This is a genomic window from Pseudorhodoferax sp. LjRoot39 (assembly GCF_964253035.1).
GTDB lineage: Bacteria > Pseudomonadota > Gammaproteobacteria > Burkholderiales > Burkholderiaceae_C > Pseudorhodoferax.
In genome coordinates, this window is record NZ_CAXUQL020000001.1 from 1382292 (window position 1) to 1437845 (window position 55554).

At 71.0% G+C, this 55554-nt stretch carries 53 protein-coding genes (2 of these 53 running past the window's edge); 26 read left to right on the forward strand and 27 right to left on the reverse strand.

Annotated elements, in window-relative coordinates; all coding sequences use genetic code 11:
- Positions 1-189, forward strand: the 3' end of a protein-coding gene (locus ACSQ4M_RS06565) for an MOSC domain-containing protein (RefSeq protein WP_436188793.1). 333 nt of this gene lie to the left of the window's left edge; 189 of the gene's 522 nt are visible here — the last part of the coding sequence; its start codon lies beyond the left edge, outside the window; its stop codon occupies positions 187-189.
- Positions 190-511: 322 nt separating this feature from the next.
- A complete protein-coding gene (locus ACSQ4M_RS06570; protein ID WP_436188794.1) occupies positions 512-2482 on the forward strand; it encodes a hypothetical protein in 1971 nt (656 codons plus the stop codon).
- 103 nt (positions 2483-2585) lie between these two features.
- Here ACSQ4M_RS06570 and ACSQ4M_RS06575 read toward each other — a convergent pair whose 3' ends face one another.
- The 6 genes from ACSQ4M_RS06575 to ACSQ4M_RS06600 all read right to left on the reverse strand — a co-directional run bounded on the left by ACSQ4M_RS06575 (position 2586) and on the right by ACSQ4M_RS06600 (position 9332).
- Positions 2586-3848: a biosynthetic peptidoglycan transglycosylase gene (locus tag ACSQ4M_RS06575; RefSeq protein WP_436188795.1), complete on the reverse strand. Its 1263-nt coding sequence runs from the start codon at positions 3846-3848 to the stop codon at positions 2586-2588.
- The gene (locus ACSQ4M_RS06580) at positions 3845-4438 is read right to left on the reverse strand and encodes a hypothetical protein (RefSeq protein ID WP_436188796.1); all 594 of its coding nucleotides are present in this window, start codon (positions 4436-4438) and stop codon (positions 3845-3847) included. The genes ACSQ4M_RS06575 and ACSQ4M_RS06580 overlap by 4 nt, the downstream gene beginning before the upstream one ends.
- A complete protein-coding gene (xrtQ, locus tag ACSQ4M_RS06585) occupies positions 4422-5294 on the reverse strand; it encodes an exosortase Q (RefSeq protein ID WP_436188797.1) in 873 nt (290 codons plus the stop codon). The genes ACSQ4M_RS06580 and xrtQ overlap by 17 nt, the downstream gene beginning before the upstream one ends.
- Positions 5291-7375 carry a VIT domain-containing protein gene (locus tag ACSQ4M_RS06590; protein ID WP_436188798.1) on the reverse strand — a complete coding sequence of 695 codons (2085 nt, stop codon included), beginning with the start codon at positions 7373-7375 and terminating at the stop codon, positions 5291-5293. Before ACSQ4M_RS06590 ends, xrtQ begins: the two co-directional genes overlap by 4 nt.
- A 206-nt stretch (positions 7376-7581) precedes the next feature.
- Complete coding sequence (locus ACSQ4M_RS06595; RefSeq protein WP_436188799.1) at positions 7582-8136, reverse strand: fasciclin domain-containing protein; 555 nt, start codon at positions 8134-8136, stop codon at positions 7582-7584.
- Between the two features lie 80 nt (positions 8137-8216).
- Positions 8217-9332 (reverse strand): alpha/beta hydrolase family protein, encoded by a 1116-nt coding sequence (locus ACSQ4M_RS06600; RefSeq protein WP_436188800.1) that lies wholly within the window; start codon positions 9330-9332, stop codon positions 8217-8219.
- A 95-nt stretch (positions 9333-9427) separates the two neighbouring features.
- On the opposite strand from ACSQ4M_RS06600, the gene ACSQ4M_RS06605 reads away from it, so the two are divergent.
- Positions 9428-10042: a TetR/AcrR family transcriptional regulator gene (locus ACSQ4M_RS06605; protein WP_436188801.1), complete on the forward strand. Its 615-nt coding sequence runs from the start codon at positions 9428-9430 to the stop codon at positions 10040-10042.
- Positions 10043-10055: 13 nt separating this feature from the next.
- Here ACSQ4M_RS06605 and ACSQ4M_RS06610 read toward each other — a convergent pair whose 3' ends face one another.
- Positions 10056-11129: a maleylacetate reductase gene (locus ACSQ4M_RS06610; RefSeq protein ID WP_436188802.1), complete on the reverse strand. Its 1074-nt coding sequence runs from the start codon at positions 11127-11129 to the stop codon at positions 10056-10058.
- The gene (locus tag ACSQ4M_RS06615; protein ID WP_436188803.1) at positions 11126-12139 is read right to left on the reverse strand and encodes a tripartite tricarboxylate transporter substrate binding protein; all 1014 of its coding nucleotides are present in this window, start codon (positions 12137-12139) and stop codon (positions 11126-11128) included. Before ACSQ4M_RS06615 ends, ACSQ4M_RS06610 begins: the two co-directional genes overlap by 4 nt.
- Before the next feature lie 100 nt (positions 12140-12239).
- On the opposite strand from ACSQ4M_RS06615, the gene ACSQ4M_RS06620 reads away from it, so the two are divergent.
- On the forward strand, positions 12240-13214 hold the full coding sequence (locus ACSQ4M_RS06620; RefSeq protein WP_436188804.1) for a LysR family transcriptional regulator: 975 nt from the start codon (positions 12240-12242) through the stop codon (positions 13212-13214).
- Here ACSQ4M_RS06620 and ACSQ4M_RS06625 read toward each other — a convergent pair.
- The 5 genes from ACSQ4M_RS06625 to ACSQ4M_RS06645 are packed head-to-tail and all read right to left on the reverse strand — an operon-like array spanning position 13201 to position 19362.
- On the reverse strand, positions 13201-14013 hold the full coding sequence (locus ACSQ4M_RS06625; RefSeq protein ID WP_436188805.1) for an enoyl-CoA hydratase: 813 nt from the start codon (positions 14011-14013) through the stop codon (positions 13201-13203). The two genes, ACSQ4M_RS06620 and ACSQ4M_RS06625, sit on opposite strands and share 14 nt — an antisense overlap.
- A 16-nt stretch (positions 14014-14029) precedes the next feature.
- Positions 14030-15457 carry an aldehyde dehydrogenase family protein gene (locus tag ACSQ4M_RS06630; protein ID WP_436188806.1) on the reverse strand — a complete coding sequence of 476 codons (1428 nt, stop codon included), beginning with the start codon at positions 15455-15457 and terminating at the stop codon, positions 14030-14032.
- Positions 15458-15462: 5 nt separating this feature from the next.
- Positions 15463-16254: an enoyl-CoA hydratase/isomerase family protein gene (locus ACSQ4M_RS06635; protein ID WP_436188807.1), complete on the reverse strand. Its 792-nt coding sequence runs from the start codon at positions 16252-16254 to the stop codon at positions 15463-15465.
- Positions 16247-18364 (reverse strand): acetate--CoA ligase family protein, encoded by a 2118-nt coding sequence (locus ACSQ4M_RS06640; protein ID WP_436188808.1) that lies wholly within the window; start codon positions 18362-18364, stop codon positions 16247-16249. The genes ACSQ4M_RS06635 and ACSQ4M_RS06640 overlap by 8 nt, the downstream gene beginning before the upstream one ends.
- A gap of 17 nt (positions 18365-18381) precedes the next feature.
- Positions 18382-19362: a tripartite tricarboxylate transporter substrate binding protein gene (locus ACSQ4M_RS06645; protein ID WP_436188809.1), complete on the reverse strand. Its 981-nt coding sequence runs from the start codon at positions 19360-19362 to the stop codon at positions 18382-18384.
- A 103-nt stretch (positions 19363-19465) separates the two neighbouring features.
- On the opposite strand from ACSQ4M_RS06645, the gene ACSQ4M_RS06650 reads away from it, so the two are divergent.
- A complete protein-coding gene (locus tag ACSQ4M_RS06650) occupies positions 19466-20371 on the forward strand; it encodes a LysR family transcriptional regulator (RefSeq protein ID WP_436188810.1) in 906 nt (301 codons plus the stop codon).
- On the opposite strand, the gene creC is transcribed toward ACSQ4M_RS06650, so the two are convergent.
- From creC to ACSQ4M_RS06665, 3 genes are all read right to left on the reverse strand, one after another.
- Complete coding sequence (creC, locus tag ACSQ4M_RS06655) at positions 20354-21802, reverse strand: two-component system sensor histidine kinase CreC (RefSeq protein ID WP_436188811.1); 1449 nt, start codon at positions 21800-21802, stop codon at positions 20354-20356. The genes ACSQ4M_RS06650 and creC overlap by 18 nt on opposite strands.
- Positions 21799-22542 (reverse strand): two-component system response regulator CreB, encoded by a 744-nt coding sequence (gene creB, locus ACSQ4M_RS06660; protein ID WP_436188812.1) that lies wholly within the window; start codon positions 22540-22542, stop codon positions 21799-21801. The genes creC and creB overlap by 4 nt, the downstream gene beginning before the upstream one ends.
- A 224-nt stretch (positions 22543-22766) precedes the next feature.
- The gene (locus ACSQ4M_RS06665; protein WP_436188813.1) at positions 22767-25673 is read right to left on the reverse strand and encodes a C1 family peptidase; all 2907 of its coding nucleotides are present in this window, start codon (positions 25671-25673) and stop codon (positions 22767-22769) included.
- A gap of 96 nt (positions 25674-25769) precedes the next feature.
- On the opposite strand from ACSQ4M_RS06665, the gene ACSQ4M_RS06670 reads away from it, so the two are divergent.
- On the forward strand, positions 25770-26159 hold the full coding sequence (locus ACSQ4M_RS06670; protein WP_436188814.1) for a RidA family protein: 390 nt from the start codon (positions 25770-25772) through the stop codon (positions 26157-26159).
- A 12-nt stretch (positions 26160-26171) separates the two neighbouring features.
- On the opposite strand, the gene ACSQ4M_RS06675 is transcribed toward ACSQ4M_RS06670, so the two are convergent.
- Entirely contained in the window at positions 26172-26630 is a 459-nt protein-coding gene (locus tag ACSQ4M_RS06675) for an Lrp/AsnC family transcriptional regulator (RefSeq protein WP_436193973.1), read from the reverse strand.
- Between the two features lie 130 nt (positions 26631-26760).
- On the opposite strand from ACSQ4M_RS06675, the gene ACSQ4M_RS06680 reads away from it, so the two are divergent.
- From ACSQ4M_RS06680 to gcvH, 5 genes are all read left to right on the forward strand, one after another.
- Positions 26761-28263 carry an aminotransferase class V-fold PLP-dependent enzyme gene (locus ACSQ4M_RS06680; RefSeq protein WP_436188815.1) on the forward strand — a complete coding sequence of 501 codons (1503 nt, stop codon included), beginning with the start codon at positions 26761-26763 and terminating at the stop codon, positions 28261-28263.
- 264 nt (positions 28264-28527) lie between these two features.
- Complete coding sequence (locus tag ACSQ4M_RS06685) at positions 28528-29529, forward strand: Bug family tripartite tricarboxylate transporter substrate binding protein (RefSeq protein ID WP_436188816.1); 1002 nt, start codon at positions 28528-28530, stop codon at positions 29527-29529.
- Positions 29530-29546: 17 nt separating this feature from the next.
- Positions 29547-31016, forward strand: coding sequence for an NAD(P)-binding domain-containing protein (locus ACSQ4M_RS06690; RefSeq protein WP_436188817.1), 1470 nt, complete (start codon positions 29547-29549; stop codon positions 31014-31016).
- A gap of 35 nt (positions 31017-31051) precedes the next feature.
- A complete protein-coding gene (locus ACSQ4M_RS06695) occupies positions 31052-32218 on the forward strand; it encodes a CMD domain-containing protein (RefSeq protein ID WP_436188818.1) in 1167 nt (388 codons plus the stop codon).
- Positions 32215-32580 carry a glycine cleavage system protein GcvH gene (gene gcvH / locus ACSQ4M_RS06700; protein WP_436188819.1) on the forward strand — a complete coding sequence of 122 codons (366 nt, stop codon included), beginning with the start codon at positions 32215-32217 and terminating at the stop codon, positions 32578-32580. The genes ACSQ4M_RS06695 and gcvH overlap by 4 nt, the downstream gene beginning before the upstream one ends.
- A 196-nt stretch (positions 32581-32776) precedes the next feature.
- Here the strand turns inward: gcvH and ACSQ4M_RS06705 are convergent, their stop codons facing one another.
- The 10 genes from ACSQ4M_RS06705 to ACSQ4M_RS06750 form a co-directional block, all read right to left on the reverse strand.
- On the reverse strand, positions 32777-34114 hold the full coding sequence (locus ACSQ4M_RS06705; RefSeq protein WP_436188820.1) for an amidase: 1338 nt from the start codon (positions 34112-34114) through the stop codon (positions 32777-32779).
- A gap of 65 nt (positions 34115-34179) precedes the next feature.
- Positions 34180-34863 (reverse strand): DUF2848 domain-containing protein, encoded by a 684-nt coding sequence (locus tag ACSQ4M_RS06710; RefSeq protein ID WP_436188821.1) that lies wholly within the window; start codon positions 34861-34863, stop codon positions 34180-34182.
- 26 nt (positions 34864-34889) lie between these two features.
- On the reverse strand, positions 34890-36173 hold the full coding sequence (locus ACSQ4M_RS06715; RefSeq protein WP_436193974.1) for a TRAP transporter large permease: 1284 nt from the start codon (positions 36171-36173) through the stop codon (positions 34890-34892).
- 5 nt (positions 36174-36178) lie between these two features.
- Positions 36179-36808 carry a TRAP transporter small permease subunit gene (locus tag ACSQ4M_RS06720; RefSeq protein ID WP_436188822.1) on the reverse strand — a complete coding sequence of 210 codons (630 nt, stop codon included), beginning with the start codon at positions 36806-36808 and terminating at the stop codon, positions 36179-36181.
- A gap of 38 nt (positions 36809-36846) precedes the next feature.
- Positions 36847-37893, reverse strand: a complete 1047-nt coding sequence (locus ACSQ4M_RS06725) for a TRAP transporter substrate-binding protein (RefSeq protein ID WP_436188823.1) — start codon at positions 37891-37893, stop codon at positions 36847-36849.
- Between the two features lie 42 nt (positions 37894-37935).
- Positions 37936-38736 (reverse strand): putative hydro-lyase, encoded by an 801-nt coding sequence (locus ACSQ4M_RS06730; protein ID WP_436188824.1) that lies wholly within the window; start codon positions 38734-38736, stop codon positions 37936-37938.
- A 1-nt stretch (position 38737) separates the two neighbouring features.
- Entirely contained in the window at positions 38738-39130 is a 393-nt protein-coding gene (locus tag ACSQ4M_RS06735; protein WP_436188825.1) for a cupin domain-containing protein, read from the reverse strand.
- 160 nt (positions 39131-39290) lie between these two features.
- A complete protein-coding gene (locus ACSQ4M_RS06740; protein ID WP_056671470.1) occupies positions 39291-40208 on the reverse strand; it encodes a LysR family transcriptional regulator in 918 nt (305 codons plus the stop codon).
- Positions 40209-40271: 63 nt separating this feature from the next.
- Entirely contained in the window at positions 40272-40586 is a 315-nt protein-coding gene (locus ACSQ4M_RS06745; protein ID WP_436188826.1) for a type II toxin-antitoxin system RelE/ParE family toxin, read from the reverse strand.
- Positions 40587-40659: 73 nt separating this feature from the next.
- The gene (locus tag ACSQ4M_RS06750; protein ID WP_436188827.1) at positions 40660-40932 is read right to left on the reverse strand and encodes a YlcI/YnfO family protein; all 273 of its coding nucleotides are present in this window, start codon (positions 40930-40932) and stop codon (positions 40660-40662) included.
- An 89-nt stretch (positions 40933-41021) separates the two neighbouring features.
- On the opposite strand from ACSQ4M_RS06750, the gene atzF reads away from it, so the two are divergent.
- The 15 genes from atzF to ACSQ4M_RS06825 form a co-directional block, all read left to right on the forward strand.
- Positions 41022-42752: an allophanate hydrolase gene (atzF, locus tag ACSQ4M_RS06755; RefSeq protein WP_436188828.1), complete on the forward strand. Its 1731-nt coding sequence runs from the start codon at positions 41022-41024 to the stop codon at positions 42750-42752.
- A 32-nt stretch (positions 42753-42784) separates the two neighbouring features.
- Positions 42785-43792, forward strand: coding sequence for an ABC transporter substrate-binding protein (locus tag ACSQ4M_RS06760; RefSeq protein ID WP_436188829.1), 1008 nt, complete (start codon positions 42785-42787; stop codon positions 43790-43792).
- Between the two features lie 5 nt (positions 43793-43797).
- Complete coding sequence (locus tag ACSQ4M_RS06765) at positions 43798-44625, forward strand: ABC transporter permease (protein WP_436188830.1); 828 nt, start codon at positions 43798-43800, stop codon at positions 44623-44625.
- Positions 44622-45443 carry an ABC transporter ATP-binding protein gene (locus ACSQ4M_RS06770; RefSeq protein WP_436188831.1) on the forward strand — a complete coding sequence of 274 codons (822 nt, stop codon included), beginning with the start codon at positions 44622-44624 and terminating at the stop codon, positions 45441-45443. Before ACSQ4M_RS06765 ends, ACSQ4M_RS06770 begins: the two co-directional genes overlap by 4 nt.
- Before the next feature lie 134 nt (positions 45444-45577).
- Positions 45578-45781, forward strand: coding sequence for a DUF4089 domain-containing protein (locus ACSQ4M_RS06775; protein WP_436188832.1), 204 nt, complete (start codon positions 45578-45580; stop codon positions 45779-45781).
- On the forward strand, positions 45778-47190 hold the full coding sequence (locus ACSQ4M_RS06780; RefSeq protein ID WP_436188833.1) for an AtzE family amidohydrolase: 1413 nt from the start codon (positions 45778-45780) through the stop codon (positions 47188-47190). Before ACSQ4M_RS06775 ends, ACSQ4M_RS06780 begins: the two co-directional genes overlap by 4 nt.
- Positions 47191-47384: 194 nt before the next feature.
- On the forward strand, positions 47385-47765 hold the full coding sequence (hpxZ, locus tag ACSQ4M_RS06785) for an oxalurate catabolism protein HpxZ (RefSeq protein ID WP_436188834.1): 381 nt from the start codon (positions 47385-47387) through the stop codon (positions 47763-47765).
- Positions 47766-47893: 128 nt separating this feature from the next.
- The gene (locus ACSQ4M_RS06790) at positions 47894-49006 is read left to right on the forward strand and encodes a BMP family ABC transporter substrate-binding protein (protein WP_436188835.1); all 1113 of its coding nucleotides are present in this window, start codon (positions 47894-47896) and stop codon (positions 49004-49006) included.
- Between the two features lie 4 nt (positions 49007-49010).
- A complete protein-coding gene (locus ACSQ4M_RS06795) occupies positions 49011-50114 on the forward strand; it encodes an ABC transporter permease (RefSeq protein ID WP_436188836.1) in 1104 nt (367 codons plus the stop codon).
- Complete coding sequence (locus ACSQ4M_RS06800) at positions 50111-51031, forward strand: ABC transporter permease (protein ID WP_436188837.1); 921 nt, start codon at positions 50111-50113, stop codon at positions 51029-51031. Before ACSQ4M_RS06795 ends, ACSQ4M_RS06800 begins: the two co-directional genes overlap by 4 nt.
- 13 nt (positions 51032-51044) lie before the next feature.
- Positions 51045-52073, forward strand: a complete 1029-nt coding sequence (locus tag ACSQ4M_RS06805) for a formamidase (RefSeq protein WP_436188838.1) — start codon at positions 51045-51047, stop codon at positions 52071-52073.
- A gap of 1 nt (position 52074) precedes the next feature.
- Complete coding sequence (gene biuH, locus ACSQ4M_RS06810) at positions 52075-52767, forward strand: biuret amidohydrolase (RefSeq protein WP_436188839.1); 693 nt, start codon at positions 52075-52077, stop codon at positions 52765-52767.
- Complete coding sequence (locus ACSQ4M_RS06815; RefSeq protein ID WP_436188840.1) at positions 52764-54332, forward strand: ABC transporter ATP-binding protein; 1569 nt, start codon at positions 52764-52766, stop codon at positions 54330-54332. Before biuH ends, ACSQ4M_RS06815 begins: the two co-directional genes overlap by 4 nt.
- Positions 54332-55027 carry a cysteine hydrolase family protein gene (locus tag ACSQ4M_RS06820; protein WP_436188841.1) on the forward strand — a complete coding sequence of 232 codons (696 nt, stop codon included), beginning with the start codon at positions 54332-54334 and terminating at the stop codon, positions 55025-55027. The genes ACSQ4M_RS06815 and ACSQ4M_RS06820 overlap by 1 nt, the downstream gene beginning before the upstream one ends.
- Before the next feature lie 36 nt (positions 55028-55063).
- On the forward strand, positions 55064-55554 hold the 5' portion of the coding sequence (locus ACSQ4M_RS06825) for a GntR family transcriptional regulator (RefSeq protein ID WP_436188842.1). The gene runs 238 nt beyond the window's last position; 491 of the gene's 729 nt are visible here — the first part of the coding sequence; the start codon lies at positions 55064-55066; its stop codon lies beyond the right edge, outside the window.

Genomic DNA, 55554 nt, shown 5'->3' on the forward strand with positions numbered 1-55554 from the left:
CTGGTACTGCGCATCGGCGCCTTGGTGGTGCTGCAGCTGACCGGCCCCTGCGATCCCTGCTCGAAGATGGAATCGGTGCTGGGCCCGGGCGGCTACAACGCGCTGCGCGGACACGGCGGCATGACGGCGCGCGTGCTGCAAGGAGGCGAGATCGTGGTAGGGGATGCGGTGCGGGTGGAGCACCCTTAGCAGAGCATCCGCTGGCCCTACGTTCTCAAACCACGGTCCGAAGCCTGGGTTGGCGGGATCAAGGCGCAAGCGCAGCAGGTGAGGCACCGAGCCGCAACGAGGGCCTGCCGTGTGAGGCCAGCGGCGTGCTGACACCATGGATCGGGGGAGGCCCAGGCGGGCTGCCACCCGCGCAGTCGAGCGACTCGTGCCGGCCAATTCTCAAGGCCGACATGATTCAATCAGTGCGTGCGCAGAATCGGGGCCGCGGTCTTGTGGGACTCCCTGAAATTCTGTGCGCGCTCGTGCCCATTCAGCATCTTGATTACGCCAGCGCAACATCATGCCCAAGCCAACCAGCGTCGCGCGCATTCGTCGAGAGCCCATCGCCAAGCTTGCGGTCGGGAGATTGCTGAGCGACTTCCAGCCATTGCTACCAGGCGAGCAGGCGTTGTTGCTCGCTTGCCGGCGGGGCGAAGTGGCTGAGCTGGGGGCCTCGTTGCCTGAAGTGCCTACTGACACGCGGCACATCCGCGCCCCGTTTCTGCGTTTCCTTCTGTTGGGCGGAGACGCCCAGGCGCCGGTGCATGAGCGAGGCGTCCAGCTGAAAGGCGCTTATGTCACCGATCAGCTCGATTTGACCGGCTGCCGCATTCCGTACAACGTCAGCCTCAAGTGCTGCCGGTTCGTCGGACCTGTGCGTGCGCAGGACGCGAGGGTGGAGGGGCTGATGACGCTGGAGGAGAGCCACTTGGCCCAGGGCCTTAATGCGGACCGTTTGCGGTGCGCCGGAGGACTATTTCTGCGACATCGGTTCAAGGCGGTTGGCCAAGTACGGCTGTTAAGCGCGCACATCGGCGGCGACCTGGAATGCGGTGGCGGGCATTTCGAGCGCACGGATAAAGAAGCGTTTCGTGCCGATGGCGCAGTTGTCAAGGGCGACGTGATCTTCAACGACGGTTTCAAGGCGACCGGAACCGTGCAACTGCTCGGTGCGCAGATCGGGGGCGACCTTCAGTGCTGCCGTGGGCAGTTTGAAGGCAATGGCGGCGATGCGCTGTTGGCCAATCGCGCGTTTGTGGCCGGCAGCGTTTTTTTCAACAGTGACTCCAAGGGGACCTTCAAGGCGACCGGGACCGTGTCGCTTTCTGGCGCGCACATTGGGGGCAAGTTGGAATGCGCCGACGGAAAGTTCGAGGCCAAGAATGGCGACGCGCTTTCGGCCGAACGTGTGGTCGTGAAGGGCAGCGTTTTCTTGAACCGAACATTCAGGGCGACCGGACAGGTGCGGCTGCGAGGCGCGCAGATCGGCGGCGACCTCGCATGCAGCGGCGGACAATTCGAGGCCGAAGGGAAGCATGCGCTTTTGCTCAAACGCGCAGTCGTCATGGGCGCTTGGCTCTTCAACAAGCTGGAGACGCCTGTGCGCGTGGACGCAAGCCACATGGAGGTGGCGGTTCTGGTCGATGCGATCGACTCTTGGGCTGCAGGGTCGGTGCTGGATGGTCTGCGCTATGGTGCTTTGCACGACGACGCACGCGCACTGGGCAAGGCTCGTCTGGGATGGCTGCAAAAGCAAAGCGTCGAGCATCTGGGCGGAAATGGGCGCAGCGACGACTTTCGCCCACAGCCCTGGCGTCAGTTGCAGCATGTATTGCGTGATATGGGGCATGCCGAGGACGCGCGCCAGATTGGGGTCGCATTCGAGCAACAGCTGTACAGGATCGGGCGCATAGGGCAGTCTCGTGAGGGAGTATGGCCGCCTGTGGCGTGGTGCAGGCGTGTGGTCGCGCGGTCAGGGCATTCCTTGTTTGGAATGTTGAGTGGCTATGGCTACCGGCCGATGCGGCTGATGGCTTGGATGACCCTGGTCTGGTTGTTTTGCGCCTTTTGCTATTGGCGGCTTGCGCTGCCGCCGCACGGTGCCATCGGACCATCCGATCCACTGGTGTTCCAGCACGAGCGGTATGCGTCGTGCGTGTCCGACAGCCCGGTCGCAGTCTCTGCGGCTGGCGCAGGCACGCAGAACGCACGCAACTGGTACCTGTGCGGTCCTCTCCTGGCCGAGTACTCGACCTTCAGTCCGCTCGCCTATTCGCTGGACCTCCTCTTGCCGCTGGTGGATCTCGGTCAAGACAAGGCATGGGGCGCGTTGGTCCCCACGCCGCAGGCCACGCCGTGGAATGAGTTTCTTGCGTTCAGCCCGGGGCATCTGGTGCGGTGGCTGGTGTGGTTCCAAACGCTCTTTGGCTGGATCGCAAGTCTTCTGTTGGTCGGTATCGTTTCAGGCTTTGCGCGGCGCAGCGAGGAGTAGCTCCACGCCGCATCGACAGCGGTTGCGCAGGGCTTGTTGTTCAGCGGCCGCGAGATGTAGTTCTACATGCCGGGCAAATGGTCAAGGGGAGGCACGCACCGGCCTATTGCGGAGCCGGAGCCGCCATCGTGCCAAGTGCAGCACGCACAGCCCGTCGCTCGCGCTTCAGCGTCCCGCCGCGCAGGTTGCCGGCGACCCACTCGGCCCGTTCGAGCGCAATGCCACCGCTGCGCATCCACGTGCTCGCCTCGGCATCGGGCTGGTGCAGCATGGCCGCCAGCCACACCGCCTGCGCGGGCGCCAGCTGCCGCGCGCTGCGGCCGAAGTAGCCGCGCGCCGCCGCCTCGGCACCGCACAGCCCGCGCCCCCAGGGCGCGTTGTCCAGGTACAGCTGCAGGATGCGCGCCTTGCCCAGCGTCTGCTCCATCTCCACCGCGTACAGCAGCTCGCGCAGCTTGCGCGTGGCGCTGCGTTCGTCGCCTGTGGCGAGGCGCTTGGCCAGTTGCTGGCTCAAGGTGCTGCCGCCGCGCCGGACTGCGCCCGCGGCCTGGTTGCTCTGCAGCGCGGCCTGCAGTTCCTGCAGGTCGTAGCCCGGGTGTTCGTAGAAGCGCTGGTCTTCGGCCGCGAGCACGGCACGCACCAGCCAGTCGCGCTGGCGCAGCCGGCTCGGCGCGCCACAAGCGCTGGCCGCATGGGCCAGCGCTTCGGTGCCCAGGCCCTGGACCGCGAAACCTTCGACCTGTGGCACCACGCGCAGTGGGCCCTCGGGCAGCTGCACCTGCACGCGCAGCGCCACCTGGCCACCGATGCGCGCCTGGCGCAGCTCGGGCAGCTGCGGCGCCAGCACGGCGTAGGCGTCGGCGATCGGCGTGGCGGGCAGGCGCAGATGCAGCGCCAGGCCGCCTGGCTGCAGCCGGCCCGTGAACCAGGCCTGCAGGGCCGGGCCGCTGTCCGTGCCCGTGTCGGCACGCAGCTGGCCCTGCACGGTCTCGAAGTCGCGGAACACCGAGAGCTGCAGCCGCTGCAGCTGCAGCGGTGCGCTGCCCAGCGCGGGCGCCGGCAGCCGGCAGGGCGCGCACTGCAGGTGCAGGCTGCGGTCGGCCGCCTGCCACTGCAACTGCACCGGCCCCCAGCGCGTGGCCAGGCGGCGGCCATCCAGCCAGCGCGCGAAGGGTGGGGCCGTGGCCAGCCGCAGCGCGGCCGGCACGCTGACCTCCGTGTGCCAGGGGCCGATGCGCAGCGGCGCCGCCCATTCGCCGGGGCGCGGTGCCAGCAGGTGCAGCGTCACGGCGGTGGCGAGCAGCGCGGCCGCCAGCAGGCCCGCCAGCACGGCCAGCAGCAGACGCACGGCGCGGCCGAGGGTCACAGCAGGTCCCGCGATGCGATGGGCGTGGCCGTCGTCACCGCCAGCCAGGGGCCGGTGGACTGGCCGCGCAGGGCCGCCCAGTACCAGGCCGAGGTGTCGGTGAAGGCCTGGCCCTGGGCGTCGGTCGTGCGTTCGCACACGCGCAGCGGCCGGCCTGCTGCGTTGGCCGGGCGCGTGGCAGTGAAGCAGCGCCACAGCTTCGCGTGGGCGTCGTGCTCAAGCCTGGCGGCGGCGATGCCGTAGCCCAGCGCGCGGTAGCAGTCCTCGGCCGGGTGCAGCATGCGCGTGGGCACCAATACATGGCGCAACACCAGCACGCGTTCGCCGTCCGTCATGCGCGCGATGGCGCCCGGGAACTGCCGCGCGAAGCGCTGCTCCACCGGCCCCAGGGCCAGGGGCCGCAGTGCGGCGCCGTCCCACTGGCTGGGCCATTCCCAGGCGGTGGCCTCGGCCGGCGCTGCGGCGCTGGGCCAGACGGCCTGGGCCGCGCTCCAGAGCAGGCACGAGGCCAGGCCGGTGGCGAAGACGGTCTTGTGCAGCACGCGCTGCACGAAGCGGTTGGCGAACAGGGTTTCAAGCCGCGTGGGCATGGCGCACTCCGGGCGACAGGGGTTGGGCAAGGGGCCGCTGGACCTGCCAGGCGACGGCGGCGCAGACCGCGCCGAGCACCACCAGGCCCAGCGCCTCGTGGCCCCAGGCCGGCAGCGGCCGGCCCGCGCCCTCGGCCGCCACGAGCAAGGTGTTGCGCAGCACGTTGCCGGCCAGCACCGTCAGGCCCACGCATGGCAGGCGCGCCAGCACGGTCCGGTCGGCCAGGCCGGCCCACAGCGCCGTGGCGCCGGCCGTGAAGTAGCCCAGCCAGGCCATCTGCACGCCCGAGCAGGGCGCATCCACGATGACGAGGCGGCCGTCCACGAGCAATGCGCTGCCTTCGCGCCAGACCGTGAAGAACGGTGCCAGCAGCCCCTGCGAGGCCGTGGCCGTGAGCACGCGCAGCGGGTAGCCCGCGTAGAACTGCAGCGAGGACAGCAGCGGCAGCGCCAGCACGGCGAGCAGCAGCACCGGCGTGGCGGCAACCTGGCGTGGCAGGAAGGCCAGCAGCGCCGTGGCCAGGGCCAGCACGGCCAGCAGGCTGGCCAGCAGCGGCGGCAGCGCGCCGCGCAGCAGCGTGGCCGCCAACGTCAGCGCGGTGGCGGCGGCCAGCCAGCCCAGCGCGGGCGAGGCGCGCAAGGCCTTGCGGTGCAGGCCGGCCAGCGTGGCGAGCGCGGCCAGTGCCAACAGGCCCAGCGGGTCGTCGGCGCCGTCGGCCAGGCGCCGCGCCATCCAGGCCCAGGCGGGCAGCAGGGCCAGCGCCTGCAGCGCGATCCAGGCCCCCGCGGGCAGGCGGTCGAGGGCGATGCCCCAGCGCACGAAGCGCGGGCTGCGGACCAGGTCGTGGGGGCTCATCGCGTGAAGCTCCCGTTGCGCGTGCGCTGGGCACGGCGGCGCAGCATGGCCAGCACCGAGAGCACCAGCAGCACGGCGCCCAGGGTCTCGGGCTCGGGCGTGCTGGGCACCTCGGCACCGGCGATCACCGTGGCGCTTTCGCCCAGTGCGCGTTCGCCCACGCCCTGGGGCAGCGGCTGCGGCTGCTGCACGCGCTGGCTGTCGGCCGGTGCCGGGTTGCGCACCACCTGGTCGATCGCGATGAAGCTGGTGTAGGGCGTCAGCAGCGCGTAGTCCAGGCCGAGCTGGGTGATCGCGGCGCGCTGGGCGTCGCCGCCTTCCAGCGCCTCCTGGTCGGCCAGCTGGGCGATGCGGTGGCGGGCCCAGAGCGCGGGCAGGGCCGCGGCCTGGCCGGGCGGGGCGGGCTGCACCTCCACGCTTTGCTCCCAGGGGCCAGCGGCGGTGTGGCCCTGGACCAGCATGCGGCCCTGGGGCCTGCCGCGCCACTTGCCGAACACCACGACGGGGCGCTGGCCCAGCACGTCGGGCTGCACGGCGGGTTCGAGGTCGTACACGTCCAGGCCTTCGAACTGCAGCCGCACGCTGGTCAGCACGGGCGACTCCACCATGCGCCGAAAGCGCGCCGCCTGCTCGGGCGCCTGCACCGGGTCGGTGATGACGAAGGGCTCGCCACCACCGGCGCGGGCCAGGCCTTCGAGCAGCGCGCGGTTGACCGAGGAGCCGATGCCGAAGGCGAACAGGTTGGCCTGGTTCAGGTGCTTGCGCACCAGTGCGAAGGCCTCCTGCTCCACCGTCACGTAGCCGTCGGTCACGACGACGATGGTGCGCGCCACGTCGGGCGTCTTGGGCTCGGCGTAGACGCGGCGCAGCGCCGGGATCAGCTCGGTGCCGCCCGCGCCCATGGTCTGGTCCAGCGCCGACAGTGCGCGGGCGATGTGGGCCTGCGTGGCCGGTACCGACTGGGGCGCCAGCATGCGGCTGCTGCCCGAGAACAGCAGCACGTTGAAGCGGTCGGTTTGCCGCAGGCCACCGATCAGGCGCTGCAGCATGGTCTTGGCCGTGTCCAGCGGGAAGCCGTGCATGGAGCCCGAGATGTCGACCACGAAGATGTATTCGCGCGGGGCGATCTGCGTGGCCGCCACGGCCTGGGGCGGCGCCACCAGCGCGAGGAAGTAGTTCTCGGCCTTGGGCCCCTGGCCCTCGGACAGCATGAGGCCGGCGGCCAGTTCGTCCCCGGCCAGGCCGTAGTCGAGCACGAAGTCGCGGTTGTTGGCCGGGCCGCTGCCGTCGGCCAGGCGCACGCTGGCGTGGCGCGGCCGGTCCTGCGCCTGCACGACATCGATGGCGTGCGTGCGCGAGCGGATGTCCTGCAGCGGCAGCGGCGCGTCCAGCTGCATCTGCAGCGTGAAGCGGCTGGCGGGCGGCCGGCCGGCGCGCAGCGTGGGCTGGGCCGCCCAGGTGTTGCTGCCCTGGCTGGCGGCATGTGCATAGCGCGGGCCGACGACGGTGGGGAAGACGAATTCGTAGCGGCCATCCTGCGGCAGCAGCAACTCGGTGTAGCGCAGCTCCACCTGCACGTCGTCGCCGGGCAGGATGTTGGCCACGCGCATCTGGAACACGTTGGGCCGCTGCTGCTCGAGCAGCGCGGCGGTCTTGCCCTCCTGCTTCGCCGCGGCGAATTCGATGCGGGCCTGCTGCTTCTCGCGGATCTGCGCGGTGACGACCCGCTCGTCCAGGCGCACCTGCAGGCCGCCCACGGCGGCCCGCGTGGAACCCGGGAACACGTAGTCGGCCTCGATGGGCACCTGGCCCTCGTTGCGGTAGTGCTGGACCACGCGGACCTCGGCGATCACGCCGGAGACCTGCACGGAGACCTCGGTGCCCTTGAGCGGCAGCGCGTCCACGCCGGGCGTGTCGCCACGCACGAGGAAGTAGGGGCTCTCGGTCTGCTGGCGCGGGCCGTCGGCCTCGCGTGGTTGGGCCAGCACGGGGCGGTGCAGCAGCGCGGCGCACAGCGCCAGCAGGGCCGCAGCGAGCCAGCGCCCGGCGGCGCTCTGGGGGAGAAGAAGGAAGGCGATCACGGTGGGTCCGCAGGAGGTGGCCGTGCGACGGTGCACGGCAGCCACTGTCGGCCGCGCATGAGAAGGCAGTGCGAAGGCCCGGGACTTGTGTGAAGTCGGTGTGAAGTGGCGCCACGCCGCCCATGAAAAAGCCGCTCGTGCAAGCGGCTTTTCGTTCTTCCTCGCGCCCCACGGGGCCTGCGCACCCGTGCCGGCGGCAGGCGCCCTTACTTGGGCAGCAGCACCTTGTCGACCACGTGGATCACGCCGTTGGACTGCATGACGTCGGCGATGGTCACGGTCGCGGTGCCGCCCTTCTCGTCGGTGAGCATGACCTTGCCGCCGCTGGACTTGGCCGTCAGCGTGCCGCCGGCCACGGTCTTGAGCGACGCGGAGCCCTTGCCGTCCTCGACCATCTTCACCAGCGACTTGGCGTCGACCTTGCCCGCCACGACGTGGTAGGTCAGGATGCCGCTCAGCATGGCCTTGTTCTCGGGCTTGAGCAGGGTGTCGACCGTGCCTGCGGGCAGGGCCGCGAAGGCGGCATTCGTCGGCGCGAACACGGTGAACGGGCCCGGGCCCTTCAGGGTGTCCACGAGGCCCGCTGCCTTGACCGCGGCGACGAGCGTGGTGTGGTCCTTGGAGTTGACGGCGTTGTCGATGATGTCCTTGGTCGGCAGCATCGGTGCGCCTCCGACGGTGACCTGGGCGAAGGCCGTGACCGAGGCGACCGACAGCACGGTCGCCAGAGCGATCGAGGCGAGTTGGGGAAAGCGTTGCATGTGTGCTCCTGTGGCGATGGCCGCCGCGGAGATGCGCGACGGCTCTGCTCTTACGCGCCGCACGCCGCCCTGGATTCCCCTCAGCCCGCCATCGGCGCCCAAGCGCGGCGCCGTCCTACAAGCTGCATGCCGCGGCCACCGCCCTGAACGCGGCCCGGGTCGCCCGGCGCCACGTTCAGGATGGGCCGCCATGTGGCCTGCCATTGCGCCAGCGCGCTGCCGTCCTGCGCGAAGACGAGGTCCAGGAAGGCCAGGCCGAGCTCGGCCGTCGCGCGCTTGACCTGCGCATTCAGCGCGGCGCCGCCGGTGCCGGTGCGGTCGGTGAACACGCTGTGCGAACCGCCCTGGAACACGGCCAGCAGCTTGTGCGGGTGCGCGATCGCGTCGAAGATGGCCAGCCGGTCCTGCAGCCCCGAGTGGTAGCCCGGGATGTGGATCACGTCCTCGGTGCAGGTCACGTGCACGGTCGGCACGGCGATGCTGCGCAGCACCGCCGCCGTGTCGGCCTCGCCGTAGAAGGGCGGCGCGGACAGCACGATGGCCGCACGCAGGCGCGCATCCAGGCAGTCGACCGCGCGGCCGCCGCGTTCCACCTGCGCGCCCACGGACAGCAGCGTGGTGTTGGCGCCATAGGAATGCCCGGCCGCCACCAGGCGCTCGCGGTCCACGGCTGCGGCCAGGCCGCCGCTGTCGTCCGAAAGCATGCGGTCCAGCGCGAAGCGCAGGTCGGCGGTGCGCGCCAGGGCTTCCGTTTCCTGGGCTGCGGCCTGCAGCCGGCCGACCATGCCGAAGGGGTTGCCGCGCCACAGGCCGGCATCGCTGCCCACGTGCTGCACATGCAGGCTGGCCACGCCGTGGGCCGACCAGTGGCGCCCGAGGTAGCTGTAGCCCTGGCGCGAACCGCCGATGCCGTGCGAGAACACCACCAGCGGCACCGGCTGCGCGGGCGTGGCGGCGGCGGGCCAGTACAGACGCGCGGGCACCGGGCGGGCGCGTGCGGCATCGGCCCAGTCGAAGTCCAGCACGCGGTAGGCCGGTGCGGGGGCGGCCTCCGTCGCGGCCGCGCAGGGTGCGGCCAGCGCGGCCATCAGCATGGCGTTGAACCCGCGACGGTCCAGGTTCGGCACAGGGTCTGCGCCCAGCCTGGCGTGCGCTGCGGGCAGGGTGGGGCGGTCGGAGGCGGTCCGGCGGTTCATGGTGCGTGGCGGGAGGGGCTAAACTGGACGGTCGAAAACTGCACTGAGTGCAAACTTTAATGCACCCAGTGCAGGTTTGCAAGAGAGCCCCGGCCATGTCAGGAATTCCCCCCAGCACGGGCCTTGCGCCCGCCGAAGAAGGCCTGCGCGAGCGCAAGCGCCGCGACACCCGCCAGCGCATCGCGGGGGTGGCGCAGCGCCTGTTCCTCGTGCAGGGCTACGAGGGCACGACGCTGGACGCCATCGCGGCCGAGGCCGGCATCTCGCGCCGCGCCTTCTTCTCCCACTTCAAGTCCAAGGACGAGATCATCGTGTTCTGGCAGGCGGCCGATTCGGCCCGCATGGTGGAGGACCTGCGCAAGGCCTCGCCCGACCAGGCGCCGCTGGACGCGGTGCGCGACGTGATGGTCAAGCACATCGCGCGCTACACCACCGAGCAGATGACGGCGGTGGACCAGCTCATGCGCTCCAGCGCCGCGCTGCTGGCGCGCAAGCAGGCCTTCTATGCGCAGCAGGAGGAGGTGGTGTTCGAGGTGCTGTGCGAGGTCTGGCGCCAGCCCGAGCGCCGCCCGGCGCTGCGCATGGTGGCCATGGTGGCCATCGGCGCCATGCGGCTCGCACTGCAGTCCTGGCGCGAGCAGGCCGGCCCGCGCAAGCCGGCGGCCAAGTTCCTGCGCGAAGCCTTCGACAGCCTGAAGACGGAGCTCTGAGGCCGGCGGTGGCTCAGCCGGCCGGCGCCGCGCCCTCGTAGGCCGCCTGCAGCAGGGCCCGCAGCGGCCCGGCTTGGATCGGCCGCGGGTTGGGGTAGGCGTCGCGCAGGGCCAGCGCGCAGGCCCGGTCCAGGTCTTCCTCGCGCATGCCGATGTCGCGCAGCGCCACGGGCGCGCCCAGCCGGCGCGCCAGCGCCTGCACGCCCTGCGCCGCGTTGGCCGTTCCCAACGCGGTGGCGATGCGCTGCATGGCCTGCGGCGCCGCGCCCGCGTTGTAGGCCAGCACGTGCGGCAGCACCACGGTGTGCAGCTCGGCATGCGGCAGGTTGAAGCTGCCGCCCAGCGTGTGGCACAGCTTGTGGTGCAGCGCCATGGCCACGCTGCCCAGCACCAGGCCGCACAGCCAGGCGCCGTACAGCGCGTCGCTGCGCGCGGCCAGGTCGTGCGGCGCGGCATGCAGCGCGGGCAGCGCACGGCCCAGCGCGGCGATGCCCTCGGCCGCCATCAGGCCGGTGACCGGGTTGCCGTCGGCCGCGTACAGGCCCTCGGCCGCGTGCGCGATGGCGTTGATCCCGCTCACGACCGACAGGCCCACCGGCAGCGCCAGCGTGAGCGCCGGGTCGTACAGCACGCTGCGCGGCAGCACGCGCGCGTCACGGCCGGTGCGCTTGAGGCCGTTCTCGGTGAGCCCGTAGATGGGCGTCATCTCCGAGCCCGCATAGGTGGTGGGGATGGCCAGCACCGGCAGCGGCGACACCAGTGCGATGGCCTTGGCCAGGCCCACGGTGGAGCCACCGCCCACGGCCACCAGCGCGTCGGCGCCGGCCTCCACCGCCGCGGCGCGCGCGGCCTCGGCGCTGGCCAGCGGCACGTGCATCACGGCGCCGTCGAAGATGCCGGCGGCGCGCGGCCCCAGCAGGGCCGCCACCTGCTCGGCCTGGGCGCGCTGCGGCGCGGTGCACAGCACCAGCGCCTTGCGCGCGCCGAGCCGGTCCAGCTCCTCGGGGGCCTGTGCCAGCGTGCCGGCGCCGAACAGCACGCGCTGCGCGCGGCTCTCGTAGGTGAAGGGGCGTGCAGCGGTGTTCATTCGACGCTGATCCTGCGCTTGGCGATGAGCTGGCCCCAGCGCTGGCTCTCGCGCTGCACCAGCTGGTCCATGGCGGCGCGGTCGCCGGCCACGACCTCGAAGCCGTTGTCGGCCATGCGGCGCGCCAGCGCGGGCTCGCGCAGCGTGGCGGTCACCGCGGCGGAGAGCTTGTCCAGCACCGGCGCGGGCGTCTTCGCCGGCGCCACCATGCCGACCCAGGAGTAGATCTCGAAGCCCTTGTGCGTCTCGGCCACGGCCGGCACCTCGGGCAGCGCGGCGCTGCGGGCCGGGGCCGTGACGGCCAGGGCGCGCAGCTTGCCGGCCTGCACGTGCGGCAGCACCAGCGGCAGGCTGGCGACCATGGAGTCCACATGGCCGCCCAGCAGGTCGGCAATCGCCGGGCCGCCGCCCTTGTAGGGCACGTGCAGGCCGCGGCTGCCGGCGGTCTCGTGGAACAGCTCGGCCGCCAGGTGGTTGGAGCTGCCCGCGCCGACCGAGGCGTAGGTCACGTCGCGCTGGCGCGCGGCGGCCACGTAGTCCGCCAGGGTCTTGTAAGGGGAGGCCGCGGGCACCACCAGCACCATGGGCGAGCGCACGGCATAGGAGACGCCGGCGAAATCGCGCAGCGTCTCGTAGGGCAGCTTGCGGTGGATGTGCTGCTCGGTCGCGTAGGAGTCGAACACCATGGCCACCGTGTAGCCGTCGGGTGCGCTCTTGGCGAGCTGGGCCATGCCGATGGTGCCCCCGGCCCCGCCGCGGTTGTCCACCAGCACCTGCTGGCCCAGCCGCTCGCGCAGCGGCTCCTGCAGCATGCGGGCCACCTTGTCCACGGTGCCGCCGGCCGCGAACGGCACGATCAGCGTGAGCATGCGGCTGGGGTAGTCGTCGGCCCGTGCCGGCGCCGCGCCGGCCAGCAGCAGGGCCATGCCGGCACCCAGCAACGCCTGGCGCCGGCGCGGGCTGGCGGGAGGGATGCGCCCGTGGGCGCGCTTTGTCTCGTGTGGATGCATGGCGTGAAGGGTCGATCGAAGAAGGCGGCCGATGCTATTCTTTGCGCCCCGTGGCCGGAATACCGCGCACGGGCCAAACGCCTTTGCGCGAGGTGCACAGATGAATCCCCTGGGCTTTGCCGAAAGCCTGTCCCTGTTCGTCGACGTGGTGCAGGACAAGAGCTTTTCCGCCGCCGCGCGGCGCCGTGGCCTGGCCGCCTCGTCGGTGGCGCGCCAGATCGACGCGCTGGAGCGCGAGATGCAGGTGCCGCTGCTCACGCGCTCCACGCGCGCGCTCGCGCTGACCGAGGCCGGCGCGCTGCTGTACGAGCGCGCGCTGAAGATCCTGCACGAGCTCATGGACGCGCGCAGCGAGGTGGTGGCGCTGGACGGCAGCGTGCAGGGCCTGCTGCGCGTGAGCTGCGTGCCTGCCTTCGGCCGCCGCCACGTGGCGCCGCACCTGCCTGCGCTGTTCGACCGTTACCCGGCCTTGAATGTCGAGCTGGAGCTGACCGAGCGCGTGGTCGACCCGCTGGCCGAGCGTTTCGACCTCGTGATCCGCATCGGCGACCAGCCCGACAGCGCGCTGGTCAGCCGGCGCATCGGCAGCCAGCGCTACGTGATGGGCGCCTCGCCGGCCTACCTGCGCCGCCACGGCACGCCGCAGCGCATGGCCGACCTGGTGGCGCACCGGCTGATCGATCGCCAGCACAGCACCAGCGTGCGCGGCTGGCGCGAGCTGCCCGGCATCGACTGGCGCCAGCCGCCGCAGTTCGCACTGGAGAGCAACGACTGCGACACGCGGCGCCTGTGCGCAGCGCGCGGCCTGGGCATCGCGCTGATGCCCAACTGGGCCATCGGCGAAGACCTGGCGGCCGGGCGCATCGTGGAGCTGCGGCTGCAGGACGCGCCGCCGGCCGAGGTCAGCGGCATCCACCTGCTGCGCCCCGGCGGCCGGGCCAACGCCAAGGTGCGTGCGTTTACGGAGCACCTGCTGCTGAGCATAGGTTCGGCGGCCGGCTGGGTGGGCGCGGCGGTGCCCGAAGCGCGCGGCGCCGTGGCCGCGGTGCCGGACGAGGCTCTCAGCGCCCCGTGAACTGCGCGGCCCGCTTCTCCACGAAGTGCCGCACACCCTCCTGAAAATCCTCGCTGCGCAGGCTCGCCACCATCTCGGCGTTGGCCAGCGCCACGGCCTCGCCCAGCGTCTGGTAGGGCGCCTCCCAGAGCTGGCGCTTCATGACGCGCACCGAGCGCGGCGAGACCTCGGCCGCCAGCTGGCGTGCCAGCGCCTGGGCCTGTTCCAGCAGCGCCTCGGCATCGACCACGCGGTGCACCAGGCCCATGGCCAGGGCCTCGGCCGCGTCGATCTTGCGCGAAGTCAGCAGCAGGTCGGTGGCGTGCGCATGGCCCACGACGCGCGGCAGCATCCAGGCGATGCCGTGCTCGGCGATGAGGCCACGCCGGGCGAAGGCGGTGGCGAACACGGCCTGGCGCGCGGCCAGCCGGAAGTCGCTGTACAGCGCCATCACCAGGCCCAGGCCGGCGGCCGCACCGTTGATGGCGCAGACGATGGGCTTGGCCACGGCCGGGAAGTAGGAGTAGCGCGTCTGGTAGTCGGCGCGGCGGTTCATGTCGTAGGGCCGCATCCATTGCTCGGCGCGGATGTCCTCAGGCGGCAGCGTCTCCAGCTCCTCCATGTCCATGCCGGCGCAGAAGGCGCGGCCGGCACCGGTCAGCACGATGGCGCGCACGGCGGCGTCGCGGTCGGCCGCCTCCATGGCGTTGCGCAGCTCGGCCTCCAGCACGCGCGTGAGCGCGTTCATGCGCTCGGGGCGCTGCAAGGTGATGGTGGCGATGGCGCCGTCGACGGCGTAGCGGATCTGTTCGAAATGCATGTTCTGGTTCTCCTGTTCAGGCCAATGCGGGCGGCAATTGCAGCGCCACGGGTTCAAGGAACTCCTGCAGGCCGTGCAGGCCGTTCTCGCGGCCCAGGCCCGAGCGGCCGAAACCGCCGAACGGCGCCTCGGGGTTGAAGGGCGCGCCCTGGATGTCGACCTGCCCGGCACGCAGGCGCCGTCCCACGGCCAGGGCCTCCTGCGGCGTGGCGGCCCAGACGGCGGCGGCCAAGCCATAGTCGGTGCCGTTGGCCTGGGCCACGGCGTCGTCCGCGCCGTCGTGCGGCAGCACCACCAGCACCGGACCGAACACCTCCTCGCGCGCGATCGGATCGTCCGGGCCGACATCGCCCAGCACCGTGGGCGGCACGAAGAAGCCGGTGGCCGGCAGCGCCGCGGGCGGGCCCGACAGGCGCTGCGCGCCGCGCGCCAGCGCGGCCTCCACCTGCGCCTGCACACGTTCGCGCTGCTGCGCCGAGACCAGCGGCCCCAGCCGGGTGGCCGGGTCCGCCGGGTCGCCCATGCGGTAGCCGGGCAGCAGGTCGCGCACCAGGGTGGCCACGGTGTCCAGCTGCGCGCGCGGCACCAGCAGCCGCGTGAGCGCCGAGCAGGTCTGGCCCGAATTCAGCAGGCAGCTCGCCAGCGTGGACTTGACCGCCAGCGCCAAGTCGGCGTCGTCCAGCACCACGGCGGCGGACTTGCCGCCCAGCTCCAACGCCACGCGCTTGATGTCGGCACCGGCCAGCGCGGCGATGCGGCGGCCGGCCTGGGTGGAGCCCGTGAACGAGACCATGTCCACGCCCGGGTGGCGCACCAGCGGCTCGCCCACGGCCGGGCCGGTGCCGTGCACGAGCTGGAACACGCCGGGCGGCAGGCCTGCGGCGGCCACGGCGCGCGCCAGCGCGAACGCGCTGCCCGGTGCCAGCTCGGAAGGCTTGAGCACCACGGTGCAGCCGGCCAGCAGGGCCGGGGCCACCTTGCCCGTGATCTGGTGCAGCGGGTAGTTCCAGGGGGTGATGCAGGCCACCACGCCCACCGGCACCTGCTGCACCAGCGAGTGGCCGATGCGGTGTTCCCAGGCCATGCTTTCAGCCAGGTCGGCGTAGCGCGCCCAGGCAGCCAGGGGCGCACCCACCTGGATGCGTGCGGCCAGCTTGCGCGGCATGCCGACTTCCGACGCGATCAGCCGCGCCAGCGCCTCGGCCTCGCCCTGCAGCGCGGCGGCGATGCGGCGCACGGCCTCTGCGCGCTCGGCCACCGGCAGTGCGGCCCAGCCAGGCAGCGCACGCCGCGCACCGCGCACGGCGGTGTCCACATCGGCCGCGCTGGCGCTGCGGTAGCGGGCGCTGACGGCCTCGGTGAAGCTGTCGGTCACGGGCAGCGCGTCGCTGCCGCTGGCGGGCGTCCAGGCGCCGTCGAGAAAGAGGTCGGTGTGGTCTTGCATGGTGGTCATTCCTTGGCGGAGCTGGCGGCCTGGCGGCGCGCCAGGAAGTTGCGCATCACGCGTTGCGGCTCGCCGGTGGCGTAGCACTCGAGCTGGTAGCGGATGCCGGCCGAGCAGGCCTCCTCGAAGCCGGCCTGGGTGCGCTCGCGAAAGCGTTGCTTGGTGGTGCGCAACGCCGCGCCGGGAAGGGCGGCCAGTGCCTGCGCGCGCGCGATGGCGGTCTCCAGCACGGCTGGCGCTGCCACCAGTTCGTTGACCAGGCCCAGCGCATGGCCGCGTGCGCCGTCGATGAGTTCGCCGGTCAGCGAGAGCTGCTGGTTCAGCGCATGGCCGATCTGCAGCGACATCAGGTAGGAGCCCACGATGCTGGCCAGCCCGGCCTTGACCTCGGGCTGGCCCATGCGCAGCCCGGCGTGGCCCACGCGCAGGTCGCACAGCAGCGCCATCTGGAAGCCGGCCCCCACGGCGGTGCCGTTGAGCGCCGCCACGATGGGCTTGCGCACGTCGCGCACGGCCTGGTACATGGCGTGCTGGCGGTTCAGCCAGTCGGCCAGGTTGTGGGTGTCGATGGAAACGGATTCCTCCAGGTCCTGCCCGGCGCAGAAGGCGCGCTCGCCCGCACCGGTTAGCACCAGGGCCTGCACGGTGTCGTCGGCATCCAGCAACGCCAGCTGGCGCGTGAGGCCGGCGCGCAGTGCGGCGTTCACTGCGTTCATGGCTTGCGGCCGGTGCAGCCGCACGATGGCGGTGGCGCCGCGGCGTTCGACGCGCACGGTGTCGTTGTCGGTCTCATGCATGGGGGGGCTCTCGGTTCAGTTCCACGACGGCATCGACGGCCCAGGCGCCCTGGCCACGCGCGCCGGCGATCAGCGGGTTCAGGTCGATGGCGACCACGCGCTGCGCATGGGCGGCGGCCAACCGGCCCAGGGCCACGGCGGCGCGGGCCACGGCGGCGGTGTCGGTGGGCGGCTCGCCGCGCACGCCTTCGAGCAGCGGCGCGATGCGCAGCGTGGCCAGGCGGTCCAGCACGTCCTGTTCTGTGAAGGGATGGACCAGCACCACGAAGTCGCGCAGCGCCTCCACGTACTTGCCGCCGTCGCTGACCATCACGGCCGTGCCGAACTGCGGGTCCTGCCGCACGCCGAGCGCGAACTCGCGCTGGCCGCGCACGCGGCGCGCCACCAGCACGCCTTCCAGCGGCAGGCGCATGGCGGCCACCCGGTCGACGCAGGCATGCCAGGCAGCGCGCACGCCGTCGGCATCGCCGATGCCCAGATGCACGAGCCCATGCTCGGACTTGTGCGGGATGGCGGCCGAACAGGCCTTGACCACGACCTCGGGGCCCAGGGCCTGCCAGGCTGCGACGGCCTCCTGCACGCTGCGGCACAGCCGGTGTTCCACCAGCGGGATGCCGGCAGCGCCCAGCCAGGCCAGGCTGGCGGCCTCGTCCAGCGTGCCCGTGCCCGCAGGGGCGCCAGGCAGGCTGGCCGGTGCCACCAGCGCGTCACGCTGATCGGCCGCGCGGCGCAGCGCCGCATGGCCGCGCACCTGGGCCAGCGCGGCCAGTGCGTCGGTCTCGTGCACGAACACCGGCAGGCCGGCGGCGCGGAAGGCCGCGCGCACGCTGGCCTGCGGTGCCGAGACCACCACCGGCTTGCGTGCGGCCTGGGCGAAGCGGGCCGTGTCGCGCGCCATGCCCGGCAGGTCGTAGCCGGGGCCGGCCACCGGCACGCCGACCAGGAACAGGCCGGCCTGCGGATCGGCGCCCAGGGCCTCCAGCGTGTGGGCGTACATGGCGCCGTCGGTCATCAGCGCGGCCGTCATGTCCACCGGGTTCTGCGCCGTGGCGAAGCCCGGCATGATGGCCTCGAGCGCCTGGCGCGTGGGCGGCGCGAGCTCGGCCAGTGGCAGGGCCAGCGTGTTGGCCGTGTCGGCGCACAGCACGCCCACGGCGCCGCTGTGGCTCATCACCACGAGCTGGCCTGCGCCCGGCGCTGCGCCCTGCAGGTAGAGCTCGGTGGCGTTGACCAGGCCATGCACGTCGGCCGCGCGCCAGATACCGTGGCGCGCGAGGAAGGCGTCGATCAGCACGTCGTCGTCCACCATGGCGCCGGTGTGCGAGGCGGCGGCGCGCGCGCCCAGCGCGCTGCGGCCGGACTTGAGCGCCACCACGGCGGCGCCGCGCGCACGCGCCACCTGGGCCACATGCACCAGCATGGTGGTGTCGCGCAGCGATTCGATGTAGAGCAGCACGACGCGGATCTCCGGGTCTGCCGCCGCGGCCAGCGCAAGTTCGCAGACCGAGGCATCGGCGTCGTTGCCCGAGGCCACCAAGTAACGCACGCCGATGCCGCGCTCGCGCAGCAGGGCATAGGGCATCACGCTGGCCGCGCCGCTCTGGCTGACGATGGCCACCGGCCCGTCGGCGGGCGCCACCTCCATGAACATGGTGCTGAAGTTCAGCACCGCACCGCTGTGGAAGTTGGCGATGCCCTGGGCGTTGGGCCCGATCAGCCGCACGCCCTGCGCGCGGGCCAGTGCCACCAGGGCGTCCTGCCGCGCACGGCCTTCGGCGCCGGTCTCGCCGAAGCCCGAACTCATGACGATAGCCGCGCCGATCCCCAGCGCGCCGCAGCTGCGCACCACGGGCTCGACCTGCTCCTGGCCCACGGCCACGACCACCGCGTCGGGCCGCTCGGGCAGGGCTTCGAGCGTGGGGTAGGCGGCCAGGCCCTGCACCGTGGCGCGCCGGGGGTTGACGGGATAGATGGCGCCGGCGAAACCGAAGCGCTGCAGATAGTGCAGCGGCCGGCCGCCGACCTTGTTCGCGTCTTCGGTGGCGCCGACGATGGCGACGCGGCGCGGCGAGAAGGCGCGCGCCAGACGCGCGTCGACAGGGGTGTGCATGGCTTTTCCTTCGGCGTTCAATCGACGCGCGCGCCCGAAGCCTTGACCACCGGCGCCCACTTGGCCGTGTCGTCGCGGATCAGCGCGGCAAATTCCGCGGGCGTGTTGGTGCGGGCCTGCGCGCCGTCGGCCTGCATGCGCCGGCGCATCTCCTCGCTGCCCATCACGGCCACGATCTCGCGGTTCAGCCGCTCCACGATGGGCGCGGGCGTGGCGGCCGGCGCCAGCACGCCGAACCAGATCGTCACGTCGAAGCCCTTCAGGCCCGCTTCGTCGGCCGTCGGCACCTCGGGCAGCAGCGGCGAGCGCTGCGGGCCCGTGACGGCGATGGCGCGCACCTTGCCGGTGGCGATGTTCTGCGTCTGCTGCGCCACGGTGTCGAACATGAAGTCGATGCGCCCGCCCATCAGGTCCAGCAGCGCGGGTGCCGAGCCGCGGTAGGGCGCGTGCACGGTGTCGATGCCGGCCATGCTCTTGAGCAGCTCGCCCGACAGATGGTTGGAACTGCCGTTGCCCGCCGAGCCGTAGGCCAGCTTGCCGGGGCGGGCCTTGGCCATGGTGATCAGCTCGGGCAGCGTCCTGGCGCCCAGGTCGGGCCGGGTGACCAGCACGTTCATGGTGGTGGCCATGAGGCTGATGGGTGCGAAATCGCGCACCGGGTGGTAGGGCAGCTTGGCGTACAGGCTGGGGTTGATGGCCAGGGTGCCGGTGGTGCCGAAGAACAGCGTGTAGCCGTTGGGCGCCGCCGCGGCCGCGAACTGGGCGGCGATGCCGCCGCCCGCGCCGCCGCGGTTGTCCACCACCACCTGCTGGCCGAGCCGGTCGCCGAGTTTTTGCGCCAGCAGGCGCGCCATGCCGTCGGTCGGCCCGCCGGCCGGGAATGGCACGACCAGCGTGAGGGGCTGGTGCGGATAGTCGGCCGCGGACGCGGGTGCAACGGCCAGCGCGGCCAGGCCCGCGGTGGCGGCCAATGCGGCCAGGAAGCTCTTGCGCAGCATGTCGTCTCCAATGGAATGAATGGGATGCCAGCGCAGTCTAGGAGTGCCGTGGTTTCCAGAAAAGTGCTGCGAGGAGATACCAGGTATCGATTAAAGTGAATGCATGAATCTCAAGCAGATGGCCACGTTGGCGGCTGTTGCCGAGCTCGGATCGGTCTCGCGCGCGGCCACGGCGCTGGGCCAGGCCCAGTCGCTCGTGAGCCGGCAGGTGGCCCAGCTGGAGCAGGAATGGGGCGACCGGCTGTTCGCGCGCACCGGGCGCGGCGTGGCGCTGACGGACTTCGGCCGCCAACTCATGCCGCAGGTGCACCGGGTGCTGGCCGAGGTGGAGCAGCTCGGCGCCTCGGTGCACGAGGCGGCCGGCGCGCTGACGGGCACCGTGTACCTGGGCGTGCTGCCCACGCTTTCCGGCTACCTGCTGCCGCAGCTGTTGGCCGCGCTGCAGGCCGAGGCGCGCGGCGTGCGGCTGTGCGTGACCGAGGGCTTCAGCGGCGACCTGGATGAGCAGCTCGGCGCCGGCCGGCTCGACATGATCGTGGTCAACCGCTACGGCACCACGGCGCTGCGCGGCGAGGATGCGCTGGGCGTGATCGACACCTGCCTGCTCGGCGCGCCGCAGCTGCCGCTGATGCGGGCGCGCAGCATCGGCCTGCGCCAGCTCGACGGCCTGCCGCTGGTGCTGCCGGCCCTGCCCAATGGCATGCGCTCCATGCTGGACCAGCTGGCCGTGCGCCACTGCATCGCCATCGACGTGGTGATGGAGGTGGACACCGCCACGGCCATGAAGGGCGTGGCCGCCAGCGGCCAGGCCTACACGCTGCTGCCGGCCATGGCGGCGCAGGCCGAGATCGCGCAGGGCCTGCTCGCGGCGGTGCCGGTGGTGCGGCCGGCCATCAAGCGCACCATCGCGCTGGGCCTCACGCGGCAGCGGCCGGTGTCGCGCGCGGCGCGCTTCGTGGCCACGCGCGTGCGCCAGCTCGCGGTGCAGGCGCTAACGCAGCAGCGGTAGTGCCAGCGTGGCGAGCGCACCGCCACCTGGCGCGTTGTCCAGCAGCGCCTGGCCGCCGTGCTGCTGCGCGATGGCGCGCACGAAGGCCAGGCCCAGGCCGGTGCTCTTCTTGCCGCCGTTCGGCCGCGCCAGCGAATAGAACTTCTCGAACACGCGCTGGCGGGCGTAGTCCGGGATGCCGGGGCCGTGGTCGCGCACGCTCACGCGGGCCTGGCGCGCATCGGCCGCCAGCGTCAGCGCCACGGCGCTGCCGGCTGGTGCGAAGTCCAGCGCGTTGGCCAGCAGGTTGCTCACCGCGCGGCGCAGCAGGAAGGTATCGCCCCACACCGTGGGGCTGGCCTGCAGCGCCAGTTCGATGCGCAGGCCACGCGCCGCGGCGGCGGCCTGGTGGCCGGCGGCCAGTTCGTCCAGCAGCGGCGCCAGCGCCACCGGGCCGGCATGTTCGAGCACGCGCCGGCTCTCCAGCGTGGTCAGCTCCATCATGCGGTCCACGATCTCCTGGATGCGCTGGGTCTCGCGCGTGATGTTGTCCAGGAAATGCGCGCGCGTGTCGGCCGGCATGGCCGGGTCGTCCAGCAGCTCGGAGGCGCCGCGGATGGCCGACAGCGGGCTCTTGATCTCGTGCGTGAGCGTGGCCACGTGGTCGGCCATGGTGTTGCGGCCGGTCAGCGCGTCGCGCGTCTCGTGCACGCCGGCCCGCAGCGTGGCCACGGCATGGCGCAACATGGGCCCGGGCCGCAGCCGCGGCTGGGTACGGGCCCAGGCCAGGTAGTCGCGCACCAGGCCGAACGGGCGCACCAGCCAGGCGGAAACGATCAGCGCGCCCACCAGCAGCGCCAGCGCCGAGCCCACGCCCACCCAGATCGTGCGCCAGCGCGCGTCCTGCACGAACTTGCCGAAGCTCTGCACCGGCTTGCCGACGCTGACCACGCCGATGGTCACGTGGTCGCGGTTGCGGATGGGCGCGGCCACGTACATCACCGAGCTGGTGGCGTCGTGCGCGACATCGCGCGAGGTGCGCGCGCCGTACAGGCCGTCCAGCGTGTAGCGCACGTCGCGCCAGTCCAGGTAGTCCTCGCCCACGTGCTGGCCGATGCGCCCGCGTTGCGCGTCGAACAGCACGCGGCCATCGGCGTCGGTCACGTACAGGCGCAGGTCCACGCGGGTCTTGCGCAGGCCGTAGATCTCGGCGTCGAACTGGCGCGCGTACAGCGTGCGCAGCAGCGGCTCCAGCCGGGCCGGCGCGATGCGCTCGCCCTGCACGTCCTGCTCGATCAGGCTGGCGACGAGGTTGGCGGTGTCGACCAGCGATTCCTCGGCCGACTCGCGGTAGCGCGGGTCGATGTCGCCGACCACGCGGTACAGCAGGAAGGCGATGCCCGCGACGTAGATCGCCAGGATGCCGAGGAAGATGCGCGTGCGGCGGCTCACGGCGCGGCAGTGGGCGAGGGCGGCAGGTCCTCGTGCAGCGCGTAGCCGGTGCCGCGCAGCGTGCGGATGGGCTCGACCTCGGGCGCCACCGCCTTGAGCTTGGCGCGCAGGGTCTTGACGTGCGCGTCCACGGTGCGGTCCAGGCTCTGGGCGGCATCGTCCCAGACCATGTCCAGCAGCTCGTCGCGCGTGTAGACGCGGCCGGGCCGCTGCACCAGCAGCGCCAAGAGGCCGTACTCGTAGCGAGAGAGTTCGAGCGCCTGGCCGTAGTAGCGGATGCGGCGGCGTTCGCCGTCGATCTGGAACACGGGCGGTGTGCCGCCCGGCAGCGCGGGCGCAGGCGGCGCCACGGCACCGCGCGCGCTGCGGCGCAGGATGCTGCGCACGCGCGCCACCAGTTCGCGCGGCGAGAAGGGCTTGGCGATGTAATCGTCGGCGCCGAGCTCCAGCCCGACCACGCGGTCGATCTCGTCGCTGCGCGCAGTCAGAAACAGCATGGGCACGGCGTCGGCGCCGGGCAGCTCATGCAGGCGGCGGAACAGCTCGAAGCCGTTCATGTCGGGCAGGCCCACGTCGAGGATGGCCAGGTCGGGCCGCTGCGCGCGGTACTGGGCCAGCGCGTCACCGGCCGTGGCGCACCAGATGGGCTCGTAGCCGTCGGCGCGCAGCACGTAGGCCAGCGTGTCGGCAATGCCGGATTCGTCCTCGGCGATCAGGATGCGGGGGCGGGGGGCGGACATGGCGGCATGGTACTGGCCGCCGGCCCGTGTCTCCTCTGTTGTTCATGGCCCGGGCGCACCGCCCGCAGCGTACAAACCCGGGGTGCAAGCGGCTGGTCGAGAGGCCGCGGAGCAGGCCATGCCAGCAGACGCTTTGGCCCGGGCTCTGCCCGGCCGCTGGCGGCGCCCTCTGGAGGGGGGATGGGACTTCTACACGACCTTCGAAGTCCAAACGGGAGGTCTCGTCAGTACCCGCGCAGGTCGTCCACCGGCAGCAGCAGCTTCTTGCCCCCACGGATGCGCTGCAGCGTGCGCGCCACCACCTCGACATCGTTGTCGAAGCTGCCATGCGCCGGCGCCTGCGTGGCGATGGGCTTGCCGTCGGTGTCCACGGCCGTGGCGATGCGCTCGGCGTCCACCACCGTGGTGCGCTTGGCCAGGCCCGCCTGCGCCGCCGCGGCGCGCCAGGTGGCCAGCGCCTCGCCGGTGTCGGAGGTGCCGTCCCAGCCGCTGTAGCCGGTGTCGTGGATGCGGTCCATGCCCAGGATGGGCAGGCGCAGGTCGGTCTCCAGCGCGTTGGAGACGAAGTACAGCAGCGACTTGCGGTACACGGCCGCCACGTTGTCCTTGCGCTCCACGCGGTCGGACAGCACGTCGATGTGCAGGCGCTCCATCACGTGCGGGTTGCGTGCGTAGTGCGCGTTGGCGAAGGGCACGCTGCAGGCCGGCGCGTACAGGTGCGCCGAGGCCAGCCGGTCGTGCAGCCCGGCATCGCGGCCCTCGGCCTTGCGCCGTGCCAGCGCGGCGATCAGGTGGCCCAGCGCGATGGAGCCGGCCGAATGGCCCACCACGTGCAGTTCGAAGGCATCGCCCCAGGTGCCGGCCAGGCCCTGCAGCGCGTCCAGCAGCAGGTCGCCGCCGCGGCGCGGGGCGAAGGCGAGGTCCGCGTTCTCCTTCATTTCGCTCCAGATCGGCCGCGCCACGGGCCGGCCGACCGTCTTCTCGAGCAGCAGGTCGGTCTTCTCGCTGACCCACTCGCCGATGCCGGCCCCGGCGAGGCCGCGGTCCTTCTGGCGCCGGTCTTCGAGGATGTTGCCCAGCGTTTCGAACAGGCCCGTCTTCCAGACCAGGAACAGCGGGTAGCAGCCGTTGGCCACGAAGTAGCGGCCCATGGCGCTGGCGCGTTTGATGGCCGCGCCCTCGTCGTTGAGGCCGCCGTGCACGTACAGCACCAGGCGCTTGGTCTTGTCCTTCTGCGCGCGGAACCACTCGTCGGGCAGCGTGGTGCACTGGTGCTGCAGCTTGCGCGGCTGCTCGTCCTGCGTGAGGTAGCGGCTCACGCGGCCGTCGTTGCCCAGCACCACGCTGTGCTGGTAAGCGAGGCCCTGGTCCCACCACTTGGTGCGGTCGGTGCCCGCCAGCGCGCCGGCCTGGCCGTGCGAGACCGCGAGCCGGCCGGCCACCACGCCGGGCACGCCCAGCGCGACGACCCAGGCGTCCATGCCGTTGGCCAGCCAGTCCAGGTAGCTGATCACGCCGAAACCGCCCGCGCCCCAGTTGTCGCCCCAGGAGTTCTGCACGATGAAGCCGACGGAATTGAAACCGACCAGCGCGAAGGCGTGGCCGCCGTCCTGCGAGGGCCGGCCGTCGAACGGGATCTCGGGCAGGTCGGCATGGTCCTGCGGCACCTGCTTGCGCGTGCGCACCTGGTTCCAGCCATCGTGCGTGAAGCCGGAGACGAAGATGGCCCAGTGCTGGTGGATGGCGGCCTGCATGTCGGTGATCGACTTGGTGTCGATGCGGTAGTACACGCCCAGCGTGTTGTGCACCGCCCGGTCGGCGAAGCCGTAGCGCGCGGGGTTGGCCTTGTCGGGCGCATAGGGCCAGTCGCTTTCCAGGCACACGCCGTTGTTGAACCAGCCCTTGAGCGCGCCGCGGCAGCTGGAGCCGTCGTAGTTCTCGCCCTCGTACTCGTCGTGCCGGCGCGCCAGCGTGTAGAGCATGCGCGGGCTGACCGACTCCATCTGCACCGGGTTGCCAGCCTTGATCCAGCGCAGGTAGTTGACCACGCAGGCCAGGCCGAAGCCGGTGCAGGCGCCTTCCTGGCCCTGGTCCAGGATCAGGCCGGCGCCCGTGTAGCCGGGCAGGAAACGGCTGATGTCCTGCGGCGTAGGCACCTGGTCGGGCAGCGTGATGGCAGCGGGCTGGAACTGGCGGTCGCGCAGGTCGGCCGCGTCCTTGCGGGTGTGCAGGTTGCGCGGCTTCTTCGGAGCAGGCTTGACCGCGGCCAGCGCCGCGGACTTGGCGCCGGCGCGCCTGCCGGCGGCCGCGCGGGGCGGGGCCGGCGGCCAGACCGCGGCTGCGCGTTGGAACACATCGGAGAAGCTCTCCAGGCCATGCGATCCGCCGTTGACCAGGCGCCGCGCCGCGCGCAGGTCGCCGGCCACCACGGCGGCGCGGAACTTGGTGGCCTTGTCGGCCAGGAATTGCGCGAGGATGACGGCCGCCACTTCGGGTGCGTTGGCGCGGTCGGGGAAGGACACGAGGTCGATGCCGATGCGCTTGCCATAGGTGGCGTAGTTGGCCTTGCCGGTCAATTGCACGAATCCGCGGCCACGGTAACTCGCCCCATCGCCTGCCTTGCCGTTGCCGATGTCCTTGCGCATGTCGTAGAGCGAGAACGGTGCGCCGCCGGGTGGGGTGTTGTACTTGGAGGGCAGCTCGGCGATGGGCACGAAGCCCTCGGTCTCGGCCCGGATGGTGCCGAGCGCACCGATGACCATGGCGGTGTCGGTGAGCTCCGCGGCGCCCAGGGCCGCCTCGACATAGGGCAGGTAGCGCGCGATGTTGGCCGGCCGCGTGGCCGGGAACAGCCGGCACACGTCGCCCACGTTGAGCGGCGGCTGCAGCGGCACGGGTTGCGCCAGCTCCAGCAGCACCTGGCAGCGCGGCCCGACGATGCCGTCGGCGATCAGGCCCACGCCGGATTGCCAGCGCCGGATGGCGGCGTCGAAGTCGTCGTCGATGGGGCTGCCGGGCGGCGCCGACAGCGAGGGGAAGGCCTTGGCGTCGGCCGCCAGCAGGGTGGACAAGGTGGCGCGCAACAGGTCGACGTCGGAACCCGCGTCGCCCTTGGTCAGAAGATGCTTCATGGTTTGCCTCGCTCCGGTGGTGGATCGCGGCGCCTATCATGGCGCCCTTGTCCCACTCCTGCGCGTGCCTTGAGTCACTGCGCATTGGCCAAAGTGATGAGCAAGCGCATCCGCATCGGTTCCGGCTCCACCTTCGAGGAGCAGATGGCCTACTCGCGCGCCGTGGTCGACGGCGAATGGGTTTTCGTCTCCGGCACCACCGGCTTCGACTACGCCGCGATGACCATCGTGGACGACATCGTGGCGCAGACCGACCAGTGCTTTCGCAACATCGCCGCCGCGCTGGCCCAGGCCGGCAGCAGCCTCGCGGACGTGGTGCGCGTGACCTACGTGCTGCCCGAAGCCAGCCTGTTCCCGCAGTGCTGGCCGGTGATGCGCCAGTACCTGGGCGAGGTCAAGCCCGCGGCCATGATGATCAGCGCCGGGCTGGCCGATCCGCGCATGAAGATCGAGATCGAGGTGACGGCGCGCAAGCCGCGTGCGTGATGGGCCGGCTGATCAGGCGTAGTCCAGCGGCAGCGCCGTCGTGAACTTGATCTGCTCCATCGCGAAGCTGGAGCTCACGTCGGACAGCTCCACCTCGCGGATCAGCCGCTGGTAGACCGCGTCGTAGCCCTTGATGTCGGGCACCACCACGCGCAGCAGGTAGTCGGTCTCGCCGCTCATGCGGTAGAACTCCACGATCTCCGGAATGGCCGCCACCACCGCGGTGAAGCGCTGCGCCCATTTCTCGTTGTGCTGGTTGGTGCGCACCGAGACGAACACCGTCACGCCCACGTTGAGCTTGGCCGGGTTCAGCAAGGTCACGCGCTGTTGGATGTAGCCCTCGCGTTCGAGCCGCTGGATGCGGCGCCAGCACGGCGTGGCCGACAGGTGCACCAGCGCACTGATCTCCTGCAGCGAGGCCGTGGCGTTGGTCTGCAGCGCAGCGAGGATGGCCTTGTCGATCTTGTCCAGGGGCGGGCGTGCTTCCATAGGTAAAAATTTCTTGGGTTCGCGCAAACGTGGGAATGAATTTCCAATGGCTCGGCCAAGGGTCCTGGATTTTGAATCCATGTTGCAGCACTTGGGCTGCAAAATTTTGGCCATGGAAATCTACCTCGACGCCAACGCCACCACGCCCGTGCTCCCGCAGGCCCGCGCGGCCGCGCTGTCCACCATGGCCGAGTCGTTCGGCAACCCCAGCAGCACCCATGGCGCCGGCCTGAAGGCGCGTGCGCTGCTCGACGGCGTGCGCACCAGTGCGCGCCGCGTGCTCGGCGTGCCGGGCGGCCGGCTGCTGTTCACGAGTGGCGCCACCGAAGGCATCCAGACCGCCGTGCTGTCGGCCCTGCTGGCGCTGCGCCAGCAGCGCGAGGGCGGCCAGGCGGTGCCGCCGCTGCTGCTGTACGGCGCGACCGAGCACAAGGCCGTGCCCGAGGCGATCCGGCACTGGAATGCCGTGCTGGGCCTGCACCTGCGCGTGCAACCGATCCCGGTGGGCCTGGACGGCCGGCACGACCTGGCCTGGCTGCGCGGCCACGCCGCCCAGGCCGGCCTGGTCTGCACCATGGCCGCCAACAACGAGACCGGTGCCATCAGCGACCTGGACGGCATCGCCGAAGCGCTGGCCGCCAGCCCGGCCCTGTGGCTGGTGGACGGCGTGCAGGCCCTGGGCAAGCTGGACCTGCGCCTGCAGGCGCGCCGCATCGACTACGCGCCGTTCTCGGGCCACAAGCTCTACGCCCCCAAGGGCATCGGCCTGCTCTACGTGCGCGACGGGGTGCCGTTCACGCCGCTGCAGGCCGGCGGCGGCCAGGAGAGCGGCCAGCGGGCCGGTACCGAGAACATGGCCGGCATCGCCGCGCTGGGCGCGGTACTGCAGGCGCTGGAGACGGGCGGCGTGTTCGCCGACCACGCCACGCTGCAGGCGCACCGCGCCCAGCTGGCCGCTGCGCTGTGCGAGGCCTTCCCGGGCCTGGTGTTCAACGCACCGTTCGCCACCAGCCTGCCGACCACGCTCAATGTCGCGGTGCCAGGCGTGGCCGCGCAGGACCTGATTGCGCTGTTCGACGCCGCTGGCGTGCGCGTGAGCGGCGGCTCGGCCTGCGGCGCGGAGCGTGCCGAGCCCAGCTACGTGCTGCAGGCCATGGGGCTGCCGGACTGGCAGACGGCGTCGGCCGTGCGCCTGTCCTTTGGTGCCGCGGACGGCGCGGACTTCGTCGCCGAAGCCTGCGCCCGCCTGCGCGCCTGCGGCGAGGCGCTGCGTGCAGGCGCCGTGCTGGACGAGGCCGCGCGTGCCGCACTCGAGATGGACGCGCCGGCCGTGCGCGCGGCGCTGCAGGCGGCCACGCGGCCGCTGGTGGTGGACGTGCGCGAAGCCGGCGAGCAGGCCCTGCAGCCCGCCGTCGGCCTGGCTGGCGAGCAGGTGCCGTTGTCGGCGCTGGCCGAGGCGCTGCCGCGCTGGTGCGCGCTGCCGGCCGCGACGCCCGTGATCTTCGTCTGCCGCAGTGGCCGGCGCAGCGCCCAGGCCGCGGCCGCGCTGCGCGGTCAGGGCCATGCCAACACCTGGAGCCTGGCCGGCGGCCTGGCGCAGTGGACGGCGGCCTGAAGCCCTGCGTGCGCACGCCGCCATGCACCGCGATGGCCCCTGGCCCCGCCGGGTTGCAGGCCATGGCCATCGGGCGCCGGCCGCTGCGCGTGGAAAATCCTTTCCCCCTGGCGCGCACGCACCGCATGGGTTGGGAAAAATTCTGCTGAGATCTGCCGATCAGTGAAAGAAGAAACCAACATCATGCAAATCAACAGACATGGCTTGCTCCATGGCATGGCGATTGCGTCAATCTGGTTTTTTCAATCCAACCGAGGAATCTTCATGCTGGACCTGTTCAAGAACGCGCGCCGCGCCGCCCCCGTCCTGGCCGCCTGCCTGGCGCTGGCCGCCGCCGGCGCCCAGGCCGAGACCAACTGGCCGACCAAGCCCGTCACGCTGATCATGGGTTTCCCGGCCGGCTCGGGCGTGGACGTGGTCGCGCGGGCCATCCAGGACCCACTGTCCAAGTCGCTCGGCCAGCCGGTCATCATCGACTACAAGTCCGGCGCGGCCGGCAACATCGCCTCCGAGTACGTGGCGCGCGCCAAGAACGACGGCTACACGCTGTCCTTCGGCACGGCCGCCACGCACGGCAGCAATGCCGCGCTGTACAAGAAGCTGCCCTTCGACGTGGAGGCCGACTTCGTGCCCGTGGCGCCCGTGCTCGACGTCTCCAACGTGCTGACCGTCAACCCCAGCGTGATGCCGGCCAAGACGCTCAAGGAGTTCGTCGACCTGGTCAAGGCCAACCCGGGCAAGTACAACTACGCCTCCACCGGCAACGGCGCCGGCACCCACATGGCCTTCGCCGAACTCAATTCGCGCCTGGGCCTGGAGATGGTGCACGTGCCCTACAAGGGCGGCCCCGAGGCGCTGACGGCGGTGGTGCGCGGCGAGACCTGCTGCATCATGAACCAGGTGCAGACCGTGCTGCCGCAGTACAAGGCCGGCACCGTGCGGCTGCTGGCCATCACCACGGCCAAGCCCGTGGCGGCCGTGGCCGAGGTGCCCACCATCGCCGCCAGCGGTCTGCCGGGAACCAAGGGTTTCGACAGCTCGATCTGGTTCGGCGTGTTCGCGCCCAAGGGCACGGACCCGGCCATCGTCGACAAGCTCAACGCCGCCATCACGGCGGCCGTGCAGCAGCCCGAGGTGCGTGCGCGCTTCGAGAGCCAGGGCAACAGCCTGCGCATCGAGACGCCCGCGCAATTCAAGCAGACCGTGCACGACAACCGCGCCAAGTGGGCCGAGGTCGTGAAGGCCGCCAACATCGAACTGAACTGATCCACCAAGCACCGCCCATGTCCATCCAAGCACCGACCACCCTCGATCCGAACGCCGGCCTGGCCGCGCTGGAGCAGCGCCTTGCCGAGGACCTGCTGTTCCTGGGCCTGCCGCCCAAGGGCTGGGTGCCGCCGCGTACCGCAGACGGGCAGCCGGTGCTGGACGTGGTCGTCATCGGCGGCGGCCAGGCCGGGCTGGCCGCGGCCATCGGCCTGGCGCACCAGGGCATCGCGGCCGTGGTGCTGGACCGGGCCGAAGCGGGCTTCGAAGGCCCCTGGGCGACGACGGCGCGCATGGAGACGCTGCGCTCGCCCAAGGAGCTCGTGGGTCCGGCCATGGGCCTGCCGGCGCTGACCTTCCGCGCCTGGTTCGTGGCGCAGTTCGGAACAAAGGACTGGGAGGCGCTGGACAAGATCCCGCGCCTGCAGTGGATGGACTACCTGCGCTGGGTGCGCCGCGTGATGGGCGTGGACGTGCGCAACGGCACGGCCGTGACCGACATCGCGCCGCGCGCCGATGGCCTGGTGCGCCTGGCGCTGCGCACGGCCGCTGGCGAGGGCAGCCTGCTGGCGCGCCGCGTGGTCGTGGCCACCGGCCGCGACGGCCTGGGTGGTCCGGCGCTGCCGGCCTTCCTGCAGGGCCTGCCGCGCACGCTGTGGGCGCATTCGTCCGACCCCAACGACTACGCGGCGCTGCGCGGCAAGCGCGTGGCCGTGGTCGGCGCCGGCTCTTCGGCCATGGACAGCGCGGCCACCGCGCTGGAGATGGGCGCCGCCAGCGTGGACCTGTTGATCCGCCGTACCGACCTGCCGCGCGTGAACAAGAGCAAGGGCTCCATCGTGGCCGGCCTCACGCACGGCCACCACGACCTGCCCGACGCCGACAAGTGGCGACTGCGCCAGTACATCAACGCCACCCAGGTGCCGCCGCCGCGCGGCAGCACGCTGCGCGTCTCGCGCAACCCCAACGTGCGCTTCCTGCTGGGCTGTCCGGTGCAGACCGTGCAGGCGCAGGGCGACGGCCTGGTCGTGCGCACGCCCAAGGGCGAGCTGGCCTATGACTTCCTGATCGTCTCCACGGGCTTTCTGATCGACTGGGGCCGCCGGCCCGAGTTCGCGCACATCGCGCCGCACATCCGCATCTGGTCCGAGCGCTACCAGCCCCCGGCCGCGCTGCACGACCAGGAACTGGCCGATTCGCCCGTGCTGGGCCCGGCCTTCGAGTTCCAGGAGAAGGCGCCCGGCAACTGCCCCGGCCTCGCGCACGTGCACTGCTTCTGCTACCCGGCCACGCTGTCGCACGGCGCGCTGGCCGGCGACATCCCCAACATCAGCGACGGCGCACGCAGGCTGGCGGCCGGCATCGCGAGCCACTTGTACCGCGAAGACTTCGAACACCACTTCTCCAACCTGCAGGCCTACGCCGAGCCCGAACTGCTGGGCGACGAGTGGGTGCCTGCCGAACTGCCGGCCGCCGTGCCGGTGTGACCTTTCCGCCCCCCCCTCAGAAAGACAAGACCGACATGACCTCTTCCGAGACTGTGCCCCTGGACGTGATCGACCAGGCCGTGCCGCTGGCCGCAGGCGATGCGCTTTACGCGCTGCGCCGCCAGCGCCCCAAGATCGTCGACGCCACACAGGGCAGCTATGCCGGCATGTTCGCGCCCACGGTGGCCGGCGTCTCCGTGGTCGAGCGCCTGCTGATCGCGTTGCACGCCTGCCATCTGAGCGGCGCGGCCACGCTGGCCGCCCACTACCGCGCGCGGCTGCAGGCCGAGGGTGCGGATGCGGCGCTGGTCGCGGCGGCCGAGGGCGGTGCGGGCGCATCCGATGCCCGCGTGGCCACGCTGCTGGCCTTCACGGCCAAGCTCATCGTGCGCCCCATCGAGGGCGACCGCAGCGCCGTGCAGTCGCTGGCCGACGCCGGCCTGGCGCCGGCTGCCATCGTCGCCGTGGGTCAGCTGATCGCCTTCCTGTCCTACCAGATCCGCGTGGTGGCCGGCCTGCAGGCGCTGGCCGCAGCCGGTGCCGGCGGCCCGGCGACCCCTCGGCCGCCCGAGGCGCGCGGCGGCAGCACCGTGGCCAGCCCGATCCGCATCCGTGGCTTCACCAACGAGGTGCTGGACTGGACGCCCTGGGCCGAGCCGGTGCGCCTGGACGAAGCCACGCCCGAGCAGATGGCTGCCCTGCACGAGATGAGCCCCACGGCCAAGGACCAGGCCTACTTCCGCCTGCTGGCGCACCAGCCGGAGATGCTGCTGCAACGCTCCATCGCCTTCAACGCCATCATGTTCGCGCCGGGCGGCATGCCGCGGGCCGAGCGCGAACTCGGCGCCACGGTGGAATCGCGCCTGAACGGCTGTGTCTACTGCGCCTCGGTGCACGCCCAGCGCTTCGAGCAGCTGGCCAAGCGCAACGACGTGATCGTGCAGCTGTTCGAAGACCCGGCCACGGCCGGCACCAGCGCGCGCGAAAAGGCCATCGTGCAGTTCTCGGCCAAGCACGGCCTGGCGCCGGCCGAGCTCGGCGCGGCCGACGTGCAGGCCCTGCGCGCGGCCGGCCTCACCGACGGCGAAACGCTGGACCTGGTGCACGCCGTGGCGCTGTTCGCCTGGGCCAACCGGCTCATGCTGAACCTGGGCGAACCCATCCACCAAGACGGCACCCCGGCCGAGAAGGCACGCCTGTGATCCGCTACACCGCAGAGCATTTCTGGGTCCGCCTCGAAGCAGGCGGCACGGCCGTGGCCGGCATCACGCGCCATGCGCAGGACACGCTGGGCGACATCGTCGTGGTCGACGTGACGGCCAGTGGCCGGCAGGCCGAGAACACCGTCATCGGCGTGGTCGAGTCGGTCAAGACCGCCTCGGACCTGCACATGCCGCTGGACGCCGAGATCACCGAGGTCAACGCCGCGCTGGCCGACAACCCGGCCCTGGTCAACGAGGATCCGATGGGCGCGGGCTGGATGCTGCGCCTGGCGGGCGTGGACGAAGCCCGCTTCGCGGCGCTGCTGGACGAAGCGGCCTACGACGCGCTGACCGGGGGCTGATCTCAGTTACCAACGGCGCAGGCGCGCCACCCGCAGCGCACGAAACCGGCTCGCAGGCAGATGCTCCGAAGGCCGCGGAGCAGGCCATGTCAGCGGACGCCGCGGATCTGGCTCTGCCAGGCCGCTGGCGGCGCCCCCTTGAGGGGGGATGGGATTTCTACACGCAGTGAGAAATCCAAACGGGGGTGTTTGCTTCTCAGCCCAGCGCGGCCTCGACGGCCAGGGCCACGGCCGCGAGCCGCGCGTCGTCGCCGCGCACCGACGACAGCATCAGGCCCGCAGGCAATTCGCCCGCCTCGTGGCAGGGCAGGCTGAACGAACAGCCGTCCAGGAAGTTGATCGCGAAGGTGTTGCGCAGCAGCATGCCGTTGGCCTGGAAGAATGCCTCGTCGGTGGCGAGCGATTCGATCGAAGGCGCGGCGATCGGCACCGTGGGGCACAGCAACGCGTCGAAGCCCTGCAGCGCGCCCTCCATGCGCGCGATCCAGTCGGCGCGGCGGTGCTGCATGGTGATGTAGTCGGCCGCGCTCACGGTCATGCCGAGTTCGATGCGGGCGGCCACGCGGCTGTCGTAGTCGGCGCGGTGCTCGGCGATGGTCGCGCGGTGCACGGCCGCGGCCTCGATGGGCGAGAAGCCGCCCGGCGCGTTGATCTGGGCCACCTCGGCCAGCTCGGCCAGCGTGATGTCGACGACCTGCGCGCCGGCCGCCGAGAGCTTGGACACCGCACGCTGGAAGGCACGTGCCGTGGGCCGGTCGATGCCGTCGAACATCAGCGTGCTCGGCACCGCCAGGCGCAGGCCTTGCAGCGGGCGGCGGCGCACCGCGAGCGGCGCATCGGCCAGCACGGCATCGGCCACCAGGCAGTCCTCCACCGAATGCGCCATGGCGCAGACCGTGTCCAGCGTCTGCGACAGCGGAAAGGCGCCCGTGCGCGGCGTGCGCGATTGGGTGCTCTTGAAGCCCACGATGCCGCACAGCGCGGCCGGGATGCGGATCGAGCCGCCCGTGTCCGAACCCAGGCCGACGACCGCCAGGCCCAGCGCCACCGAGACGGCCGCGCCCGAGGACGAACCGCCCGGAATGCGCGCGATGTCCGGATCGGCCGGGTTGCGCGGCGTGCCGTAATGCGGGTTGATGCCCACGCCCGAGAACGCGAACTCGGTCATGTTGGTCTTGCCGACGATGGCCGCGCCCTGCGCGCGCAGGCGTTGCACGGCCACGCTGTCCTTGGCGGCGGGTGCGGCGCCGCGCCGCACGATGCTGCCGGCCAGCGTGGTCTCGCCGGCCACGTCGTACAGGTCCTTGATGGAGACCGGCAGGCCGGCCAGCGGCGCCAGCTGCACGCCGGCCTTGCGCGCGGCATCGGCATGGCGCGCGGCGGCCAGGGCGGCGTCGGTGTAGAGCCTGGTGAAGACATGCTCGGCGGAAGGCAGCTTGGCGCCCTCCAGCGTTTGCATGACGATGGCTTCGTGGGAGGCGTTGCCGGCGTCGAGCCGGGCGCGCATGGCGGCGATGCGTGCTGGGGTGGGCATGGAGACGTGCTCGAAAAGCGTTGCGGTGGGCACTGCATGAACAGTGCCAGGTGGCGTGGCGCCGGTCAGGCCACCACCGGCAGGCACTCCACCGTGTAGCGGTGCGTGAGGCGGCGGCCGAGCCGTTCGTCGACGAGCGCCATGGTAAAGGTGTTCGCCGGGCGGATGCCGCCGATCACCGCCACGGTGCCGCAGCTCATGGCCATGCCCTCGGGCAGCTGCGGCTGGCCGGTGTGGCGCTGCGCCAGGTCGTGCACCGTGCGCAGGCTGTCCAGGGTGCCGTCCTGGTAGCTCACCTCGCGCCCGTCCTCGACGATGGTGGAGACGATGCGCAGGCTGTCCCAGTGCGGCAGCACCTCGTCCAGCGGCCAGGCTTCGCGCGCCACGGGCTTGGCGCAGAGCTGCTTGGACAGTGCCACGCTGTGCGCCTCCAGCTTGCGGTCGGTGTGGTCGGAGGTCAGGCTCACATAGCTGCGGCCGGCATGGCTGAACAGCAGCACCTCGACCTCGCCGGAACTGTCCGGTCCCGCGACCTGCACCGTCTCGGCCTGGGTCAGCTGGTTGGCCGCCACGCGGTAGAACAGCGGCACGGCCGAGGGGCGCGGCACGCCGATGGCGGCCAGCTCCTCGATGTGGTGCTCGATGGCGGCGGCGTCGCGCCCGGCCCAGCCGGCGATGACGAAGTGGTCGATGTCGACGGTCAGCGGGCTGGATGCGCCGGCCGCGGCGATGGAAAAGGTCAGTTGCATGGGATGGCGGGGAGAAAAAGGGGAGGTCAGCCGAAGATGCGGGGCAGCCACAGCGCGAGGTCGGGGGCCAGCGCCAGCAGTGCGATCACCACGAACAGCGCCACCACGAAGGGCAGGGCGCCGACGATGACGGCCTGGATCGAGCCGCTCTTGCGCAGGCTCTGCACGACAAACAGGTTCAGGCCCACGGGCGGTGTGATCAGTGCGGTCTCCACCAGCACGATGATCACGATGCCGAGCCAGATCGGGTCGAAGCCCAGCGCCGTCATGATGGGCGCGACGATGGGGATGGTGGTGATCATCATGGACAGCGTCTCCATGAAGCAGCCCAGGATCACGTAGAACACCACCATCGCCACCAGCATGGCCATGGGCGGCCAGCCCAGGCCGGACACGCTGCTGGTGATGGCGTCGGTCAGGCCGATGGCCGACATCACGAAGTTCAGGAAGCCCGCGGCGATGACGATGAGCATGATCATCGCGGTCGAGCGCATGGTGTTCTCGGCCACCTCGCGCAGCATCTGCCAGGACACGCGGCGCGCGGCCAGCGCCAGCACCAGCGCGCCGACCACGCCCAGTGCCGCCGCCTCGGTCGGCGTGGCCAGGCCGGCGTAGATGGAGCCCACCACCAGGATGAAGATGGCCAGCGGCGGCAGCAGGTGCACCAGGCTGGCGAAGCGCTCGCGCCAGCTGGCGCGCACGGGCTCGCCGCCCCAGGCCGGCCGCCACAGGCAGGCGGCCACGATCACCGCCATGAACAGCAGCGCCGCCAGGATGCCGGGCAGGATGCCGGCCAGGTACAGCTTGGGCACCGAGGTGTTGGTCAGCACGCCGTAGATGACCAGGTTGATCGAGGGCGGGATCAGGATGCCCAGTGTGCCGCCGGCGGCGATGCTGCCCAGGAACAGCGGTTCGTTGTAGCCGAAGCGCTTGATCTGCGGCAGCGCCACCGTGCCCACCGTGGCGGCGGTGGCCACGCTGGAGCCCGAGGTGGCGGCGAACACCGTGCTGGCGCCGATGTTGGCGTGCATCAGCCCGCCCGGCAGCCAGCTGAGCCACTTGGCCATGGCCTCGTACATGCGCTGGGCGAAGCCGGCGCGCAGCAGGATCTCGCCGAGCATGACGAACAGCGGAATGGCCACGAGCAGGAACTCGTTGCTCGAACCCCAGGCCATCTCGCCCATGGCGCGCGCGAGCGGCAGGGACGAGTACAGCGGTTCGAGGATCAGGCCGAGCAGGCCCAGGGCCGCACCCACGGGGATGCACACGCCCAGCAGCACCAGCAGCAGGACCAGGGCGACGCCGACCATGCCCATCACGCACGCTCCGCAGCGACCAGGCGCTCGCCTTCGGCGGCGCCTTCCTCGGCCTCTTCGACGGCCGACTTCATGCCCGCCACCGCGCGCAGCGTCTCCCAGTCGCCCGTCACCAGCGCCGTGCTGGCGCGCAGCAGCATCAGCGCCAGCACCAGCACGAACCAGAACAGCCCGGCCAGCCACAGCAGCTGCGGGATCCACAGCGGCGTGCCCAGCGGCGTGTTGGCCGTGGAGTTGGCGGCCCAGGAGGTCTGCAGCACGTCGCTGGCGTACCAGGCCAGGCAGACCGCGAAGCCGCCCAGGCTGGCCAGGGCCAGCCAGTCGAGCACGGCGGCGATGCGCGTGGGCAGGTACTGGTAGAGCACGTCGATGCGCACGTTGGCACGCTCCAGCGCGGTGAAGGCCAGCGCCCAGGTGACGCTGATCGCGAAGGCGTAGCCGGACAGCTCGTCGGCGCCGCCCAGGCTGTGGCCGAACAGGCGGCGCACGATGACGTCGTAGGTCACCAGCAGCACGCTGGCGCCGGTCAGCGCGGCGCCGGCCCAGACTGCGGCGCGCGACAGCGTGCGCGCCAGCGCCAGGCCGCGCCCGAGCAGTGAGGCGCCGTAGGGGTGGGAGAGGGAGTCCATGGGTTCAGCGTGCAGCCGTGGCGCGGGTCGTGCGGTGCTTACTTCTTCGCCACCACGCCCAGCGTCTTGCCGATCGTGCCGTTGAAGTCGTTCACGCAGGCGGCCGAGCAGCGCTGCGCCCACTTGGCGACGACCTGCTCGCTGACCTGCTTGAGCAGCGCCTTGTCCTTGTCGGAGGGCGTCACCAACACCATCTTGCCCTTCACGGGCTGGGTGCAGGCGGCCGCGCCGGTGTTGCAGTCGTAGCCCTCTTGCGTTTGCTTGGCGGCGGCGTCCCAGATGGTGTTGACCAGGCCGTCCACCTCGGTCTGCAGGAACTTCTGCAGCGCCGGGTCGTATTTGGCCCAGGTCGCGCCGTTGACGGCGTGGACCTGCTGGTTCCAGTTGATGGGCAGGGCCAGCAGGTGGGTCGCCACCTCGTACCACTTGGCCGAGTAGCCCGACAGCGAGCCGGTGATGGCGCAGTCGACCACCTTGTTCTGCATCGCCGGCACCACGTCGCCGAAGGCCATGGTCACGCTGGCGCCGCCCAGGGCCTCGATGAAGTCGGCCTGGGTGCGGCTGCTGGTGCGCACCTTCTTGCCCTTGATGTCGGCCAGGCCCTTGATGTCCGCATGGCAGAACAGCACCTGCGCGGGGTAGGTCGAGATGCCCAGCAGCTTGACCTTGTTGCCCTCGCCGTAGGTCTTGGCCAGCACCGGCTCGAACGCGTCGGTCAGCGTGCGTGCGGTCTTCACGTCGGTCGCGAGGCCGGCCAGGTCGATGGCCTCGTTGATCGGGTTGTCCGAGGCGAAGTACGACAGCGTGGCGGTGCCGTACTCGATCACGCCGCTGCCCAGCAGGCGCAGCAGCTCGGGGCCCTTCATGCCCATTTCGTTGAAGCCCTTGATCTCGGCCGTGACCTGGCCCTGGCTCTTCTCGGCGATGGTCTTGGTCCAGAACGGGCGCTCGTAGTCCTGGTAGGCCGTCAGGTTGGACAGGCCCCCCGTGACCTTCAGATGGGTCTTGGGCAGGGTCTGGGCCGATGCGGCACCGGCCAGCAGGGCGGTGGAGAGTGCGGCGGCGAAGGCGTGGCGAAGCTTCATGGTGGTGGATCCTGGGGAGGTGGGCGGAAGGGGCGGGGGACGTCAGAGTACGGCGAGCTGGTGGTCGCGCCAATCGGTCACCAGCATGTGGCCGGGCGCGTGGGTGATGCAGAACGGCAGCCGGGCGGCCTCGACGACGGCCTGGGGTGTGACGCCGCAGGCCCAGAACACGGGCAGCTCGCCATCGGCGATGTCGACGGCATCGCCCCAGTCGGGCTGCAGCACGTCGGCGATGCCGATGCGGCCGGGATCGCCCAGGTGCACGGGCGCGCCGTGCGCACCCGGAAAGCGCGAGGTGACCTGCACCGCGCGGATGGCATCGGGCGCCTTCAGCGGGCGCATGGACACCACCAGCGGTCCGTGGAACGGGCCGGCGGCCGCGGTCGGAATGTCGGTGCGGAACATGGCCACGTTGCGGCCCTGGGCCACATGGCGCAACGGCACGCCGGCCTGCAGCAGCGCCGTCTCGAACGTGAACGAGCAGCCGATCACGAAGCTGACCAGGTCTTCGCGCCAGAGGGCGCCGATGTCGGTGGGCTCGTCCACGGCCACGCCGTCGCGCCAGACCCGGTAGCGCGGCACGTCGTGGCGGATGTCCACGTCCTCGCCCAGCGTGGGCAGGAACGGGTCGCCGGGCTCGGACACGGCCAGCAGCGGACAGGGCTTGGGATTGCGCTGGCAGAAGCGCAGGAAGTCGTCGGCCTGCGCGCGGGGCAGGATGGCCAGGTTGCCCTGCACATGGCCGGGCGCCATGCCGGCCGTGTGGCCGGTGTGGGCGCCACTGCGGATCAGGCGGCGTGCGGTGCGGCCGTCGGGGGCCAGTTCGGCAAGCGGGTGGAGCATGTCAGTAGTAGCTGGTTTCGAACAGCACGCAGCCCGCGCGTGTGGTGAACGGGCCGTGCAGCGCGCCGGGCGGCCGGCAGGCGAAGGTGTAGGCGCCGAAGCTTTCGCCGCCCTGGCCCTCGGCATCGCAGCCGACCACGAAGTCGCCTTCGACGATGAAGACCTCCTCGTGGAAGTCGTGCACGACCGGGCGGTCGATCAGCGCGCCGGCCGACCAGCGGGCCAGCCGCGTGCGCGAGCCGGTGCCGGTGGCGGGGTCGAGGTTGTCGGCCAGCACGATCTCCTCGATGCGGCCGGCCGTGGCGGGCACGGGCTGCCAGGCCGCATCGCTGCGGTCGATGGCGAAGAATTCGCGGTGCAGTTTGGGCAGGGTGGTTTGGCTGGGGGAGGGCATGGGGGCGCAGTGTTGTCGCGCCCCCGACCCCGGTCAAACGGGAAATTCTTGTGCCGGTCCAACAGATTTGCTGATGGCACTGCGCTGGCGCAGGGAGCGCCCCAGGCTGGGGATCGGCATGCCCCGCCGGGGTGCGGGAAAGTCCCTGTGCCGGGCTGGCTCAGTTCGCGAGGATGTCCGGCCGGCTCGCCGCGACGAAGTCGTCGCTGGCCGATTGCGCCATCGCCACCAGCGCCTCGGCCATGGGCGAGGCCGGCTCCATGCGGAAGCTGGCGACCACCGGGAGCGGGATCGGCCGGGGTTCCACGTCGAGCAGCACCAGGCGGCCCTGTTCCAGGTCCTGCTGGATCGCGCCGATGGGCAGCAGCGCCGCGCCGAAGCCCGAACGGGCCATGTCCACCATGGCGCCCAGCGAGGAAAAGTAGCTCACGCGCAGGTTGGCCACACCGGCCGTGTTCTGCGCGATGTTGCGGTACACGCTGGATTCGCGGTGGAACGAGATGATGGGGTGCTGCGCGATGTCGGCGAACGAGAGCTGCGTGCGCGTCGGAAAGCTCAACGCCCGTGCCGGGCTGGCGGCCCATCCCATCGCGAAGTTGGCCAGCCGCCGGTTGTCGATGAAGCCCTGCGTGATCTCTTCCGACAGGATGGCGCAGTCCAGCGTGCCACGCAGCAGTTCGTCGCGCAGCCTCGGTGTGATGTCGGAGATCAGCTCCAGCGTGGCGTTGGGGTAGCGCTCGGCAAAGCGCGAGAGCAGCGCGGGCAGCCAGGTGTGCGCGATGGTCTCGATCACGCCGATGCGCAGCATGCCCGCGAAGGTCTCGGGCTGGCCCATGGCGGCCATCATGCGGGCCTGCAGCTCGATCATGCGCTCGGCATGCGGCATCAATTCGGTGCCGTGCCGGTTCAGCATCACGCCACGGTGCTCGCGCTCGAACAGGCGCACGCCGAACTGCTCTTCGAGCGTGGCGATGCGGCTGGAGATGCCGGCTTGCGTGGTGTGCAGCTTCTCGGCCGCGGCCTTGAAGCTGCCGAGCCTGGCTACCCAAACGAAGGCTTCGAGGAAACGCACGTTCATGGCGGCAGGGCGGGAAGGCGGGGAAGGGGGCGCCAAGCTTAGCGGAATGTGTCCGCCCGCTGGTCAGTGGTAGTCCTCTTCGCGCTGGTGCCGGACCGCCAGCACGACCACGCGCGAGGCACCAGCGATCTCGTACAAGGCCACGTAGCCAGTGGCGCCGAAGGGGATGATCAACTCGCGCCGGGTCGGGCTGGCGCCTACTTTGCGGAAGATGTAGGGCGTGGTGGCCAATCGGTCCAGTGCGGCCGAGCGGATGGCCTGCATGGCGGCGTCGGCCCGGTCCAGGTCTTCGAGGGTCTGGGCGCTGTCCAGCAGAAAGTCGAAGAGGCGCGCCAGATCGTCGTCAGCCTGCGGGCTGAACAACACCTCGAAGCTCACTGAAGCCCCCTTCGGCCTGCGCCCTGTTTTCCCGAGGGGGAGCGAGCTTGCTTGGGGCGGCCCGGCGCTGCGCTCATCCGCCCAATTGTTTGCGTCTGGCGTCCAGGCGGGCCTGCAGCTTGCCGAGGACTTGTGCGGCCGGGAGGGCTTCGCCGGTGCGCTGGAAGTTCTCCCAGGCCACCTGCCCGCGCACCAGGAAATCGGTCTGTGCCTGGCGCACTTCGACGGCACGGCGCACGGAGGCTTCGACGAACTCCGACAGCGTCTCATCCGGTCCCAGCACGGACTCGAGCTGGGCGCGCAGGCCGGGGTCCACGCGCACCTGGGGAATGACGGCGGTTTTCATGGGCGCAGTGTATTGCGTTTGGATTGCAGGCACAGGGGGCCGCGCAGCAGAGATCCCGTGGCACGCCACTTGCATCTCATCATGTACACATGATTGGATGCCTTAAAGTGGTGCAACTCAAGACCCCTCTCTCCGCTGCCGACGCCGCGTTGGCTCGGCCGGAGAACGCCTGGATCTCGCGCGCCGACCAGCCCGTGCAGACGGCGGCCAGTGGCCCGCTGGCCGGGCTGGCGTTCGCGGCCAAGGACAACATCGACGCCGCCGGCTTCATGACCACTGCCGCGTGCCCGGCCTTCGCCTACCGGGCCGAGCGCAACGCCAAGGTGGTGCAGCGCCTGCTCGATGCTGGTGCCGCGCTGCATGGCAAGACCAACCTGGACCAGTTCGCCTGCGGACTGAACGGCACGCGCTCGCCCTATGGTCCGGTGCCCAATGCGATCGACCCGGCCTATGTCTCGGGCGGCTCCAGCTCCGGCTCGGCCCATGTGGTGGCCACCGGCGCGGTCGACTTCGCGCTGGGCACCGACACGGCGGGCTCCGGCCGCGTGCCGGCCGGGCTCAACAACATCGTCGGCATCAAGCCCAGCAAGGGCCTGCTCAGTGCGCGTGGCGTGGTGCCGGCCGCGCAGAGTGTGGACTGCGTGTCGATCTTCGCGCGCACCGTGGCCATGGCCGCGCGCGTGCTGGCCGTGGCCCAGGGCTACGATGCCGAGGACCCGTACGCACGCCGCCTGTCTCTGGCCACCGCGCCGCTGCCGGACGCGTTCCGTTTCGGTGTGCCGGTCCCGCTGGAGTTCCATGGCGATGCGTTGGCCGAGCAGGCCTTCGCCGATGCCATCGAACGCCTGCGCGCACTCGGCGGCACGCCCGTGGCGATCGACTACGCACCGCTGGCCGGCGCTGCCGCGCTGCTGTACGACAGCGCACTGGTGGCCGAGCGCTATGCCGCCGTGCGCGGCTTCGTCGACCGGCACGAGGACCAGATCGTCGAGCCCGTGCGCAGCATCCTGCTGGCCGGCAAGGGCTACAGCGCGGCCGACCTGGTGGACGCCCAGACCCGGCTTCGCGCCTTCGGCCAGCAGGCCGCTGCCATGTGGGACGGCATCGACGTGCTGCTGGTGCCCACCGCGCCCACGCACTACACGGTAGCCCAGATGCAGGCCGACCCGGTGGCGCTGAACCGCAACCTGGGTGCCTACACCAACTTCGTCAACCTGCTGGACTACGCCGCGATCTCGGTGCCCAGCAGCCTGCGGCCCGACGGGCTGCCGTTCGGCATCACGCTGATCGGCCCCTGCGGCAGCGACTGGCAGCTGGCCGACCTGGGCCAGCGCTACCACCATGCCACCGGGCTGACGCTGGGTGCCACCGGTGAGCCGCTGCCGGCACCGGTGCCCATCGCGGCGCTGCAGCCGGTGGCCACGGTGGACGTGGTGGTCGTCGGCGCCCACCTGTCGGGCCTGCCGCTCAACAGCCAGCTCACCGAGCGCGGCGCCTGGCTGCTGCGCGTCGGCGAGACCGCGCCCGACTACCGCTTGTTCGCGCTGCCCGGCACCGTGCCGCCCAAGCCCGGGATGCTGCGCGTGGCGCCAGGACAGGGGCAGCGGATTGCCGTGGAAGTCTGGCGCATGCCCGCCACCGCCTACGGCAGCTTCGTCGCGCTGATCCCGCCGCCCCTGGGCATCGGCACCGTGCAACTGGCCGACGGCAGTGCGGTGCAGGGCTTCGTCTGTGAACCCCTGGCCCTGGAGGGCGCGCAGGACATCAGCCATTTCGGCGGTTGGCGCGCGTTCCTGCGCGACCGCGTAGCCGCTTCCTGATCCTTGACCCATTGCCCTTGCAGGAGAGAACCATGCTGAACCGACCCGTTTCCCCGTCCCCGGCCCGCCGCCGCCTGCTCCAGACCGCCAGCGCCTCGGCCGCGCTGGCCGCGCTCGGCGCGCCCCTGGCCGTGCACGCGCAGGCCGGCCCCAAGATCCGCATCGGCTACTGGCCCATCGCGGCCGGCCTGCCGTTCTATGCGGCCGTGGAGCTGGGCTACTTCAAGGAGGCCGGCTTGAACGTCGAGCCGCTCAAGTTCGCCGGCGCCCAGCAGATCATGGAGGGCATGCTGTCCGACCGTGCCGACGGCAGCGCCAACGGCACGGGCTCGGCCAACATCGCCATCGGCGAGATCGCCGCGCCGGGCAGCTTCAAGATCTTCTGCTCCAACCCCAGCAACGCCAAGCATGTGCTGGACGAGGTGATCGTGCCCGTGGGCAGCACGGCCAAGGTGATGGCCGACCTCAAGGGCAAGCGCGTGGGCTCGGGCCCGGGCATCCAGAACGTCACGCTGGCCAAGACCGTGCTGGAGCGCGGCGGCGCCAGCGGCGTGACCGTGGTCGAGCTGCCCATCGGCCAGCATGTGGCGGCGCTGGCGGCCGGCCAGCTGGACGGCTGCTACACGCTGGAGCCCACTGGCACCATCGGCCGCCTGAACGGCACCACCCGCGTGCTGGAGTCCGGGGTGATCGCCAGGTATGTGCTGGGCGACCCGATGGCGCCGTGGTTCGGCGGTTCGGCCTCGTTGACCTCGGCCTTCATCAAGAAGAACCCGGCCGAGGCGAAGAAGTTCATCGCCGCCTACGCCAAGGGCGTGGCCTACGTGCGCAGCAAACCCGACGAAGCGCGCCAGTACCTCAAGGGCTACACCGCCATCGAAGGCCCGCTCACCGGCGAGGTGCCGCTGGCCGCCTACATGCTGTACGACGAGTTCAAGCCGGCCGACGTGGCGCACTTCCAGAAGTTCTTCGACCTGTTCAGCGAGAAGGGCATCTTCTCCTCGCGGCTGATGGTCGAGACCATGCTCTACAAGGGCTGAGCACCATGGCCGCCACCTCCCCCGTCGCCAAGCCCTGGGCGCCGCCGGCCGCCCAGGCCCAGACCCGCGCCCCCAGGCCGTCGATGTGGGACAAGGCGCTGCCCTGCATCGGCCCCATCGTGCTGTTCATCCTGTGGGACCTCGTGGTGCGCACCGGCATGATCAAGGCGTTGCTGCTGCCGCCGCCGCTCGATGCACTGGGCGCGCTGGTCAAGGGCCTGTGGGGCGGGCCGCTGTTGACGGACTTCGCCGTCACCGTGTGGCGCACCTTGCAGGCCTTCCTGATCGCCGCGGTCATCGGCATGCCGCTGGGCGTGCTGCTGGGCAGCAACGAGCGCGCCTACCGCAGTGTGGAGTTCCTGATCGACTTCTTCCGCTCCACGCCCAGTTCGGCGCTGATCCCGCTGTTCCTGATGATCTTCGGCGTGTCCGACGTCAACAAGATCGCCATCGCGGCCTTCGGCGCCTTCCTGATCGTGGTGTTCAACAGCGCCTACGGCGTCATCAACGCGCGCAAGCAGCGCGTGATGGCGGCCAGGGTCATGGGCGCCACGCGCTGGCAGGTGTTCAAGGACGTGCTGGTGTGGGAGAGCCTGCAGCCCAGCTTCGTCGGCCTGCGCTCGGCGGTGTCGATGGCGCTGGTGATCGTGATCGTGGCCGAGATGTTCATCGGCGCGGATTCGGGCCTCGGAAACCGCATCATCAATGCGCAGCAGGTCATGAACGTGCGCGACATGTATGCGTCCATCCTCGCGGCGGGTGCGCTCGGCTACGCACTCAACATCCTGTTCCTGGTGCTGGAACGCAAGATCGTGCATTGGAGCGGACGATGAATGCTGTCCTGAACGCCCCCGTGTTTGCCGACGTGCCCAAGCCGGCCTTCCAGCCGGGCCCGGCCGGCACCCACATCACCATCCGCGGGCTGACCAAGTACTTCGCGGGCTGGCCGCTGTACGAGAACTTCGACCTGGACATCCCCAAGCACAAGATCGTCTCGGTGTTCGGCCCCAACGGCTGCGGCAAGAGCACGCTGATCAACATGATCGCGGGGCTGATCCCCATCGATTCGGGCGAGATCCTGTTCGATGGCAAGAGCCTCAAGGACACCAAGATCGGCTACGTGTTCCAGAACTACCGCGAGGCGATGTTCCCGTGGATGCGCACCATCGACAACATCGCCTACCCGCTCAAGCTGGCCGGCAAGAGCAAGGCCGAGGTGGACCGGCGCATGGCCGAGCTGGTGGCCAGCTTCGACGTGAAGTTCGACCTGAATCGCTACCCCTACGAGATGTCGGGCGGGCAGCAGCAGACGGCATCGATCATGCGGGCACTGGCGCCCAATCCCGAGGTGCTGTTCCTGGACGAGCCGTTCTCGGCACTGGACTTCGAGATGACCCTCTTCATCCGCGAGAAGCTGCAGGAGGTGTTCATGCAGACCGGCACCACCATGCTGCTGGTCTCGCACGACCTGGAAGAAGCGGTGTACCTGGCCGACGAGGTGCTGCTCTTGACCAAGCGGCCGACCAAGGTGGCAGAGATCTTGCCCTACAACGATCCGCGCCCGCGCACGGTGGAGACGCTGAGCCAGCCCAGCTTCATCAGCGCCAAGAAACTCAGCCTGGAGATCTTCCAGCGCGAGGTGCGGCGATGAGCGCACGCGGCGAGGGGCCCCGCTCGCGGGGATCGACGCCAGCGCGAACGCCGCTGGCCACCGAGTGCGCGACCTGTGAATGCGCCGCGACCCGACGGAGATGGCGGCGCTAGCGCTGTGAGAAGGAGCCCAAGTTGACACCGCAGGAAATCGAAGCCTACGTGGACGCCGTGGCGCCCGCGCTGGGCCTGAAGCTGGACCCGATGCACCGCCCCGGCGTGCTGCAGTTCCTGGCCTTGGCGGCCGGCATGGCCGACACCGTGGACCGCGTGCCGCTGGCGCCGTACGACGAGGTGGCCGTGCACTTCACGCCCATCGCGCCCGAGGATCTGGCATGACGGCGGCCGAGCTGCTGCGCGGCGACGCCGCAGGCATGGCCGCTGCCGTGCGCGCCGGTGCCGTCAGCGCCACGGCGCTGGCCGAGGCCAGCCTGGCGCGCATCGCCGCCACCGACGGCCGCGTCAACGCCTTCACCGATGTGGTGCGCGAGCGTGCACTGGCACGGGCCGCAGCGCTCGATGCCGGCGCTGCCCAGGCGGCGGCGCTGCCGCTGCTGGGCGTGCCCTTCGCGGTCAAGAACCTGTTCGACATCGCCGGCCTGCGCACGCTGGCCGGCTCGAAGATCGAGCGTGACAGCGCGCCCGCCAGCGCCGACGGCGCGCTCGTGCAGCGCCTGGAGGCGGCCGGTGCCGTGCTCGTGGGCGCGCTCAACATGGACGAGTACGCCTACGGCTTCACGACCGAGAACAGCCACGAGGGGCCGTGCCGCAATCCGCACGACCTGAACTGCATTGCCGGCGGCTCCTCGGGCGGCTCGGGCGCGGCCGTGGCGGCCGGGCAGGTGCCGATCACGCTGGGCTCGGACACCAATGGCTCGATCCGCGTGCCGGCCTCGCTGTGTGGCGTGTTCGGCTTGAAGCCCACCTTCGGCCGGCTGCCGCGCAGCGGCAGCTACCCCTTCATCTCCAGCCTGGACCACCTGGGGCCGTTCGCGCGCTCGGTGCGCGACCTGGCGCTGAGCTACGACGCGATGCAGGGCCCGGAGCAGGGCGCGCTGCGCGACCCGGGCTGCGCGCAGCGCGTGGCCGAACCCGTCACCCCGCTGTTGGGCCACGGCATCGCCGGCCTGCGGATCGGCGTGCTGGGCGGCTGGTTCGCGCACAACGCCCTGCCCGAGGCGCTGGCCGCCGTGGGCCGCGTGGCCGAGGCGCTGGGTGCGCGCGACCGCGTCGAGCTGCCGCTGGTGGAAGAGGGCCGGGCCGCGGCTTTCCTGGTCACCAATGCCGAGGCCGGTTCGCTGCACCTGCAAGACCTGCGCTTGCGCGCGCAGGACTTCGAGCCGCATTCGCGCGACCGTTTCCTGGCCGGCGCGCTGCTGCCGGCCGCCTGGGTGGCGCGCGCGCAGCGCGTGCGCCGGCGCTATGCCGAGGCTGTGGCGAAGGTGTTCACGCAGTACGACCTGCTGCTGGCGCCTTCCACGCCCTGTGCGGCCACGCCCATCGGCACCGAATGGCTCACGCTGGGTGAACGCCGCCTGCCACTGCGGCCCAGCATGGGTTTGCTGACGCAGCCGATCTCGTGCATCGGCCTGCCCGTGTGCGCCGTGCCGGTGTGGGACGCGCACCCGCGCCTGCCCATCGGCGTGCAATTGATCGCGGCACCGTGGCGCGAGGACATCACGCTGCGTGCTGCGGCTGTGTTGGAAGGCCTGGGTGTGGTGCGAGCGCCTGTCGCACCCTTGGCATGACGCGGTGTGTCGTTCCGGGGTGGCGAGTGGGGGCGCGAGACCGCGCCGACGGTGTGCCCTCCTCCGCGAATGTCCCCCGCCCCGGGCCGCCTGCGGCCCTGGCGGGGGACATTCGCGGAAGGGGCCACCTGGTGGCCTCGGCCCACGCGCAACCCTAGCCACGCACCCCAAGCAGCCCAACGCAGAACCGAACCATGACCCAAGACATCAACCTCCCCGACGTGCTGGCCGAAGTGACGGCCGCGTTCGCCCAGTACGAAGACGCCCTCGTGCACAACAAGGTCGAGGTCCTGGACGCACTGTTCTGGAACAGCCCGCACACCTTGCGCTACGGCGCTGGCGAGAACCTGTACGGCTACGAGGCCATCCAGGCCTTTCGCGCCGGCCGTCCGGCGCAGGGCCTGGCGCGCACGGTCACGCGCACCGCCATCACCACCTACGGCCGCGATTTCGCCACCACCAACATCGAGTTCCAGCGCGAAGGCAGCCCACGCATCGGCCGCCAGAGCCAGACCTGGCTGCGTCTGCCCGAGGGTTGGCGCGTGGTGTCCGCGCACGTGAGCCTCATGACCTGAGACGGTGCGCAACGCGGCGTCTCGACAGGCACGCTATTTGCGTCCATTCATGTATTCAAGTTGAAGTTCAAGACCACCGCACTGCTTTGATGCAGCTTCCAACCCCGACCGCAATTGGAGTCAGCCCCATGGACCAGATGAACCGCCGCACATCGCTCAAGACCCTCGCCGCCGTGGGCGCCACCGGCGCGCTGGGCGGCCTGCACGGCCTCGCCGCAGCGCAGGCGCCTTTGACGATCGGCGTGATCTACGTCGGCCCGCGCGACGACTACGGCTACAACCAGGCCCATGCCCAGGCCGCGGCCGAGGTCAAGAAGATGCCCGGCATCAAGGTGGTCGAAGAGGAGAACGTGCCCGAGACCGCTGCCGTGCAGAAGAGCATGACCGGCATGATCGCGCAGGACGGCGCCAAGCTGCTGTTCCCCACCTCGTTCGGCTACTTCGACCCGCACCTGCTGGCGCTGGCCGCCAAGTACCCCGACGTGCGTTTCTCGCACTGCGGCGGCATGTGGACCGAAGGCAAGCACCCCAAGAACGCGGGCAGCTTCTTCGGCTACATCGACGAGGCGCAGTTCCTGAACGGCGTGGTCGCCGGCCACTTGAGCAAGAGCGGCAAGATCGCCTTCGTCGCGGCCAAGCCCATCCCGCAGGTGCTGCGCAACATCAACGCCTTCACGCTGGGTGCACGCTCGGTCAAGCCCGGCATCACCTGCAGCGTGATCTTCACGGGCGACTGGTCCATGGCCGTCAAGGAGGCCGAGGCCACCAACAGCCTGGCCGACCAGGGCTGCGACGTGTTCACCATGCACGTGGACGGGCCCAAGGTCATCGTCGAAACCGCGGCCAAACGCGGCAAGATGGTCTGCGGCTACCACGCCAGCCAGGCCAAGCTCGCGCCGCAGGCTTACCTCACGGGCGCCGAGTGGAACTGGATCACGGCCTACAAGACCATCATCGACGCGGCCCGCACCGGCAAGCCGCACCCCAACTTCCTGCGCGGCGGCATGAAAGAGGGCTTCGTCAAGATGTCGGCCTACGGCCCGGCCGTGACCGACACCGCCAAGAAGCAGGCCGACGAGACGAAGGCCAAGATGATCGCGGGCCAGTTCGACATCTGGAAGGGCCCGCTCAAGGACAACAAGGGCAAGGAGGTCATCGCCGCCGGCCAGGTGCACAAGCAGACCGACCTCACGCTCGAAGGCATGAACTACCTGGTCGAAGGCGTGCAAGGCTCGTTCTGAAGCCATGAACGCGCTCGCCAAGGACATCGGCCTGCCGGTGGCCGCCATCGCCGCGGCGCTGCTGCTGTTCGGCCTGTTCGTCGCCTTCGCCGGGGTCGACCCGGTGGAGGTCTGGACGCTGCTGTTCAAGGGCGCGTTCGGCGACTGGTTCAGCTGGCAGAACACGCTGCAGCGCGCCGCGCCGCTGATGCTCACGGCCCTGTGTGTGGCCATCCCTGCGCGCGCCGGTCTCGTCATCATCGGCGGCGAGGGTGCGCTGGTGCTGGGCGGCCTGGGCTGCGCGGCGCTGCCCTACCTGATGCCGCTGCCGGCCAACGCCATCGGCACGGTGCTGGTCTGCGCCGCCGGGGCCGTTTGCGGTGCGCTGTGGATCGCGCTGGCGGGCTGGCTGCGCCAGTACCGCGGCATCAACGAGACCATCAGCAGCCTGCTGCTGGCCTACGTGGCCATCGGCCTGTTCAAGCACCTCGTGGAAGGCCCGCTGCGCGACCCGGCCAGCCTGAACAAGCCGTCCACGCTGCCGTTGGACGAGGGCATGCGCATCGGCGGCATGGGGGGTTCGGACGTGCACTGGGGCCTGGCCATCGGCGTGGTCGCCTGCCTGGTCTTGTGGGTCTGGCTGCGCAGCACGGCCTCGGGCTTCTCGGTGCGCGTGGTGGGCGGCAACCCGCGCACGGCGCAACTGGTCGGCCTGCCGGCCTCGAAACTGATCATCGCGGCCTGCGCGCTGGGGGGCGCCTGTGCCGGCCTGGCTGGCGCGGTGGAGGTGGCGGCCGTGCACACCAATGCCAACGCATCGATCATCGCGGGCTACGGCTACGCCGGCATCCTGGTGGCCTTCATGGCGCGGCACAACCCGCTGGCGATCATCCCGGTGGCCATCCTGTTCGGCGGCTTCGGCGCGGCCGGCAGCCTGCTGCAGCGCCGCGTGGGCCTGCCCGACGCCTCGGTGCTGGTGCTGCAGGGCATCGCCTTCGTGCTGATCCTGGCCAGCGAGGCGCTGCGCCATGTGGATGGCAAGGTGGTGCTGGGCAAGCTTTTCGCGCGGCCGTACGAGGAACTCGAGCACCGGCCGGCGCCGGGCAACTTGCAAGGAGCACTGGCATGACCGCCGACCAATGGCTCGCGCTGTTCGCCGCCATCCTCGGCGGCGCGCTGCGCGTCGGTGTCCCCTTCCTGTTCGTGAGCCTGGGCGAATGCCTGACCGAGAAGGCCGGCCGCATCAACCTGGGGCTCGAAGGCGTGCTCGTGCTGTCGGCCATGGCGGCCTTCGGCGGCGCCTGGTGGAGCGGCTCGCCCTGGATCGGCGTGCTGGTCGGCGCCCTCGTCGGCGCGCTGCTGGCCACGCTGCACGGTGTGCTGTGCTCGCTGCAGGGCGTCAACGACGTGGCCACCGGCATCGCGCTGATGCTGCTGGGCATGGGCCTGGCGTTCTACCTGGGCAAGCCGCTGATCCAGCCGCAGGCGCCGCAGCTGCCGGCCATCCCGCTCGGGAGCTGGAGCGATTCGCCGGTGGTGCAGGCGGCGCTGCAGATCAACGCGCTGCTGCCCGTCGGCATCGTGCTGGCCGTGGCGCTGTGGTGGGCCTTCGGCCGCACGCGCGCCGGCCTGCTGGTGCGGCTGGCCGGCGACTCGGCCATGGCCACCAAGGCCCTGGGCTACTCGGTCAACGGCATCCGCATCGCGGCCACGGCGGCGGGCGGGGCCATCGCCGGCCTGGGCGGGGCCTCGCTCACGCTGTTCTACCCGGGCAGCTGGAACGAGGGCATCTCCAGCGGCCAGGGCCTGATCGCCGTGGCGCTCGTGATCTTCGCGCGCTGGAGCCCGCTGCGCTGCGTGGGCGCGGCGCTGCTGTTCGGCGGCGCGGGCGCCATCGGGCCGGCCATGCAGTCCATCGGCGTCTCCTGGGGCTACCACCTGTTCAACACCGTGCCCTATGTGCTGACGCTGCTGATCCTGGTGATCACCTGCAAGCCGGGCGCCGTGGCCGTGGGCAGCCCGGGCGAACTGTCGTCCGCACGATGAGAGGAATGATGCGATGAGTGGACTGGGTGGATTGAACAAGTCCAGGGCCGGCGTGGTGCTGGGCCTGGTGCAGCTGCAGCTGCCGGTGGTGGTGACCCCTGCGGACCTCGCGGCGCAGACGCGGCGCATCTGCGAACTGGTGGGCAAGGCGCGCCGCAACATGGCGACCATGGACCTCGTGGTGTTCCCCGAGTACGCGCTGCACGGCCTGTCCATGGACACCAACCAGCAGATCCTGTGCACGCTGGACGGGCCCGAGGTGGCGGCTTTCCAGGCGGCCTGCGTGGAGCACCGCATCTGGGGCTGCTTCTCCATCATGGAGGCCAACCCGGGCGGCAACCCCTACAACAGCGGCCTGATCATCGACGACACCGGTGCCATCCGGCTCTACTACCGCAAGCTGCACCCCTGGGTGCCGGTCGAGCCCTGGGAGCCGGGCAACCTGGGCGTGCCGGTCTGCGAGGGGCCGAACGGCGTCAAGCTCAGCCTCATCATCTGCCACGACGGGATGTTCCCCGAGATGGCGCGCGAGGCCGCGTACAAGGGGGCGGAGGTGATCCTGCGCACAGCAGGCTATACCGCGCCGATCCGCCATGCCTGGCGCATCACCAACCAGAGCAACGCCTTCCAGAACCTGGCCTATACGGCCAGCGTGTGCATGTGCGGCAGCGACGGCACCTTCGACTCCATGGGCCAGGCCATGTTCTGCAGCTTCGATGGCACGGTGATGGTCGAAGGCGGTGGTCGGCCCGACGAGATCGTTACGGCCGAACTGCGGCCCGACCTCGTGCGCGAGGCGCGCGCGGGCTGGGGCGTGGAAAACAACCCCTACCAGCTCTGGCACAGGGGCTATGTGGCGGTGCAGGGCGGCGCGCAGGACTGCCCGTACACGTTCATGCAGGACATGGTGGCGGGGCGCTACCGCCTGCCCTGGACCGACACGGTGGAGGTGACGGACGGTAGCTCCTGCGGCTTCGCGCCGCCGACGCGGAGCTACCAGGGAGCCGAAGCCCCTCCCGTGGCCTTGAAGAAGGTGGCATGACATGACACGCCAAGTCCAAGCCAACCCCTACGCCTGGCCCTTCGATGCCAGCCTGCGGCCCGACAACACGGCGCTCATCGTCATCGACATGCAGACCGACTTCTGCGGCAAGGGCGGCTATGTGGATGTGATGGGCTACGACCTGTCGCTGACCCAGGCGCCCATCGCGCCGATCCAGCGGCTGTTCGAAGTGATGCGCCCGCTGGGCTACACCATCGTCCACACGCGCGAAGGCCACCGGCCCGACCTGTCGGACCTGCCGGCCAACAAGCGCTGGCGCTCGCGCCAGATCGGCAAGGATGGCCTGGGCATCGGCGACGCGGGGCCCTGCGGCCGCATCCTGGTGCGCGGCGAGCCGGGCTGGGAGCTGATCCCCGAACTCGCACCGCTGCCGGGCGAGATCGTCATCGACAAGCCCGGCAAGGGTTCGTTCTACGCGACCGACCTGGAGCTGGTGCTGCGCACGCGCGGCATCGTGAATCTGATCCTCGTCGGCATCACGACCGACGTGTGCGTGCACACCACCATGCGCGACGCCAACGACCGCGGCTTCGAATGCCTGCTGCTGTCGGACTGCACCGCCGCCACCGACCCGGCCAACCACCAGGCCGCCTTGAACATGGTCACGATGCAGGGTGGCGTGTTCGGCGCGCACAGTACATCGACGGCGCTCATCGAGGCCTTGCAAGCATGATCGCCCCCCTCAACGCACGTCCCGCAACCGAAGGTGCCCTGGCGCTCGAAACCTACCAGCTGACCAAGCGCTTCGGCGCCTTCACGGCCATGGACCACGTGAGCATGCGCGTGGACGCCGGCAGCGTGCACGCGCTGCTGGGCGAGAACGGCGCGGGCAAGAGCACGCTGGTCAAGTGCGTGGCCGGCTTCCAGCAGGCCGAGGAGGGTGCCATCCTCATCGACGGCCGCGAGCGCGACATCGCCAACCCCATCGTCGCGCGCGCCCTGGGCATCGGCATGGTCTACCAGCACTTCACGCTGGCGCCCGGCATGACCGTGGCCGAGAACCTGCTGCTCGCCGGCGGCGACACGCCGGCCGTGATCGACTGGAAGGCCAAGCGCGCCGAGCTGGACGCATTCCTGCAGACCACGCCGTTCCGGCTCGACCTCGATGCGCGCCCGGCCGAACTGGCCGCGGGCGAGAAGCAGAAGCTCGAACTGCTCAAGCAGCTGTACCTGAAACCGCGCCTGCTGATCCTCGACGAACCGACCTCGGTGCTGACGCCGCAGGAGGCCGACGAGGTGCTGGGCCATGTGCGCGCGTTCGCGCAGAGCGGGCAGTGCACCGTGCTCATCATCACGCACAAGTTCCGCGAGGTCATGGCCTACACCGACGCCGTGACCGTGTTGCGCCGCGGCAAGGCCGTGCACCACTGCCGCGTGGCCGAGACCGATCCGGCGCGGCTGGCCGCGGCCATGATGGGCGAGGCCGCCGCGCCGGCCGAGGTGCTGCAGACCGAAAGCGGCGCCGCCGCACGCCGCGCCGTGCCAGCCGATGCGCGCGTAGCGTTGCAGCTGCAGGGCCTGAGCGCCATGGGCGACCGTGGCACCCTGGCCGTGCACGCCGTCGACCTAGCCGTGAAGAGCGGCGAGATCCTGGGCGTGGCCGGCGTCTCGGGCAACGGCCAGCGCGAACTCGTCGAGGCCCTGGTCGGCCAGCGCCCGCGCCATGCCGGCAGCGTGCGCGTGATGGGCGAGCCCTATGCCGCGCGCCGCAGCGAGAACACGCGCCTGAAGCTGCGCAGCCTGCCCGAGGAGCCGCTGCGCAACGCCTGCGTGGGCGATCTCAGCGTGGCTGAGAACATGGCCTTGCGCGACTACGACGCGCCGCCGCTGTCGGCCGGCGGCTGGCTGCGCTTCGGCCAGTGGAAGAGCCGCGCACGCGCCTGGATCCAGGAGTACGGCGTGAAGACCCGGGGCGAGGGCGCGCCGATCAAGAGCCTGTCGGGTGGCAACGTGCAGCGGGCCGTGCTGGCGCGCGAACTGGCCGGCGACATCAACGTGCTGATCGCCGCCAACCCGGTGTTCGGGCTGGACTTCGCCGCCGTGCGCGAGATCCACGGCCGCATCGTCCAGGTGGCGGGCAAGGGCGGCGCCGTGCTGCTGGTCAGCGAAGACCTGGACGAACTGCTGGCGCTGTCGGACCGCATCGTGGTCATGAGCGAAGGCCGCATCGTCTACGAAACCCCGGCCGCCAGCGCAGAGCGCCAGGTGCTGGGCGCCCACATGGGAGGAGGCCACTGATGCAAAGCAACGTGCGCGAGATCCGCAGCCTGGCCGTGCAGGCCCAACCCTTCGACTTCACGTTCGACCTGGCGACCAGCGCATTGGTCATCATCGACATGCAGCGCGACTTCATCGAGCCCGGCGGCTTCGGCGCCAGCCTGGGCAATGACGTGGCGCTGCTGGGCGCCATCGTGCCGGCCTGCCGGCGCACGTTGCAGGCCTGGCGCGCGGCCGGTGGTTTGGTGCTGCACACGCGCGAGGCGCACCGGCCCGACCTGCGTGACTGCCCGCCCGCCAAGCGCCTGCGCGGCAACCCCAGCCTGCGCATCGGCGACGTGGGCCCGATGGGCCGTGTGCTGGTCAGCGGGGAGCCGGGCGTGGAGATCATCCCGGCGCTGGCGCCGTTGCCGGGCGAGATCGTGGTCGACAAGCCGGGCAAGGGCATGTTCCACGGCACGCCCGTGCAGAACCTGCTGCAGCAGGCCGGCATCCGCTCGCTGGTGTTCATGGGCGTCACCACCGAGGTCTGCGTGCAGACCAGCATGCGCGAGGCCAACGACCGCGGCTACGAATGCCTGGTGCTGGAGGACTGCACCGAGAGCTACTTCCCGCAGTTCAAGGCGGCGGCCCTGGAAATGATCCGGGCGCAGGGCGGCATCGTCGGCTGGACGGCCACCAGCGCCCAGCTGCTGGCGGCCCTGCATTCGGAGTAAGGTAGCGCCTTTCACCATCCCGGCTCCACGCACTCCGTGCCTCCCAACGTTTCCAAGAAGCCCCCGGCCGCACAGGCCGCCGCATTCCGCTCGCGCGCCGACGAGGTCTACGAACAGCTCAAGCGCGACGTGGCCGACTTCCAGCTCGTGCCGGGCGACCGCTTCACCGAGAACGAGATCAGCGAGCGGCTGGGCGTGTCGCGCACGCCGGTGCGCCAGGCGCTGTTCCGGCTGCAGCAGGAAGGGTTCGTCGAGGTGCTGTTCCGCTCGGGCTGGCGCGTGCTGCCCTTCGACTTCGACCAGTTCGAGCAGCTCTACGACCTGCGCATGGTGCTGGAGACCACCGCCATCCACCGGCTCTGCGAGGACGCGGTGCGCGTGGACCACGCACTGCTCGACGCGCTGGCCGCGATCTGGTTGGCGCCGGTGGCCGAACGCAGCAGCGACATGGCCCAGGTCTCGCAGTGGGACGAGCAGTTCCACTGCCAGATCGTCGCAGCGGCCGGCAACGCCGAGATGGCGCGCGT

Coding starts and splice junctions, on each gene's coding strand:
- ACSQ4M_RS06570 (WP_436188794.1), top strand. CDS start 512: ATGCCCAAGCCAACCAGCGTCGCGCGCATTCGTCGAGAGCCCATCGCC.
- ACSQ4M_RS06580 (WP_436188796.1), bottom strand. CDS start 4,438: ATGCCCACGCGGCTTGAAACCCTGTTCGCCAACCGCTTCGTGCAGCGC.
- xrtQ (WP_436188797.1), bottom strand. CDS start 5,294: ATGAGCCCCCACGACCTGGTCCGCAGCCCGCGCTTCGTGCGCTGGGGC.
- ACSQ4M_RS06595 (WP_436188799.1), bottom strand. CDS start 8,136: ATGCAACGCTTTCCCCAACTCGCCTCGATCGCTCTGGCGACCGTGCTG.
- ACSQ4M_RS06600 (WP_436188800.1), bottom strand. CDS start 9,332: ATGAACCGCCGGACCGCCTCCGACCGCCCCACCCTGCCCGCAGCGCAC.
- ACSQ4M_RS06605 (WP_436188801.1), top strand. CDS start 9,428: ATGTCAGGAATTCCCCCCAGCACGGGCCTTGCGCCCGCCGAAGAAGGC.
- ACSQ4M_RS06610 (WP_436188802.1), bottom strand. CDS start 11,129: ATGAACACCGCTGCACGCCCCTTCACCTACGAGAGCCGCGCGCAGCGC.
- ACSQ4M_RS06615 (WP_436188803.1), bottom strand. CDS start 12,139: ATGCATCCACACGAGACAAAGCGCGCCCACGGGCGCATCCCTCCCGCC.
- ACSQ4M_RS06620 (WP_436188804.1), top strand. CDS start 12,240: ATGAATCCCCTGGGCTTTGCCGAAAGCCTGTCCCTGTTCGTCGACGTG.
- ACSQ4M_RS06625 (WP_436188805.1), bottom strand. CDS start 14,013: ATGCATTTCGAACAGATCCGCTACGCCGTCGACGGCGCCATCGCCACC.
- ACSQ4M_RS06630 (WP_436188806.1), bottom strand. CDS start 15,457: ATGCAAGACCACACCGACCTCTTTCTCGACGGCGCCTGGACGCCCGCC.
- ACSQ4M_RS06635 (WP_436188807.1), bottom strand. CDS start 16,254: ATGCATGAGACCGACAACGACACCGTGCGCGTCGAACGCCGCGGCGCC.
- ACSQ4M_RS06640 (WP_436188808.1), bottom strand. CDS start 18,364: ATGCACACCCCTGTCGACGCGCGTCTGGCGCGCGCCTTCTCGCCGCGC.
- ACSQ4M_RS06645 (WP_436188809.1), bottom strand. CDS start 19,362: ATGCTGCGCAAGAGCTTCCTGGCCGCATTGGCCGCCACCGCGGGCCTG.
- ACSQ4M_RS06650 (WP_436188810.1), top strand. CDS start 19,466: ATGAATCTCAAGCAGATGGCCACGTTGGCGGCTGTTGCCGAGCTCGGA.
- creB (WP_436188812.1), bottom strand. CDS start 22,542: ATGTCCGCCCCCCGCCCCCGCATCCTGATCGCCGAGGACGAATCCGGC.
- ACSQ4M_RS06665 (WP_436188813.1), bottom strand. CDS start 25,673: ATGAAGCATCTTCTGACCAAGGGCGACGCGGGTTCCGACGTCGACCTG.
- ACSQ4M_RS06670 (WP_436188814.1), top strand. CDS start 25,770: ATGAGCAAGCGCATCCGCATCGGTTCCGGCTCCACCTTCGAGGAGCAG.
- ACSQ4M_RS06680 (WP_436188815.1), top strand. CDS start 26,761: ATGGAAATCTACCTCGACGCCAACGCCACCACGCCCGTGCTCCCGCAG.
- ACSQ4M_RS06685 (WP_436188816.1), top strand. CDS start 28,528: ATGCTGGACCTGTTCAAGAACGCGCGCCGCGCCGCCCCCGTCCTGGCC.
- ACSQ4M_RS06690 (WP_436188817.1), top strand. CDS start 29,547: ATGTCCATCCAAGCACCGACCACCCTCGATCCGAACGCCGGCCTGGCC.
- ACSQ4M_RS06695 (WP_436188818.1), top strand. CDS start 31,052: ATGACCTCTTCCGAGACTGTGCCCCTGGACGTGATCGACCAGGCCGTG.
- ACSQ4M_RS06705 (WP_436188820.1), bottom strand. CDS start 34,114: ATGCCCACCCCAGCACGCATCGCCGCCATGCGCGCCCGGCTCGACGCC.
- ACSQ4M_RS06710 (WP_436188821.1), bottom strand. CDS start 34,863: ATGCAACTGACCTTTTCCATCGCCGCGGCCGGCGCATCCAGCCCGCTG.
- ACSQ4M_RS06715 (WP_436193974.1), bottom strand. CDS start 36,173: ATGGTCGGCGTCGCCCTGGTCCTGCTGCTGGTGCTGCTGGGCGTGTGC.
- ACSQ4M_RS06720 (WP_436188822.1), bottom strand. CDS start 36,808: ATGGACTCCCTCTCCCACCCCTACGGCGCCTCACTGCTCGGGCGCGGC.
- ACSQ4M_RS06725 (WP_436188823.1), bottom strand. CDS start 37,893: ATGAAGCTTCGCCACGCCTTCGCCGCCGCACTCTCCACCGCCCTGCTG.
- ACSQ4M_RS06730 (WP_436188824.1), bottom strand. CDS start 38,736: ATGCTCCACCCGCTTGCCGAACTGGCCCCCGACGGCCGCACCGCACGC.
- ACSQ4M_RS06735 (WP_436188825.1), bottom strand. CDS start 39,130: ATGCCCTCCCCCAGCCAAACCACCCTGCCCAAACTGCACCGCGAATTC.
- ACSQ4M_RS06740 (WP_056671470.1), bottom strand. CDS start 40,208: ATGAACGTGCGTTTCCTCGAAGCCTTCGTTTGGGTAGCCAGGCTCGGC.
- ACSQ4M_RS06750 (WP_436188827.1), bottom strand. CDS start 40,932: ATGAAAACCGCCGTCATTCCCCAGGTGCGCGTGGACCCCGGCCTGCGC.
- atzF (WP_436188828.1), top strand. CDS start 41,022: ATGATTGGATGCCTTAAAGTGGTGCAACTCAAGACCCCTCTCTCCGCT.
- ACSQ4M_RS06760 (WP_436188829.1), top strand. CDS start 42,785: ATGCTGAACCGACCCGTTTCCCCGTCCCCGGCCCGCCGCCGCCTGCTC.
- ACSQ4M_RS06765 (WP_436188830.1), top strand. CDS start 43,798: ATGGCCGCCACCTCCCCCGTCGCCAAGCCCTGGGCGCCGCCGGCCGCC.
- ACSQ4M_RS06770 (WP_436188831.1), top strand. CDS start 44,622: ATGAATGCTGTCCTGAACGCCCCCGTGTTTGCCGACGTGCCCAAGCCG.
- ACSQ4M_RS06780 (WP_436188833.1), top strand. CDS start 45,778: ATGACGGCGGCCGAGCTGCTGCGCGGCGACGCCGCAGGCATGGCCGCT.
- hpxZ (WP_436188834.1), top strand. CDS start 47,385: ATGACCCAAGACATCAACCTCCCCGACGTGCTGGCCGAAGTGACGGCC.
- ACSQ4M_RS06790 (WP_436188835.1), top strand. CDS start 47,894: ATGGACCAGATGAACCGCCGCACATCGCTCAAGACCCTCGCCGCCGTG.
- ACSQ4M_RS06795 (WP_436188836.1), top strand. CDS start 49,011: ATGAACGCGCTCGCCAAGGACATCGGCCTGCCGGTGGCCGCCATCGCC.
- ACSQ4M_RS06800 (WP_436188837.1), top strand. CDS start 50,111: ATGACCGCCGACCAATGGCTCGCGCTGTTCGCCGCCATCCTCGGCGGC.
- ACSQ4M_RS06805 (WP_436188838.1), top strand. CDS start 51,045: ATGAGTGGACTGGGTGGATTGAACAAGTCCAGGGCCGGCGTGGTGCTG.
- biuH (WP_436188839.1), top strand. CDS start 52,075: ATGACACGCCAAGTCCAAGCCAACCCCTACGCCTGGCCCTTCGATGCC.
- ACSQ4M_RS06815 (WP_436188840.1), top strand. CDS start 52,764: ATGATCGCCCCCCTCAACGCACGTCCCGCAACCGAAGGTGCCCTGGCG.
- ACSQ4M_RS06820 (WP_436188841.1), top strand. CDS start 54,332: ATGCAAAGCAACGTGCGCGAGATCCGCAGCCTGGCCGTGCAGGCCCAA.